At 57.9% G+C, this 57,671-nt stretch carries 36 protein-coding genes and 2 tRNA genes (2 of these 38 cut by a window edge); 26 read left to right on the forward strand and 12 right to left on the reverse strand.

What is annotated here, in order from left to right:
- The 18 genes from ACFSR7_RS00300 to ACFSR7_RS00385 all read left to right on the forward strand — a co-directional run.
- Nucleotides 1–980: the 3' portion of a type 2 periplasmic-binding domain-containing protein gene (locus tag ACFSR7_RS00300; RefSeq protein WP_378158330.1), read on the forward strand. The gene continues 724 nt to the left of window position 1, outside the view; 980 of the gene's 1,704 nt are visible here — the last part of the coding sequence; its start codon lies beyond the left edge, outside the window; its stop codon occupies nt 978–980.
- 64 nt (nt 981–1,044) lie between these two features.
- Complete coding sequence (locus ACFSR7_RS00305; protein WP_378158331.1) at nt 1,045–1,935, forward strand: ABC transporter permease; 891 nt, start codon at nt 1,045–1,047, stop codon at nt 1,933–1,935.
- 18 nt (nt 1,936–1,953) lie between these two features.
- Complete coding sequence (locus ACFSR7_RS00310; protein WP_378158333.1) at nt 1,954–2,838, forward strand: carbohydrate ABC transporter permease; 885 nt, start codon at nt 1,954–1,956, stop codon at nt 2,836–2,838.
- Between the two features lie 50 nt (nt 2,839–2,888).
- On the forward strand, nt 2,889–5,342 hold the full coding sequence (locus tag ACFSR7_RS00315) for a glycoside hydrolase family 31 protein (protein WP_378158334.1): 2,454 nt from the start codon (nt 2,889–2,891) through the stop codon (nt 5,340–5,342).
- Between the two features lie 585 nt (nt 5,343–5,927).
- Nucleotides 5,928–12,098, forward strand: coding sequence for an Ig-like domain-containing protein (locus tag ACFSR7_RS00320; RefSeq protein WP_378158335.1), 6,171 nt, complete (start codon nt 5,928–5,930; stop codon nt 12,096–12,098).
- Between the two features lie 667 nt (nt 12,099–12,765).
- A complete protein-coding gene (locus ACFSR7_RS00325; protein WP_378158336.1) occupies nt 12,766–19,413 on the forward strand; it encodes a DUF5695 domain-containing protein in 6,648 nt (2,215 codons plus the stop codon).
- 76 nt (nt 19,414–19,489) lie between these two features.
- Nucleotides 19,490–20,503 carry an S-layer homology domain-containing protein gene (locus ACFSR7_RS00330; protein ID WP_378158338.1) on the forward strand — a complete coding sequence of 338 codons (1,014 nt, stop codon included), beginning with the start codon at nt 19,490–19,492 and terminating at the stop codon, nt 20,501–20,503.
- A 254-nt stretch (nt 20,504–20,757) separates the two neighbouring features.
- Nucleotides 20,758–21,585 carry a GNAT family N-acetyltransferase gene (locus tag ACFSR7_RS00335; RefSeq protein ID WP_378158339.1) on the forward strand — a complete coding sequence of 276 codons (828 nt, stop codon included), beginning with the start codon at nt 20,758–20,760 and terminating at the stop codon, nt 21,583–21,585.
- Between the two features lie 38 nt (nt 21,586–21,623).
- On the forward strand, nt 21,624–22,457 hold the full coding sequence (locus ACFSR7_RS00340; protein ID WP_378158340.1) for a hypothetical protein: 834 nt from the start codon (nt 21,624–21,626) through the stop codon (nt 22,455–22,457).
- Nucleotides 22,454–23,053 (forward strand): hypothetical protein, encoded by a 600-nt coding sequence (locus tag ACFSR7_RS00345; RefSeq protein WP_378158341.1) that lies wholly within the window; start codon nt 22,454–22,456, stop codon nt 23,051–23,053. The genes ACFSR7_RS00340 and ACFSR7_RS00345 overlap by 4 nt, the downstream gene beginning before the upstream one ends.
- The gene (locus tag ACFSR7_RS00350; RefSeq protein WP_378158343.1) at nt 23,046–23,294 is read left to right on the forward strand and encodes a hypothetical protein; all 249 of its coding nucleotides are present in this window, start codon (nt 23,046–23,048) and stop codon (nt 23,292–23,294) included. Before ACFSR7_RS00345 ends, ACFSR7_RS00350 begins: the two co-directional genes overlap by 8 nt.
- Before the next feature lie 260 nt (nt 23,295–23,554).
- Nucleotides 23,555–24,733 (forward strand): S8 family serine peptidase, encoded by a 1,179-nt coding sequence (locus ACFSR7_RS00355; protein WP_378158344.1) that lies wholly within the window; start codon nt 23,555–23,557, stop codon nt 24,731–24,733.
- A gap of 352 nt (nt 24,734–25,085) precedes the next feature.
- Entirely contained in the window at nt 25,086–28,556 is a 3,471-nt protein-coding gene (locus ACFSR7_RS00360) for an S-layer homology domain-containing protein (protein ID WP_378158346.1), read from the forward strand.
- Between the two features lie 186 nt (nt 28,557–28,742).
- Nucleotides 28,743–29,576, forward strand: coding sequence for a 5-dehydro-4-deoxy-D-glucuronate isomerase (gene kduI, locus ACFSR7_RS00365; RefSeq protein WP_378158347.1), 834 nt, complete (start codon nt 28,743–28,745; stop codon nt 29,574–29,576).
- 30 nt (nt 29,577–29,606) lie between these two features.
- A complete protein-coding gene (locus tag ACFSR7_RS00370) occupies nt 29,607–30,374 on the forward strand; it encodes a DeoR/GlpR family DNA-binding transcription regulator (RefSeq protein WP_378158348.1) in 768 nt (255 codons plus the stop codon).
- 7 nt (nt 30,375–30,381) lie between these two features.
- Nucleotides 30,382–31,131 carry a 2-dehydro-3-deoxy-D-gluconate 5-dehydrogenase KduD gene (gene kduD / locus ACFSR7_RS00375; RefSeq protein ID WP_378158349.1) on the forward strand — a complete coding sequence of 250 codons (750 nt, stop codon included), beginning with the start codon at nt 30,382–30,384 and terminating at the stop codon, nt 31,129–31,131.
- Entirely contained in the window at nt 31,128–31,778 is a 651-nt protein-coding gene (locus ACFSR7_RS00380; RefSeq protein WP_378158351.1) for a bifunctional 4-hydroxy-2-oxoglutarate aldolase/2-dehydro-3-deoxy-phosphogluconate aldolase, read from the forward strand. Before kduD ends, ACFSR7_RS00380 begins: the two co-directional genes overlap by 4 nt.
- Nucleotides 31,779–31,885: 107 nt before the next feature.
- Entirely contained in the window at nt 31,886–32,563 is a 678-nt protein-coding gene (locus ACFSR7_RS00385) for a DNA-binding response regulator (RefSeq protein WP_378158352.1), read from the forward strand.
- A 371-nt stretch (nt 32,564–32,934) separates the two neighbouring features.
- Here ACFSR7_RS00385 and ACFSR7_RS00390 read toward each other — a convergent pair whose 3' ends face one another.
- Together ACFSR7_RS00390 and ACFSR7_RS00395 are read right to left on the reverse strand one after the other, a co-directional pair.
- Entirely contained in the window at nt 32,935–34,662 is a 1,728-nt protein-coding gene (locus ACFSR7_RS00390) for a methyl-accepting chemotaxis protein (protein WP_378158354.1), read from the reverse strand.
- A gap of 270 nt (nt 34,663–34,932) precedes the next feature.
- Nucleotides 34,933–36,126 carry a M20 family metallopeptidase gene (locus ACFSR7_RS00395; RefSeq protein WP_378158356.1) on the reverse strand — a complete coding sequence of 398 codons (1,194 nt, stop codon included), beginning with the start codon at nt 36,124–36,126 and terminating at the stop codon, nt 34,933–34,935.
- A 193-nt stretch (nt 36,127–36,319) separates the two neighbouring features.
- On the opposite strand from ACFSR7_RS00395, the gene ACFSR7_RS00400 reads away from it, so the two are divergent.
- From ACFSR7_RS00400 to ACFSR7_RS00410, 3 genes are read left to right on the forward strand one after another with little or no spacing between them, the layout of a single operon-like run.
- Nucleotides 36,320–37,312 carry a Gfo/Idh/MocA family protein gene (locus ACFSR7_RS00400; RefSeq protein ID WP_378158357.1) on the forward strand — a complete coding sequence of 331 codons (993 nt, stop codon included), beginning with the start codon at nt 36,320–36,322 and terminating at the stop codon, nt 37,310–37,312.
- A gap of 6 nt (nt 37,313–37,318) precedes the next feature.
- Nucleotides 37,319–38,356: an AraC family transcriptional regulator gene (locus ACFSR7_RS00405; RefSeq protein WP_378158358.1), complete on the forward strand. Its 1,038-nt coding sequence runs from the start codon at nt 37,319–37,321 to the stop codon at nt 38,354–38,356.
- Nucleotides 38,337–39,422 carry a Gfo/Idh/MocA family protein gene (locus tag ACFSR7_RS00410; protein ID WP_378158359.1) on the forward strand — a complete coding sequence of 362 codons (1,086 nt, stop codon included), beginning with the start codon at nt 38,337–38,339 and terminating at the stop codon, nt 39,420–39,422. Before ACFSR7_RS00405 ends, ACFSR7_RS00410 begins: the two co-directional genes overlap by 20 nt.
- Before the next feature lie 498 nt (nt 39,423–39,920).
- On the opposite strand, the gene ACFSR7_RS00415 is transcribed toward ACFSR7_RS00410, so the two are convergent.
- A complete protein-coding gene (locus ACFSR7_RS00415; protein ID WP_378158360.1) occupies nt 39,921–43,544 on the reverse strand; it encodes an Npt1/Npt2 family nucleotide transporter in 3,624 nt (1,207 codons plus the stop codon).
- 69 nt (nt 43,545–43,613) lie between these two features.
- The gene (def, locus tag ACFSR7_RS00420; protein WP_378158361.1) at nt 43,614–44,141 is read right to left on the reverse strand and encodes a peptide deformylase; all 528 of its coding nucleotides are present in this window, start codon (nt 44,139–44,141) and stop codon (nt 43,614–43,616) included.
- Nucleotides 44,142–44,400: 259 nt separating this feature from the next.
- On the opposite strand from def, the gene ACFSR7_RS00425 reads away from it, so the two are divergent.
- On the forward strand, nt 44,401–45,414 hold the full coding sequence (locus tag ACFSR7_RS00425) for a copper amine oxidase N-terminal domain-containing protein (RefSeq protein WP_378158363.1): 1,014 nt from the start codon (nt 44,401–44,403) through the stop codon (nt 45,412–45,414).
- A gap of 77 nt (nt 45,415–45,491) precedes the next feature.
- Here ACFSR7_RS00425 and ACFSR7_RS00430 read toward each other — a convergent pair whose 3' ends face one another.
- Nucleotides 45,492–47,447: an ABC-F family ATP-binding cassette domain-containing protein gene (locus tag ACFSR7_RS00430; RefSeq protein WP_378158365.1), complete on the reverse strand. Its 1,956-nt coding sequence runs from the start codon at nt 47,445–47,447 to the stop codon at nt 45,492–45,494.
- A gap of 234 nt (nt 47,448–47,681) precedes the next feature.
- Between ACFSR7_RS00430 and ACFSR7_RS00435 the strand changes: the two genes are divergently transcribed.
- The 3 genes from ACFSR7_RS00435 to ACFSR7_RS00445 all read left to right on the forward strand — a co-directional run bounded on the left by ACFSR7_RS00435 (nt 47,682) and on the right by ACFSR7_RS00445 (nt 49,261).
- A tRNA-Lys gene (locus ACFSR7_RS00435) sits at nt 47,682–47,757 on the forward strand.
- Between the two features lie 613 nt (nt 47,758–48,370).
- Nucleotides 48,371–48,446, forward strand: a tRNA-Lys gene (locus ACFSR7_RS00440).
- Nucleotides 48,447–48,619: 173 nt separating this feature from the next.
- Entirely contained in the window at nt 48,620–49,261 is a 642-nt protein-coding gene (locus ACFSR7_RS00445; protein ID WP_378158366.1) for a MarR family winged helix-turn-helix transcriptional regulator, read from the forward strand.
- A 249-nt stretch (nt 49,262–49,510) separates the two neighbouring features.
- Here the strand turns inward: ACFSR7_RS00445 and ACFSR7_RS00450 are convergent, their stop codons facing one another.
- The 7 genes from ACFSR7_RS00450 to ACFSR7_RS00480 form a co-directional block, all read right to left on the reverse strand.
- Nucleotides 49,511–51,280, reverse strand: coding sequence for a stalk domain-containing protein (locus tag ACFSR7_RS00450; protein WP_378158367.1), 1,770 nt, complete (start codon nt 51,278–51,280; stop codon nt 49,511–49,513).
- A 20-nt stretch (nt 51,281–51,300) separates the two neighbouring features.
- On the reverse strand, nt 51,301–51,645 hold the full coding sequence (locus tag ACFSR7_RS00455) for an EamA family transporter (protein ID WP_378158369.1): 345 nt from the start codon (nt 51,643–51,645) through the stop codon (nt 51,301–51,303).
- Complete coding sequence (locus ACFSR7_RS00460) at nt 51,642–52,094, reverse strand: DUF2304 domain-containing protein (protein WP_378158370.1); 453 nt, start codon at nt 52,092–52,094, stop codon at nt 51,642–51,644. The genes ACFSR7_RS00455 and ACFSR7_RS00460 overlap by 4 nt, the downstream gene beginning before the upstream one ends.
- Nucleotides 52,084–52,809, reverse strand: a complete 726-nt coding sequence (locus ACFSR7_RS00465) for a glycosyltransferase family 2 protein (RefSeq protein ID WP_378158372.1) — start codon at nt 52,807–52,809, stop codon at nt 52,084–52,086. The genes ACFSR7_RS00460 and ACFSR7_RS00465 overlap by 11 nt, the downstream gene beginning before the upstream one ends.
- Entirely contained in the window at nt 52,796–54,058 is a 1,263-nt protein-coding gene (locus tag ACFSR7_RS00470; RefSeq protein ID WP_378158373.1) for a glycosyltransferase family 39 protein, read from the reverse strand. Before ACFSR7_RS00470 ends, ACFSR7_RS00465 begins: the two co-directional genes overlap by 14 nt.
- A 114-nt stretch (nt 54,059–54,172) precedes the next feature.
- On the reverse strand, nt 54,173–55,408 hold the full coding sequence (locus tag ACFSR7_RS00475) for a sensor histidine kinase (protein WP_378158375.1): 1,236 nt from the start codon (nt 55,406–55,408) through the stop codon (nt 54,173–54,175).
- 62 nt (nt 55,409–55,470) lie between these two features.
- The gene (locus tag ACFSR7_RS00480; protein WP_378158376.1) at nt 55,471–56,172 is read right to left on the reverse strand and encodes a response regulator transcription factor; all 702 of its coding nucleotides are present in this window, start codon (nt 56,170–56,172) and stop codon (nt 55,471–55,473) included.
- 495 nt (nt 56,173–56,667) lie between these two features.
- Between ACFSR7_RS00480 and thrS the strand changes: the two genes are divergently transcribed.
- On the forward strand, nt 56,668–57,671 hold the 5' portion of the coding sequence (gene thrS, locus ACFSR7_RS00485; protein ID WP_378158377.1) for a threonine--tRNA ligase. The gene runs 910 nt beyond the window's last position; the window shows 1,004 of its 1,914 coding nt (coding positions 1–1,004); it begins with the start codon at nt 56,668–56,670; its stop codon lies beyond the right edge, outside the window.

The following is a 57,671-nucleotide window of genomic DNA, read 5'->3' on the forward strand; positions in this document are numbered from 1 at the left end:
CGTTGTACGCCACGTTCCTGTCGTCCGGCGACCACTTCATGAATTTCTCTCCGTTGTTCTTCGCGAACGACGCCTACCCGGGCATTTGGGTGAAGGATGACAGCGGCAATGCCGTATACGGCTCGACGACGGCCGAGACCAAGAAATCGTTGGCACTGATGCGCGACTGGTACGCCAAAGGGATCCTCGACAAAGAAATCGGCCTAAGAAAGAGCACGAAAGAAGCACTGACGAGCGGGCAAGCGGGCATCTTCTTCGGCCCTTGGTGGTCGCCGTACGATCTGCAGGATTCGATCAAGAGCAATCCGGAAGCCAACTGGAGACCTTATGCCGCACCGCTTGACGATGCGGGCGTATTCAACTCCAACCAGGCGACGGGCAGCAACTTCATCGTCGTCAATAAGAAATACGAGCACCCGGAAGCCATCATCAAAATGCTGAACCTGCACGTATCCGAAAAGCCGGAGAGCTACAAGACGGCCGTAGGCAAAGAAATGACCTCGCAGGAAATTCCGTTATTCCTGATCATGGGCTTCGGCGATCAACTGCAGTACGCCGTAAAAACGACGCAGAAGGTGCTTACGGGCGAAATGAAGCTTGAAGAAGTCGACAAAGCGAACTATGGCTTTACGTATGAGCTTTCCTCGCACGTGAAAAACATCAAAAAAGAGCCGTTCGACAACTATGACATCCAATATTGGGATCAAAAAACGGATCCGGACTTCTTCGCCCACGTCTACGCGCATCTGAACGGCGGATCTACGTTCGTAGATGCAAACGTCAACTACGTGAAGAGTATCGCCACGGCTCAAACGAAAACGATGCAAACGAAGTGGACCAACCTGAAGAAGCTGGAGGACGAGACCTTCCTGAAAATTATTATGGGAATCGCTCCGGTCGACGAATTCGATACCTTCGTCACGAAATGGAAGCAGCAGGGCGGAGACGAAATCACGGCAGAAGTCAATGAACTGAAATAAAGGATCATGTTCAAGGCGAGTGGCAACTCCACTCGCCTTGATGATCCTGTTAAGGAGAATGGATATGCTTAATCGAGGCGTTTCTAAACATTATTTTTTGATGCTCCTCCCGGGGTTGATTTGGCTCGCGCTTTATAATTTGCTCCCCATGTACGGCGTGCTGATGGCCTTTAAGGACTTTAATCCCGGACTCGGCATATTCAAGTCGGCGTGGATCGGTCTGGACAACTTCGAGTACATGTTCCAGCTCGACGACAGCAAAGTCATATTCAAAAACACGATCGTGATCGCGCTGTTTAAAATGCTCGGTAACCTGATCGTTCCTTTAGTTTTCGCGCTCATGCTTAATGAAGTGAAAAATAGGCTGTTTACCCGTTCGGTGCAAACGATCGTGTATTTGCCGCACTTTTTGTCCTGGGTTATCATCTCCGGCATCATGCTGGATATATTCTCCTACTCCGGTCCCGTCAATCAGGTTCTCTCTATGTTCGGCGCGGAGCCCATGCTGTTTTTCGCGAATCCCAATATATTCCCCTGGCTGGTTGTTTCCAGCGATATTTGGAAGGAGTTCGGTTTTGCGGCCATCATTTTTTTTGCGGCTTTAACTTCCATTAACCCTGAAATGTACGAAGCGGCTGCCATAGACGGCGCCTCCCAGTTTAAGCGGTTGACCCGTATTACGCTGCCGAGCATATTACCGGTCGCCGTTTTGCTTGGTACGCTAAGTCTCGGAAATATTTTAAATGCCGGCTTCGATCAAATATTTAATCTTTATAATCCAACCGTCTATTCAACCGGCGATATTATCGACACCTGGGTTTATCGGGCGGGTCTCATCGATATGCAATACGGACTTGCGACGGCGGTCGGCTTGCTTAAATCAGTGGTCGGTCTTGTCCTCATTTCGGTTTCCTACACGCTCGCTTACCGTTTTGCGAACTACAGAATTTTTTAACAGAAAGACGTGATTACAATGGTAGAAGACCGTTCCGTTTATTCCAGGCTGTTTAATGGCGCCAATCAATTTCTGCTGATCGGAATCACGATTCTATGTATTCTGCCGGTTTGGTATACGCTGGTCGTTTCCCTGAGCGACAGAGCGGCCGTAGCGGGCGGCGACGTGTTTTTCTGGCCCCACGGCCTGACGTTCAACTCTTATGCGACGATCATCGAGGACGGACAGTTTTTCAGGTCGTTTTTCATCTCGGTGCAGCGCGTCGTCCTGGGCGCCGCCATTACTTTTTTTGTCGTGCTGCTGATGGCTTATCCGCTCTCGAAAACCGCCAAAGAATTTAAGCCCAGAAATATTTTGATGTGGCTATTGATTTTTTGCATGCTGTTCGGCGGCGGCCTGGTGCCCTGGTACATGACAATGAAGTCGCTGGGCATGATCAATAACATTTGGGGATTGGTGCTCGGCGGCGGGCTGCCTGTCTTTAACGTCATTCTCGTCATGAACTTCTTCCGGAACCTGCCGAAGGAAATGGAAGAATCCGCTTTGATTGACGGCGCGGGACCGTGGCGCATCCTGTTCGGCATTTTCCTGCCGTTGTCTACGCCGGTTATGGCGACAATTCTCGTATTTACGATTGTCGGACATTGGAATGAGTTTTTCCAGGCGCTTGTGTTAATGACGAAAAACGAAAATTACCCGCTGCAGTCGTACATCCGTCAAGTGACGATCGTGCTTAATCCTGCCAAAATCGATGCGGAATCGGCCAAACGGCTGGCGACCATGTCGAACCAGACCTTGAACGCGGCGAAAATCTTCATCTCCATGCTGCCGCTGCTGCTCATTTATCCTTTTTTCCAAAAATATTTCGTAAAAGGAATTACGCTGGGTTCGGTTAAAGGCTAAGGGCCGTTCAGGATAACCATTGACGATTAGACAGGATAGGAGACAATCTCGTGCAAACTAGCGAAACGATACACCCCGATAAAATCGAACATCAGGAAGCCCCCAAGGTTGATTGGCACGTCGGCGCGATCCAGTCGGCTCAGAGCGAGCAGGGCGTCTATGTATTCCGCGGCGCACATGCGTCGATTATGCTGCAGCCGGTCAACGATCATGTAGTTCGCGTAAAGCTGCTGCTGGATCATTCGCTCGATTTGAAGTCGACGATTGCGGTTCAAAAAGAGGCTTATATCGCGGTTGACGCGCGATTAGATGAGGAGCCGGAACAGTACAAGCTGGTGCTGCCTGCGCTTACGGTTGTCGTGCACAAAGCGAATGCCCGGATCGATTTTTACGATGCCGGCGGCGAACTAATCTCCAGGGAACAAGAGCTGTACAGGGCGGGACGAGGCGAGTACGGTTTCCGTAAAGAGATGGAGAAGGACTCCCACATTTACGGTCTGGGAGAGAAGACGAGCTTTCTGGACAAAAAAGGCGAGAAGTACGACATGTGGAACTCGGACGTGTTCGATCCCCATGTGCCTGAAATCGAATGCTTGTACGTATCGATCCCGTTTCTCATTCATTTCCGCTACGATCGGCCTGCTTACGGCATTTTCCTCGATAATCCGGGCCGTTCCACGTTCGATATGCACACGAGCGATATTGCCTACACGGTCCAGGTCCATGCGGGCACGATCGACTATTATTTTGTGTACGGACCTGCGTTGAAGGATGTCGTACAGCGGTACAGCGGACTGACGGGGCGAATGGAGCTTCCGCCGGCCTGGGCCATCGGGTACCATCAATCCCGCTACAGCTACATGGACCAAGAAGAGGTCATGATGCTCGCACGCAACTTCAGCAGCAAAAATATTCCTTGCGACGTCATTTACCTGGACATTCACTATATGGATGAGTACCGCGTATTCACGTTTGATCCGGTGCGGTTCCCGAATCCCAAAAAGATGATCGACGAGCTGGACGCCATGGGAATCAGGATTGTTCCGATCGTAGATCCGGGCGTCAAGAAGGACCCGGAGTACGCGCCGTATATTGAAGGAACGAAGAAGGATTATTTCTGCCGCAAGCTGGAAGGCGAAGTGTTTATCGGCAATGTGTGGCCGGGCGCGAGCGCCTTCCCCGACTTCACGGAAGAGCAGGTACGCGCCTGGTGGGGCGAGCAGCACCGCTATTATACGGACCTCGGCATTCACGGCATTTGGAACGATATGAACGAGCCTGCCGTGTTTAACGCTTCGAAAACGATGGATCTGGATGTCGTTCACGGCAACGACGGCGACATGAAGACGCACCGCGAGCTTCATAATCTGTACGGCATGCTGATGTCGATGGCGACCCAGCAAGGCTTGAAGAAGCAGCTGGACGGGGAGCGCCCGTTCGTGCTGACGCGCGCTGGCTATGCGGGCATACAGAAATACGCGGCAACGTGGACCGGCGACAATCGCAGCTTCTGGGAGCATCTGGCCATGGCGATCCCGATGGTGCTTAATCTTGGTTTATCGGGACAGCCTTTCTCCGGACCGGATATCGGCGGCTTTGCCCACAATACCACGCCGGAACTGCTGGCGCGTTGGACGCAAGCGGGGGTATTTTTCCCTTACTGCCGCAACCATAGCGTGCTGGAGTCGATCCGCCAGGAGCCGTGGTCGTTCGGCCCGGAGATCGAAGACATCTGCCGCAAGTATATCCGTTTGCGGTATAAGCTTCTTCCTTATCTGTATACGCAATTTTATGAAGCGCACAAGACCGGTCTGCCGATCATGCGCCCGCTCATTATGGAATACCCGAACGACCGCTGCGTCTTTAATCTGTGCGATCAGTTCCTGGTCGGAACGAGCTTGCTTGTCGCGCCGATCCTGCGTCCAAGCACGGAGTATCGCTCGGTTTATTTGCCGGCAGGCGAATGGATCGATTATTGGACGGGCAAACGCCATGAAGGCGGCCGCACCATTTTGGCTCATGCGCCTATGGACGTTCTGCCGCTGTATGTGAAGGCGGGAAGCATGGTTCCGGAGCTTGCCGAGGATCAGTGGAAGCCAGCCATGAACGAGTCGGCGAGCCTAACGCTGAGCATGTATGCCGGAGCGCCAGGTACGGCGTCCATCGATCAGTGGTATGAGGATGATGCGCGTACATACGCTTATGAAAGCGGCGTTTACAACCTGTTACAGTCAACGGTCGTATTTAATGAAGATACGCTGATGTTGAAGCTTGCTTATCTGTCCAAAGGGATGAACAACGAGCGCCGGCTTCTTCAGCTTCAGGTCAAAGCGATGAATTTCGCGCCTAAATCCATTTTGATAGGGAAAATGAGTTTAGAGGAATCCGGCGGGAGCTGGTCTTATGACGAAGCGCTTCAGGCGCTCAGCTTGCAAGTGCCGAATACATTTAATGATACGGAACTGGTCATTCTAGGGACGCAGGAGCTCGCGCCTTCTAATTAAAGAGCTGAAGGGGACCGGAAAATCGGCCCCGGGTTTTCCCTGGATGACGCATTGCGGGCGGCGACCATATGCAGCGGTTCGGAAGAACCCTTTCAGAGGCACATTCAGTGTCTCGAAAGGGTTCTTTTATATGGAAAGAAGTCCATTTTTGAAACTTATCGTTCATATTATGATGCAGCTCTTAAATGAATGGTAGAATATAGTACGAGTGTCTGACAAAACGAGAATTGACAGGGTTCCGTTAGTTTCGCCCGGGGCGCTTTAAAATTACATCCAACTATCAGCATATGCTCTATTATTTTTTGCAATGAAAGGAAGAAGATGATGAATCGAACGGGAAGACGGTCGACATTTTCCAGAACCTCAAGGAGATGGCTTCTCGGCAGTCTGTGCCTTGTGCTGTTGTTCGGCGGCGTCCTTGCAATCGGTCCTGGGCCAACATACGCAGCCGACAGGACGGTAGCGACATGGAGCGAACTGACCGATGCATTTGCAAATGCGCCTAGCGGCGATACGATCGTGTTGGGCGCTAATATTATACAAACGTCGGGTGCGATCGCTTTGCCATCGGGGAAAAGTCTAACGTTGAATCTGAAAGGATATACGCTGTCGATTACGGCACCCGTGTCAAGCGATCAGGCTGCGCTCGGGGTCCTTGCCGGTACGACGCTCACGATTACTGATACGCTTGGCAGCGGAACGTTGAATGCAACGGGGGGCTCGGGCGGCTTCGGCGCCGGCATCGGATCGGCATACCAGAAAGCGGCCGGAACCATCATTATCAATGGCGGCACGGTTAATGCAATGGGAGCTGCCAACGGCTCGGCCGGCATCGGCGGAGGGGCTAGCGGTGCCGGCGGAACGGTAACCATTAACGGCGGGACTGTCAATGCAACCGGCAGGAACGGCGGTTCAGGCATCGGCGGCGGATTGCAGGGCGCAGGCGGAACGGTGACGATCAACGGCGGCACCGTCAATGCGACCGGCAATAACGGCGGCGCGGGAATCGGCGGCGGATATGGCGCGCCCGGCGCTGCGGTGACGATCACGGGGGGCGTCGTTATGCCTTCTACCGGCAACGCCCCCAGTTTCTCTGCGATCGGTCCCGGCTCGACCAACTCTACTTTTGGTTCTTTGAGCAACAGCGGTACGATTGTAATACCGAGCGGTCAAAAACTGGAGATTCCGGCCGGAGTTACTTTTGTTAATTCTGGGACGATTGAGGGCGCCGGCACGCTTCGGGGCGATGGGACCGTCCAAAATACCGGTACGATTAGCAGCCCCGTATCGGGCGTGACCGTCAGCGGCAATGCCTACGATCTGTCGTTTAACCTGAATGGCGCACCAGGCACGCCGCCGGGCTCGCTGCATGTATTGGCCTCGACGGTGCAAGCCGCAGGGCTGAGCTTGACGAGCCCGAGTCCTACGGGCTACGAGTTTGACGGATGGTATACGCTTGACGGCGTTCCGTTTACGGATACGACGCCGATCAGCTCGATTACGAACACGAGCAGCGCGACGCTTTATGCGCATTGGAAAGCGATCAAGATTGTATCCGTCGCCTCGTTGTCGGATATTCGCGTACCTTACGATACGATGCAAAACGGGCTCGGACTGCCGAGCACTGTCAACGTGTCGCTTAGCAACGGAACGGCGAAGCCGGCGGCTGTAACTTGGGACGGAGGCGTTCCGGCATACGATCGTACGAAGCCGGGGACCTATGTTTTCACCGGGACGTTGACTGCGCCTGCCGGTTCGGTCAACCCGGACGGCAAGACGGCAAGCGTGAACGTGGTGGTAGAGCTGCCGACGGTGTCGACGGTAGGTGCGCTGACGGATCTTCATGTGCCGTATGGCACGACGTTAGCTGCCGCGGGACTGCCGTCCACGGTAAATGTGACGCTGAGCAGCGGGGAAACGAAGTCGGCGACGGTGACGTGGAACGGCGGTACGCCGGCGTATGACGGGACGAAGCCGGGTACGTATGCGTTTGTCGGTACGCTGACGGCGCCGACTGGATCGACGAATCCCGACGGCAAGACGGCGAGCGTCAACATTATCGTAGCGTTACCGACCGTGTCGACGGTAGGCACGCTCACCGATATCCGTGTGCCATACGGTACAAAACTGGAAGACGCCGGACTGCCCGCTGCGGTAGACGTAACGCTGAGCAGCGGAGATACCAAATCGGCGACGGTGACGTGGAACGGCGGCACGCCGTCTTACGACGGGACAAAGCCAGGCACGTATGCGTTTGTCGGTACGCTGACGGCGCCGACTGGATCGACGAATCCCGACGGCAAGACGGCGAGCGTCAATGTTATCGTCGAGCTGCCGACCGTATCATCGGTAGGCACGCTCGTCGATATTCATGTGCCGTACGGCACGAAGCTGGAAGACGCTGGACTGCCAGCTGCGGTAGATGTAACGCTGAGCAGCGGGGATACCAAGTCTGCGACGGTGACGTGGAACGGCGGCACGCCGGCATATGACGGGACGAAGCCGGGTACGTATGCGTTTGTCGGTACGCTGACGGCGCCGACTGGATCGACGAATCCCGACGGCAAGACGGCGAGCGTCAACATTATCGTAGCGTTACCGACCGTGTCGACGGTAGGCACGCTCACCGATATCCGTGTGCCATACGGTACAAAACTGGAAGACGCGGGACTGCCCGCTGCGGTAGACGTAACGCTGAGCAGCGGAGATACCAAATCGGCGACGGTGACGTGGAACGGCGGCACGCCGTCTTACGACGGGACAAAGCCAGGCACGTATGCGTTTGTCGGTACGCTGACAGCACCGACAGGATCGACGAATCCGGGAGACAAGACGGCGAGCATCAACATTATCGTCGAGCTGCCAACCCTATCGACGGTAGGCACGCTCGCCGACATCCGTGTGCCATACGGCACGAAGCTGGAAGACGCAGGACTGCCTGCAACGGTAGACGTAACCCTGAGCAGCGGGGAAACCAAGTCGGCGACGGTGACGTGGAACGGCGGCACGCCGTCTTACGACGGGACAAAGCCAGGCACGTATGCGTTTGTCGGTATGCTGACAGCACCGATAGGATCGGCGAATCCGGGAGACAAGACGGCGAGCATCAACATTATCGTAGCGTTACCGACCGTGTCGACGGTAGGCACGCTCACCGACATCCGTGTGCTATACGGTACAAAACTGGAAGACGCCGGACTGCCCGCTGCGGTAGACGTAACGCTGAGCAGCGGAGATACCAAGTCGGCGACGGTGACGTGGAATGGCGGCACGCCGTCTTACGACGGGACAAAGCCAGGCACGTATGCGTTTGACGGTACACTGATGGCGCCGACTGGATCGACGAATCCGAACGGCAAGACGGCGAGCGTCAACATCATCGTAGCGTTGCCGATCGTATCGACGGTAGGCACACTCGTCGACATCCGTGTGCCGTACGGCACGAAGCTGGAAGATGCCGGACTGCCCGCAACGGTAGACGTAACCCTGAGCAGCGGGGATACCAAGTCTGCGACGGTGACGTGGAACGGTAGCACGCCGGCATATGACGGGACGAAGCCGGGTACGTATGCGTTTGTCGGTACGCTGACAGCGCCGACTGGATCGACGAACCCGAACGACAAGACGGCAAGCATCAACATTATCGTAGCGTTACCGACCGTATCATCGGTAGATACGCTCGTTGACATCCGCGTACCTTTTGGCACGAAGCTGGAGGATGTGGGTTTGCCCACAACTGTTGATGCAATGCTGAGCAGCGGGGAAACCAAGTCGGCGACGGTGACATGGAACGGCGGCACGCCGGCATATGACGGGACTAAGCCGGGTACGTATGCGTTTGTCGGTACGCTGACAGCGCCGACAGGATCGACCAATCCAAATGACAAGACGGCGAGCATCAACGTTATCGTCGAGCTGCCGATCTTATCATCGGTAGGCACACTCGCCGACATCCGTGTGCCGTACGGCACAAAGCTGGAAGACGCAGGATTGCCTACAACTGTTGACGTAACCCTGAGCAGCGGGGATACCAAGTCGGCGACGGTGACGTGGAACGGCGGTACGCCGGCGTATGACGGGACGAAGCCGGGTACGTATGCGTTTGTCGGTACGCTGACGGCGCCGACAGGATCGACCAATCCGGACGACAAGACGGCGAACATCAATGTTATCGTCGAGCTGCCAACCATATCGACGGTAGGCACGCTCGCCGACATCCGCGTGCCATACGGCACGAAGCTGGAAGACGCCGGACTGCCAGCTGCGGTAGATGTAACGCTGAGCAGCGGGGATACCAAGTCTGCGACGGTGACGTGGAACGGCGGCACGCCGTCTTACGACGGAACGAAGCCGGGCACATACGCGTTTGTCGGTACGCTGACAGCATCGACAGGATCGACGAACCCGGACGACAAGACGGCGAACATCAATGTTATCGTCGAACTGCCGACCGTATCGTCGGTAGGCTCGCTCGACGACATTCGTGTGCCATACGGCACGAAGCTGGAAGACGCGGGACTGCCTGCTGCGGAAGACGTAACGCTGAGCAGCGGAGATACCAAATCGGCGACGGTGACGTGGAACGGCGGCACGCCGACATACGACGGAACGAAGCCGGGCACATACGCGTTTGTCGGTACGCTGACGGCGCCGACAGGATCGACGAATCCGGACGGCAAGACGGCGATTATCAACGTTATCGTCGAGCTGCCGATCGTATCATCGGTAGGCACACTCGCCGACATCCGTGTGCCATACGGCACGAAGCTGGAAGACGCGGGACTGCCCGCTGCGGTAGACGTAACGCTGAGCAGTGGAGATACCAAATCGGCGACGGTGACGTGGAACGGCGGCACGCCGTCTTACGATGGGACAAAGCCAGGCACGTATGCGTTTGTCGGTACGCTGACGGCGCCGACAGGATCGACCAATCCGGACGACAAGACAGCGAGCATCAACGTTATCGTCGAGCTGCCAACCGTATCGTCGGTAGGCACACTCGCCGACATCCGCGTGCCATACGGCACGAAGCTGGAAGACGCCGGACTGCCTGCTGCGGTAGACGTAACGCTGAGCAGCGGGGATAACAAGTCGGCGACGGTGACGTGGAACGGCGGCACGCCGTCTTACGACGGAACGAAGCCGGGCACATACGCGTTTGTCGGTACGCTGACAGCATCGACAGGATCGACGAACCCGGACGACAAGACGGCGAACATCAATGTTATCGTCGAACTGCCGACCGTATCGTCGGTAGGCACGCTCCCCGACATTCGTGTGCCATACGGCACGAAGCTGGAAGACGCCGGACTGCCTGCTGCGGTAGACGTAACGCTGAGCAGCGGGGATAACAAGTCGGCGACGGTGACGTGGAACGGCGGCACGCCGTCTTACGACGGAACGAAGCCGGGCACATACGCGTTTGTCGGTACGCTGACGGCGCCGACAGGATCGACGAATCCGGACGGCAAGACGGCGATTATCAACGTTATCGTCGAGCTGCCGATCGTATCATCGGTAGGCACACTCGCCGACATCCGTGTGCCATACGGCACGAAGCTGGAGGACGCGGGATTGCCCGCCACTGTTGAGGTAACGTTAAGCAACGGGGAAACAAAGCCGGCGACAGTGATGTGGAACGGCGGCACACCGGCATACGACGGGAAGACGCCGGGCGCGTACACATTCGTCGGCACACTGACAGCGCCGACTGGATCGACGAACCCGGAAGGCATGAAGGCGATCATCCGTGTGCAGGTAGACTTCGCTCCGAATACGGCGCCATCGGATCCCTCTCGTATTCTAGTCAACTGCGGGATCGGCGTGTGCGCGGCAAGTATAGGAGACAACGGGAACGTTTCTGTTATGGTCCATGCGGCGAGCCGCCCCTTTTCGCTGACGTTAGAAATGCTTGATGCGAACGAGCTGCGTCTGCCCGGCGATGCGCAGGCGCTGAGCATGGTTTTCCGCTTAAGCAAAAATATCGAGGAAACGCTCCAACTGCAGATGTCGCTGCAAATCAGACTCGATTCCGCAACGATCGGCGAAGGCCGCAGAGCCGCCCTGTTCGCGTATGACGAAGCGGCAAGTCAGTGGACGGAGATGGACGGGAGCCTGAACGGAGATGTCTATAGCGCGCAAACGAGCCGATTTGCTGCGTTCGCCGTCCTCTCGGTTGCCGAACAAACTACCCAGCCGGAAAAGCCTGCTATCCAGCTTAGCGACGTAACCGGTCATTGGGCGAAGACGGAGATCGAAGCGGCGGTCGGTAAAGGAATCCTGACGGGGTATCAAGACGGCACCTTCCGTCCAAACCAGCAGGTGTCGCGCGTGGAATTCACGGTAATGCTCAGCCGTGCACTGAAGCTGAGCAACGGCGCAGCTGAAAGCGCGGAGCCGACGACATTTGCGGATGCAGCAGTCATTCCGGCATGGGCGCGTTCGTCCGTTGCGGAAGCGACGTCGCAAGGGCTGATTCGGGGCTTCGCGGACGGAACGTTCCGGCCGGGAGCGCTCATGAGCCGGGCGGAACTGGCGGCGATTGCGGCGCGTGCGCTGCAATTGCCGGAACCGTCTGAGACGGCGCTCCCGTTCGCGGATGCGAACGACATTCCGGCGTGGGCGAAGGCGGCGGTGGCATCCGCGCAGCAAGCCGGGCTAATGCAGGGGCAAGAGGGGAACCAATTTGCGCCCCTCGCTTCTGTCACGCGGGCGGAAGCGGCCGTGCTGATCATGAGAATGATCGAGCGGCTTTAGAAAATGCGATATACCCGATATGCAACAAGAGAGAGCGGAGCGATCCGCTCTTTTTGCGTTCGGCGGCTGTTCCCTAACATCGAGCAATTCCGACTCTTCCTCAAAGATTCGGAGGCGATTCGCGGGAAGCATGCGTGCATTTTGAATGCCGGCGCTTTTCGGTCATATCGGGAGTCGAAATACCTGCATTCGTACAGGTATTTTCTTCGGATCAACGACGCGCGATGAAAAAGATGCAAATGTGCAGGTAAATTCAAAGCACAAGCCGGAAATGCGGCCGGTGAAGAAAAATAAATGTACATTTGCATCTTTTCAGTCTAAAAGTGCCGACATCGGCGAATAAAGATGTATATTTGCAGGCATTGCTGCAAAAAGGCGGCGCAGGCGAAGAGATGCAGGTGACGATATGCGGGGCGGCGCAAATAGGTTGCAAATTTTAAAAAAGTGATTGAATATCGTACTTTTTTTGGGCGGTTTGCAGGATATAAAATATTTATGAAAGCGATTGCTTAAGGGTTGGCGACTATGAATTCGCCGAACTGAACATTTAAAAAGCATTTGGCGGGGCTAATTTTCAAAGGGAGGTGGAATTAAAAGTATTTTTGCGAACCAATTATGAAAACGCTTCCATTTTCGAGTAATTAAGCCATGTAACCAGGAGGTCAAAATGAAAACGACGACTAAAAAGCTGGTATCGCTGGCCACTTCGTCCGCCTTATTTATCGGCGGGCTGCCCTTGGGGATGAACGCTGTGCCCTCGGCAGCGGCAGCGGCGAACGGCATTTCCAATGCCAGTCTCTCCGCCAAGATCGGCGATCTGGGGCAGATCGAAGAATTATATATTCAGAATAACCCGACAAACAAAGGCGGCAAGCCGATCAATTTTGTATTGCCCAACAATACGTCGCCGCAGAACGACGTTCAGCATCAATGGATGGGAGAAATGATTTTTTCTTACCGTACCGGCGACAGCGAGCAATTCCCTAACGACAGGGCCGGCTTTGTAGAAGTGGATACGAACAAAACATTGGCAGCCGGCGGATCGACCAAATATACGACGATCAACTCTGCCAACCCCTACTTTACGAAGCAGGCATCCTCGGACGGCAAAAAAGTGGAAGTCAACTTTATCGGACAAAATCTCGATTCCGCAACTGCCAGGGCGATGAAAGGTTTTGACGTGAAGTCCGTATTCGACATGGATACGGATGATGGTTCGCTGCTATGGGAAATCACGGTGAAAAATAAAAGCAGCAAATATATGGAATTCGGCGATATCGGCTTGCCGATGCCATGGAATAACAAGTATTTATCCGTATCGGATACGTACGACAATCGAGTGACGGTACATAACTTTGCCGGTGCCGACAGCGGGTATTCCTATGCGATCCGCACGAGCGGCGAAGGAAATTTCATGATGTTTGCCCCAGTGCCGGAAAGTGGCGCCCGCATTGAATACGTGGATTACTGGCTGGGCGATACGGGCGAGCTCCACAACGGGAGCCTGTATTCCAACTGGGTCGGCGACAGCGGCGGCTGGTTTCCCGGGCTGAACGTGCTGTATATCCACTCCAAGGATATACAGAAAACCGGACGCGGATATTTTAAGGATACGACCAGCCTCGTGTTGGCGCCGGATCAGCAAAAAACGTACAAGTTTAAATTTTCGGCGGTGCGCGCAGGCGACAACAGTCCGCAAGCCAATGCGCAAAGTCCCAACAACGCTTCAACTTCGATGGAAGAACGCGAGGCTAACCTTCGCTCCAACCTGTACAAATCGGGCATGATCGATGCCGTTGCGTTGCCGGGCTTCCAGGCTGCGATCAATATGCCGGTTATGCTGGACCTGCATTACGACGATCGCCTCATCGACGTGCAGTCGGTAGACATTCAGTCCGTGCAAGAGAACGATCCGTTCGATGCCGCGCATATCCCCGATATCAAGCCCGGCCAGACCAGAAGCGCCATGGTCAACAACTCCCGCGCCGGACGCGGACTGCCCGACGGGAATCTGGGGTATTCGGAATCCGTACAGTTCGTGGAGACCAAGATCGTTAACGGCGAGCAGCATCATCTGTATGCGCTCAAGTTCGGCAACATCGGCAATAACAGCGTACGTGTGAATTACAAGCTGAAGAGCGGCACCGAGCAACTGGATAAGTTTACACAGTTCGAATTCAATATTCTCGCCGAGCTCGATCAAACCTCGCAAGCCCACGCCGAATTTATGGTCGAGAAAACGCAGGACAAGGACCCGACAAGTCCGACCTTCGGCAATTACCGCGACTGGTATCTGACAACCGGCATGGACACGACGACCAGCCATTGGGGGGATGACTGGAGCCACGATAACATCAATTTTATGACGATGAAAAATGTGCTCGATCCCGATCCTGACGAGATACGCTCCATTGAGAACTACCTGATCGACTACATGTGGCAAAGTTATATGAAAAACACGCAGAAAACCTTTACGGTCGCCAACTACCTCAAAGATTCAGGCGTTTACACGAATTCGGCAAGTCCCTATGTACGGACATTTTCCGAGATCATGGAGTCCACCGGCTACTTTAACATGTATCGGATCCAAAAGGCATATCCCCATCTGTTAGATTATCGCGAGACGCCGCAGTACTATCTGGAGAAGGCCTACGGCATTTACTATAACCGCGTCTCCAGCGGTGCAACCGGCTTCTACGGCGAGCAGCAGATTCCGGATATGATCGAGGCGCTTAAGGAAGAAGGCATGCTGACCGAGTATGAGAATTTGAAAAAGAAGTTCGCCCAAACCAAAGGACGGAACGTGACCAATGCCGCTTATCCTTACGGATCGGAATTCGAATACGACAATACCGGCGAAGAAGGGGCCTATGCCGCGGCCAAGGCGCTGCGCACCTATTACCCCGAAGACGCGCGGGCGGACGCTGCACTGAAGAGCATGGGCTTGGCCGACTTGAAAACGCGAGCCATGCGGGGCATTCAGCCGACCTGGTACTACTATTCCGTACCGGTATTCCGCGCCGGCGAGGGCTGGTGGAATTTTCAATATACCGCTTCTTTGGCTGGCTCCATTATGGATGACTGGCTACGCTATGAAAATGACGGGAGAACCGGGGAACAGGCCGCCGTCGCTCAGCAGCGCAACTATGCGGCGAAGATTTCAAACTTCAATGCCGTCAATATGGGGCAGATCTCAAATCTGTCCGTAGGCGGCATCTCCTGGAGATACAACGCCCAGAAGGGCGGAACCGGCACCAAAAACGTAAACGACGGCGGTACGCGCGTGATGAACAACGGCTGGCAGGACTTCTCCGGCGAATCGGAGGAAGGCCTCTATGGCTCGCTGCTGCGGATCAGCTCCGATATCGTCACCGATCCGGTATTCGGTCTTTTCGGATACGGCGCTTCGGTCTCGGAGGAGGACGGCACTTATCGGATCGCGCCCAAGGACGGATTCGGCAAACGCATCAACCTGATCGACGAAAAGATCTACCTGGTCTCGGAAAGCGACAAAATCGAAAGCGCGGAAATTCAAAAGGACGGCAAGTCCTATCGTTTGCAGCTCTCGAATCTTGCAAAAAGCGAGCACGCTTCAAAGATTACGTTCGATGGCGCAGGCGTCGAGAACGGTTACTATACGATAAAACTGGACGACAAAGACGCCGGACAGTTCTATGTACAGAACAATAAAGGCACGGCCATGTTCCAAATGAGCAGTGCGCTGACGGCTAAATTGACCATTGAAAAGACCGATACGGGCGAAAATGAAACCCCGAAGGTTACGGCAAAGCTGACGACGCAAGACCCGCAGGCGATGATTCCGTTCGTCATGGAAGGAACCGTGACCGATGACGGCGCACCTGGCGGCACGTTGACTTATCAATGGGAAGCGGTAAGCACGCCGGAAGGCGGCAAGCTGAGCTTTACCAATCCGAAGTCGACAATCACGCGGGCAAACGGCACCAAGGCAGGTACTTATACGGTGAGACTTACCGCCAATGATGGGCAAAAGAGCGGTTCTAACGATCTGACCTTCACGTTGGCCGCTCCGCCGGAAAAACAGCCTCCGGTCATCGGCGAGGTGACTGCGGTTCAGGACGCTTCGAACGGCAGCATTATCGTATTGTCCGGGAAGGCGACCGCTGATCCGGTGTACAGCGAGGTATCCGAGCCTGTATGGACGTACGGATGGACGGTGAAGCAAAAACCGGAGGGCGCGGCTGACGTTACATTTGTCGATGGCGGCAAAGCCGATGCTTATGCCCGTATCAGCAAGGCAGGCACCTATGTATTTACCTTTACGGCGGCCGATGAAGGCAAGGCGTCCAGCAAGGATGTAACGGTGAATATCGCAAAAGACACCGATGGCGCCTATAAGACGGTTAGCGTCGTGACGCCCGTCAACGCGGCTCCGACGCTTCCCGGACAGGTGGATATTTTGCTCGAGGACGGCTATCGGAAAAGCGCAATCGCATGGAACGAGGTCGATCCGGCCAGCTATGCGAAAGCAGGCGAATTCGTCGTCGAGGGGCATATCGCAGACAGCGACCTGAAGGTGCGCGTCACTGTCTATGTCGTAAAAGCGCAGCCTCAAAACAACGCGCTGATCGCAAAACCGTCCGCCAGCTATTCGGGCGGCGACGGATATCCCGAAGCGATGAATAACGGCTACGATCCGAAGAGCTCGTCGGACTTCTCGCCAACGAAAGGCGCCTCTAATAGTGCATGGCACAACTGGGGAAAAGAAGGCGAACCGGCATGGGTCATGTACCAGTGGGATGAACCGTTCCTTGCCTCGTCGATGGACGTATATGTGTTCCGGGACGGCTCCGGCAATTTTCAACCGACCGATATGAAGCTTCAGCTTCGCGATGCGGACGGAAAATGGTATACGCCAAGAGGCGTAACGGGACTTGGAAACGCATTGAATAAGTACAATACGACCACCTTCGAACCAGCTTATATCACGGGCGCTCGCATCGACATGAAACCTCTTACCGTAGGGATCGGCATTTTGGAGTGGAAGGTGAACGGCTATACGGGAGCGACGGATAAATCGCAGCTCGCGCAGATGATTAACTTTGCGAATTCCTTAAAAGCCGCGAACTTCATCGATCAGGGTCTTGCGCCGATTGCCGCCGCCAAGGCCGGCGCCGCTGCCGTCATGAGCAACAAGGAAGCGACGGATGAGGACGTGGCCCAGGCCATTGAGAAGCTGCGGACGGATCTGCGGCTGCTCAGCCCGCGCGATAAAAATATGGCGTTTGCGGCCAGCCTCTCGGCCAGCTTCACTTCGTCGTGGGAGAGTCTTCCTGCGGTTAACGATGGGTTAAAAACGGCAACGACCAACCCGCATTGGGGTTCGTGGGGCAATACGAGCGCCGAGGAATGGGTGCAATACGACTGGCCGCAAGGCGCAACCCTCCAGAGCTCCAATCTGATGCTGTGGACGGATAACGGGGGGATAGAAGCGCCCACCAAATACACGTATTCGTACATTCCGCTAAACAGCCAAACGAATGAGTGGGTGACGGCAGGGACCGTCAGCACGGGCATCGTCGCGCTGACGACGCCGGTAGGTTCCTCGAACATCTTTGAATTTAACCCGGCGCTGGCGGTTAAATCGCTGCGCGTTACGATGACCAAAAAAGCCCGGAACGGCAATGGCGTCGGCTTGTGGGAATGGGAAGTGACCCAGGCGGCGGCCAAGCAGGATCAGCAGGCACCGACGACGCCCGCAGGGGTACAGCCGACCGTCGTCAACGGAAATGACGGAAAGCTTACCGGCGTGACCTCGGCCATGGAGTACAGGAAGGAAGGCTCGCAGACCTATACCGCCATTACGGGAGCGGAGGTTACGGGACTCGGCGCCGGCACGTATTTTGTCCGGTATCGCGCGACCGACTCCCTTAACGCCAGCCCCGATAAGGAAGTCGTCATTCCGCAAGGGCCCGCGCTGCAGCCGGGCGCCAGCATAACCGGTCCTTCAGCGCCCGTATACGCGGGTCAACCGGTTAACCTTACAGTCGGCGTAAACGGCTTGGCGCATAATTTTAATATGCTGAGCGTGGAGCTGAAGTACGATCCGGCCGTGATCGGGTTTGCAACCTCATTGAACAATGACGTCAACGTACTGGCTGAAGGGGCAATTACGTCTTCGCGTACGGGGCTCCAGGTTGTCGAGACGGCCGTCAAGCCGGAAACCGGGGAGATCCTGATCATTATGGGACTCACGGGAAGCTTCTTGACGGGAGACGGTCCGTTGTTCGTTCTTCAAGGCCATGCCAGGGCGGATGCCGCTGCCACAACGACAACGGTTGCGGTAACCAAGCAGGAAATGGTCGGAGACGAGGGCCATTATTCGCTGCTCGACACCGCGCAGGCCAAGGCAGACATTCAAGTCGTTCAAGTCGACAAGACGGCATTGATTGCTGCCATTGGGACCGCCCAAGCGCTGCATGACGGGGCGTCCGAAGGCAATCAACAGGGCCAGTATCCGACCGGCTCCAAAGCAACGCTGCAAGCCGCAATCGATCTTGCATCGGCAGTGGCGCAGAACGGAGCGGCAACGACGGCAGACGTCGCTGAGGCGCTTGCCGCATTGGATGCGGCAGTAACCGTCTTCAGCGGCTCGGTCATTCAAATCGATAAAGCAGCCTTGAATACGGCCATTCTGGATGCCGAGCAAGCATGGAGCGCTGCAGTGGAAGGATCGGCGCCGGGCCAATATCCGGCAGGTGCAAAGGCGGCGCTGCAAGCTGCGATTAACGCTGCTATCGTTGTCCGCGACCGGACGGCGGTAACGCAATCCGAGGTAGACCTGGCCGTATCGACCTTAACGACGGCGGCGAGCACGTTCAGAGCCAGCGTGAATCCGACGACCACGCCATCAGTCGATCTGGGCGCATTAAATCAAGCGATTGCCGCCGCCCAAGCCAAAGCTGCGAAGGCAACGGCGGGCAACAAAGTCGGTCAATATCCGGCGGCCGCCATCACGAATTTGCAAGCGGCCATCGTGGCGGCGAACGCAGTGAAGAGCAGCGGCGGCGTCTCGCAGTCGACGGTGGATGCAGCGACGGCAGACTTGAATGCGGCTGTATCGACATTCGCTTCAAAGATCGTGACGCTGGTACCCGGAGCGACATCCATTACGATTCAGGATCTGTCGATTATCGCTAAATATTACGGTGTCAAGAAGGATCAGCCTGGCTGGGATCAGGTAGAGAAGGCCGACTTGTTCGATCATCACGAGATTACGATTCTCGAACTGGCGGCTGTAGCGCGCATGATCGTAGGGAATTGGCTGCAGCAATAAACGATCGGCGTTATTTGGAAGCATGAGGGGAGGCGCTTCGGCGCCTTCCTCCTCAGTTCATGGAGGGATGAGTCGCATGTTAAAACGCAAGCTGATCCTGCTATTGTCGATCGTCATCCTGGCTATTGGGGTGTCGCAGGGAAGTGCTGCTGCCAAAGAAGCCGATGCCACGTTCGAATTAAAGCTTAGTTATTCGGACAGAGATGTGAAGCTGTCTATTATGGGGCACGGGCTCACGGATTTGTACGCTTACGATTTAGGTTTGTCTTATGACGAGGATATGCTTTCCTTTGGCAAGGCGGAAACGTCGATTAAAGGCTTTTCGGTAAACCCGATCCTTGGCGCGAATACGATCCGAATCGCGCATACGAAGGTGGGAGAGGTCGGCGGCGAGAAGGGAGACGTGGAGCTGTCCGTGATCACCTTTGAGCGTATCGGATCCGGGACAACGTCCATCAAGCTTGGCGATATCAAACTCGTCGATTCCAAGCTGAACGTCGTTACGCTTGATCCTCAAGTCACGGCAGCGGTGGCGGACGATCCCCATTTGCTGATTTTCAAGGATATCAAAAAACACTGGGCCCAAGCGTCCATCTATGAGGCCGTAAAGAGGGGCTTCGTCACCGGCTACGCGGATGCCACCTTCAAGCCGAATCTTCAAGTGACAAGGGCGGAATTCGCGGCTATGATCGTTCGGGCGCTGCAGTTGCAGACAAGCGACGGCAAAGGTCCGGCATTCACGGACAATATAGAGATTCCTGCATGGGCAAAAGCGTATGTACAAACAGCGGTGGAAGCCAAGCTGATTACCGGCTACGCTGACGATACGTTCGGTGCGAACAAATGGATCACGCGCTCGGAAATGTCGGCGATCCTCGTACGTGCAATGGGCAAAGAAGCAAGCACCGATATTCAATTGGCGTTCGCGGATCTCGATCAGATACCGGCTTGGGCAATCCCCTCCGTGAAGGCGGCCGTGAAGCTGGGCCTCATGAAGGGAAATACGCACAACCAATTTGCGCCGAACGCGCCTGCAACCCGCGCAGAGGCCGTTACGGTTATTCTTAGAATGCTTGATGCGCTGAAATAAAGAACGCATTACTGACTAAATAATCTACTTAATCTACTTACCATCAAAAAGCTCCGCCCCTCAGGCCTAGCCTGAACAGGCGGAGCTTTTCGCGGCTCGCGCCGGTAGCCTTCGGGAACCGGATACTATTGGAAAAGGAGAAACGGTCGGCCAACGGAGGAATAGAATTGCCGGATGGGTTAAAATATTTGGAACCATTCGCGACAGAGAGTGGTAAAATCAGGGGATAAACCTTGTTGCTGGAGGGACCCTCTATGAATTCATTGCTGCCGTCGCTTGCGCTCATTCGCAATATCGAGGCTTCCGAGATCGAATTCATGATGGATCGCATGGAGGCCATCCGGGACAGACCCGGCAACCCCGAAGGCATCGAGATCGAACGCTTCGGCAATGCCGTATGCTTTTACAGCAAGACGATGCCTTGGCCCGCCTTTAACACGGTAAAAGGGCTCGCCGAGGCGGATGCGGAAGAGATCGATTCGATCGTCGCGTTCTATCGGGACAAGGGGCGTGCCGTTCAGTTCGAAGCGGTGCCGGCCCTGGCGAGTCCGAGTCTGCTCAGGAAATTGACGGAGGCGGGATTTTATCCTTCCGGCATACATACGTCTATGTATGTGCAGCCCGAACGGCGAGAAGCGAGGCAAGTTGGACCGAGTGCGGGCGCGATCTCGATCGAAGCGCTGCGGGAGGATCAATTGGAGCTGTACGCGGCAATCCATTGCAGAGGGACGGGATTGCCGGATGCGGGAATCCCGTCCGTCGCCGCGAATAACCGGGTGCTGCACGGCCGGCCGGGATGGCAGTTCTATCTCGCTTACGTGGATGGTGTCGCTGCCGCCGCCGGCGTTCTTTTTACCCGGAATAACAAAGCCTCGTTCACCTTCGCAGCCGCGCTGCCGGCCTACAGAAACAGAGGGCTCCATGGGCGGCTGCTGGACGCCAGAATCGACGAAGCGTACCGGAGGGGCTGCGACATCGCCGTGGGTCAGTGCGCGTATTTGTCCCAAAGCCATCGGAATATGGATCGGGCGGGGATGAAGCTCGGGTACGTGAGGACGACGTGGACGCGGCTGGACGGGTGAAGCGGCTGGAGGATGGCCGAGGCGAAAGGGGAGATCGTTTGCGGAAGGCATACGTTGGATGGATTGTCGCCGTTGTTCTAGTCGCAAGCTGGGCGGGCAACATTTATTCGCACCAAACGAACCGGTTGCCGGAAGGCCGATTTTTATCGCATCTTATTGAAGTGACCGATTCGCCGGGGGACTCGTTTATGCTGTATTACATCGCCAACAACGATGACAAGCGGCTGCCCGTTTCGGTTTCGATCGAGGGGCTGCCTGCCCTGCGATTTTATCCGATCTCTGAATATATGACGTTCAGAAGTCAGAAGCTTTATCGGTTGATCGGGCATTTCGAGCCGGACCAGGAAGCGGCGGATTCGCCGTCCGAGGCGGCAGCGCAGCTGACGATCCGTTCGGTCGACGTCAACTATAGCGACGGCACGCGGGGGACGTCGGATATCGGCAAGATGATCGTGTATCGGAAGGATTGGGGGAGCAGCGACTCGATCAGCGGAGTCAGTTCTTCCAGCTCGAGCGACGGCACTAGCACGGCTTCGTTCCGGGTGGATAAACCAGTCACAGTAAACGGCTTAAGCTCCGCTTTTTTGAGCGAGCTCGGCTCGGCCTTTACGTATGAGCTGCACGTTGGAAAAGAGAATGTCGTCTTTCCAAGTGCGATCGAGGCCGGATCGTCGTTATCGCTGAACATGGCTTTTCCGGTTCCGCCGAATTCGCAGCTCTACCTCCAGCCCGTCGCGATGCGGCTTCTGCTCGAATATACGGATGAGGCCGGCAGCCGTCGGGCGCAAATGATTCCGACGGAGCGGCAGCCTTATCCTTCGCAGGCGGCCATTCGCGAATACGTCAAGGCGCAGAGGAGGTCGAAGGAATGAGGACCGCTTGCTCGCAGATTGCCTGGGGACTGGGCCTTATGCTGTTCGATTTTCGGATCAACAGCTTCGACCTGCTGCCGGATGCGCTTGGATTCATCTTGATTCTGCTCGGTTTGTACGGCTTCCCGGATCGCCGACAAGGATTCGGGATCGCCAAGCTGGCGGCGGCCGTTATGCTGGCGCTGTCGATCGCCGAACTTGCAGGCGCGGTGCCGGCCGCAGTGACGATCTCGCAGACAGATCGTCTATACGCGATGCCCGCTTTGACTGCAATCGGCTTTTCGGCGCTTTGCACGCTCGCGCTGCTGTACGGCTTGTGCGAAGGCTTCGCGCGCACGGCGGCGTCGAGCGGCCTCGAAGCGTTGGCCCGATCCTTCCGCGCGGCATGGAATTTGAGTCTTGCGATGGGCGTCGTCATGCTGTTCGTTCTGCCGTTCGGCTTGAACGGCTATACCGGATTCGTGGCGGTCATGACGGTGCTCGCCGGCTTAGGCCAGCTCGTCGCCGGAATATGGCTGATCGTGCTCGTACGGAGGTTGGGACGCGAATACATTGCCGCAAAGCTCGGAGAGGAGGAGGAGGTTCCGCATGTTTGAGGCGTTTCGCAAGACGAACGTCGTTGCTGTTCTCTTGATGATTGCGGGCATTGTTTTTTTTCTGGTCGGGCTTTTGTCTTCGCACGAAGTGAAATGGATCGGCCCCGTCGGTTTTGCCACGGGACTCGGACTTCTGCTGCTCGTGGAGGCCTGCAAAGCCGAGTTGAATCGCCTGCGCCTTGAGAACGTAGAGCTGAGACGAAGGCTGGACGCGATTGAAAAGCGTACGGACAGGGACTAACTATAGGAACGCTTAGGGTGAGGGCAGTCAACTGCCTTCTTTTTTTCGTGTTCGCTCGGCATGATCTTGTAGCAAACGATTTTTCCACGAATTACGAAGCCGTTGAAGCAGACCGTAAATTTTCCTTTACATAAATGTCCCAATTCTCTATGATGAAAATGCCGAAAAATGTAAATAGTCCGCAAGAATCAAAACCCATTTTATACCATGTCGAATTATGTCAGATTATTAATGAACTCAAATGCATGGAGACGATGGGAATGACATACGGCAAGGTTAGAAAAGTATTGATCTTTATTGTAATTGCGCTTTGTATTCTGACCTCCGGACAGCCGGGCTCCCGCAATTACTCGCCATCCGGACCGAATACGGCCGAGGCGCAAAAATGGGCGACGATCAATGATTATTACCGCGTTTCCGAATTGCATAAGCGGGGTTACACGGGGAGCGGCGTCCATGTGGCCATCGTGACATTTGATACATTCGAGCTTGCCGATATTGAAATTTTCTCCAAACGGTTCAATTTGCCGATACCCACCGTTAACGTTATTCCTCTATTTGGCGGGGCCGTGCATCAAGGCGCATCGGCCATCGGACACGTGGAGTCGACGCTGGACATCGACGTGGTGCACGCAGCGGCTCCGGATGCGGTAATCGATGTGTATTCCGTTCCTCCCGCAGTACCTTTCAATCTTGTCTTGCAGAAAATTTTGGACGACGGACAAGCCCGGATCGTTACTTTCTCGTGGGGGCGAGCGCCGAACCCGCAGGATGACGAGCTTTCCTACGCGATTATCGAAGAGATGGGCAGACGGGGAACGACCGTCTTTGCTTATACGGGAGACAACGGCCCGAGCGATGACAATTCGAGTGTGGCGTCTCCGTCTTATTTTCCGAATGTCGTGGCCGTCGGCGGAACTGTAATAACTGCCGATCCGGCGTCGAAGCGCGTATTCGAACGCGAATGGCCGCTGTCGGTAGGCGGCTGGAGCGCCTACTATCCGTCTCCCGGCTATCAATCCGCTGCCGCAGCTTCGTTGAAGGGGAAGCCGGAGAGCGGAAAATACCGCATGCTGCCTGATATCGTCGGTCCTTCGATCGTGACGGCAGCCGGATCGCCGACTGCGGATAAAGACGGTCCGCCAATCTTCGTCACCGACCCCAAGACAGGCGAGGGATCCTGGTTACCGGCCACGGGGACTAGCGTCGCCGCGCCTTATATGGCAGGCATTTTCGCGAACATTGCCGGAGGGCTGCAGCGGGGACTTGGCGATATTCATGAGACACTTTACGGTCTGATGGGTCAGCCGGCTTTTAACCGCGTAGATTCGAGCTCCGAGGAAGCCGTCGTTGAGGGAGGTGATTCCTATTCCATGACGGCAGGATTGGGAAGCGTGAATGCGCTGGAAATGGCGGCCGCATTCGGCCTGATGAAGTAAGCAGCAGGAGGCTCTATTACATCTTTGGAGGAAGGTATCTATGAATCGACGAACATTAAGCGCCGCATTACGCTTGGTCATCGCAGCATGCATGCTCCTGACCGGTTTTCCACTCAACAATGCCTTTGCGGGCCAACCCGGTCCGGTACAATCAATAACAACGCCCATTCTCGGATCTGAATTAGCCGTGTCCAATGGAAATCTGACAGATGACGGCAATGGAACGTACACGCTGGTGCCTGGCGATTCTACCGTAACGATCTCTTATCGAAATGATACGAATAACAACCTTACAAGCGAAGATGTTCCCGGTTATCAGACGGTTGAGCATGTTGGCGACCAGCCGGATCCAATGAGTTGGAGTTGGGGTTCGGCCACGGCTTCGTCTCACAGCGTGGACGCTACTTTAGATATTGAGGACGGTACGGCGCAGGATATTTACTTCCAAATGGGACTAGAGCACTTTCTGGTTAAGGTCCGCTTCGCATCCGTTCCCGTGACCGTGACCACGAACGCGAACGCGTACAATACCGATACGAGCGCCTTCTTCGCGGGTACGGCGAATAATGCGCCGGCTCTCACGCCGGTCGGATTTGAATATTCAAAGGATGCGACCTTCGCGACTTTCGAAACGACCGAAGAGCATCAAACGTCGCTGTCGGACAATTCCGTTTATGGGTCGTTATCGAATCTCCAGCGCGGCACTACGTACTACTATCGCGCTTATGCCGTAGTTGACGGCGCGACCGTCTATGGGGACACCCAATCGCTCAAGACGGCGACCATCACCGCCCTTGACGTGAAGGACGCCGGCGGTACGGTGCTGACGAAGTCTCCGGCTGCGTTCAGTTACAGTACGGCGGCGTATGAAGTGCATGTGCCGAACAGCACGACAACAGTGAGCGTAGCCGCAACTGTAGACCTGGGAACGGCAATGGACGTTCAGAATCTTGACTTCAAGGTAGACGGCGTCTCGGCCAGCGAATCCTGGGAGCCGAGCGGCACGACGCAAACGTCAACCCGCCAGGTCAGCATTGCTGCGGACATGACGACGGTCTGCGTGGCTTACCCGAGTTTCACGGGGCCGGCAACGATACCGAACGCATGCGGTCTGAAGCAATTCGAGGTCAAAATCGTTCGCGATGCGGAGCAGGTTGTACCGCCGACCGTGACCACGAACGCGAACGCGTACAATACCGATACGAGCGCCTTCTTCGCGGGTACGGCGAATAATGCGCCGGCTCTCACGCCAGTCGGTTTTGAATATTCAAAGGATGCGACCTTCGCGACTTTCGAAACGACCGAAGAGCATCAAACGTCGCTGTCGGACAATTCCATTTATGGGTCGGTATCGAATCTCGAGCGCGGCACTACGTACTACTATCGCGCTTATGCCGAAGTCGACGGCGCGACCGTCTATGGGGACACCCAATCGCTCAAGACGGCGACCATTACCGCCCTTGACGTGAAGGACGCCGGCGGTACGGTGCTGACGAAGTCGCCTGCTGCGTTCAGCTACGGTACGACTACCTACGAAGTACATGTTCCGAATAGCACGACAAGCGTAAGCGTAGCGGAGACTGTCGACTTAGGGACGGCAACGGCTCTTCAGAAGCTGAAGTTCGTCGTAGACGGCAACTCGGCTACCGAACCATGGGTGTCGAGCGGCACGAACCGGACGTCGACGCGCCAGGTCGACATCACGAAGGATACGACGACGGTCTGTGTTTCTTATCCGGTATTTACGGGGCTGGGAACGGCGAGCGGGGGGGCCTGCGATCCGCAGCAATTCGAAGTCAAGATCATTCGCGATGCGGCGCAGGTTGTACCGCCGACCGTGACCACAAACGCGAACGCGTACAATACCGATACGGAAGCCTTCTTTACGGGCTCGGTGTATGATGCAGCCACGCTTACGCCGGTCGGATTCGAATATTCGAAGGATGCGAACTTCGCGAGTAACAAAACGACCGAAGAGCGCCAACTGCAGCAGTCGAGCAACTCCATCTATGGATCGGTATTGAATCTGGAACGCGGCACCACGTACTATTTCCGCGCTTATGCCAAAGTAGACGGAACGACCGTCTATGGGAATACGCAAACGTTTAAGACGGCGACCATCACCGCCCTTGACGTGAAGGACGCCGGCGGTACGGTGCTGACGAAGTCGCCTGCTGCGTTCAGCTATGGTACGACGACCTACGAAGTACATGTTCCGAACAGCACGACAAGCGTGAGCGTAGTCCAGACTTTAGATCTGGGTACGGCTATGGACGTTATGAAACTTGATTTCAGTGTAGACGGCAACACGACTGCCGAATCGTGGGTGTCGAGCGGCACGAGCCGAACGGCGACCCATCAGGTCGCCATCGCAACGGACACGACGACGGTCTGTGTAGCTTCTCCGATATTCACAGGGCCGGCTACGATGGCGGGCGCGTGCGGTCCGGAGCAATACGAAGTCAAGATCGTTCGCGATGCGGCACAGCCGGTCGTGAATAATCCGGCACCTGCGACGACTACGACGACGCTCGTTCTGGATTCTAATCCCAGCGAGATCAATCAATCGGCTAAAGCTGCGATTACGCGTATCGTAGGTTCGAATCTGTCGCTGTCGGCGACGCTGAAGACGCAGGACGGCAAGCCTTTGAGCATTCCGGACATTACGATCGGTGCCGACGGATCCTTCAACCTGACGAATGTTCCGGCGGGCGTGTATAAAGTCAACCTGAACCTCGTAGCGCCGACAGGCGAGAAGCTTGTCGGAGGCACGGGTAAGCTGACAGTAAACAACGACGGAACCGCCAAGCTTGAAGCGGGACTCATCGATCCTTACGGCATTGTGACGGATTCGGTGACCAAACAAACGATCGACGGCGCCACAGTCACGCTGTATTGGGCGGACACGGAGCTGAACCGTTCGAAGGGAAGAACGCCCGGAACGATGGTCGTACTGCCCGAGCTGCCGGACTTTGCGCCGAACAAAAACCACGATCCGCAATCGACGGTCAGCGGCGGTAAATACGGATGGATGGTTTTCCCTGATGGGGATTATTACATTTTGGCCGAAAAAGACGGCTACGACACGTTCGACAGCCGCAAGGACACGCGGGACGAACAGCAAGGTGACGACAGCTATATCAAAAACGGCAATATTCACGTCGGCCAGTCGATCGTGCATTACAGCTTCGCGATGCAGCCGACGGTAGTCGACTCCGGCAATCACAAGCCGTACATGGTGGGCTATCCGGACGGGTCCTTCCTTCCGGAGCGCGGCATGACGAGAGCGGAGACAGCTGCGATTTTAAGCCGCCTGTTCGCCGATGCGGCAGGTCAAACGACGTCCGCATCGTTCTCCGACGTGAAGGGGACGCACTGGGCGGCGAAGGTGATCGCATTTGTCACGAAGCAGAAGTGGATGGTCGGTTATCCGGACGGAACCTTCCGTCCCGAACAGCAAGTGACGCGCGCGGAATTGGCGCAAATTTTGCTGAACGTGAAGAAGTGGGATTCCGAAGCGGAAAACACCTTCGCTGACGCCAAGGGGCATTGGGCTGAAAAAGCGATCGGCATTCTGCAGAAGCAAGGCTTGCTCTCGGGTTATCCGGACGGCACCTTCCGTCCGAATGCGCCGATCAAGCGCGTTGATGCGGATGTCATCTTCAACCAATTGACGGGACGCAAGCCTTGGTCCGTCCCGACCGAGCAGAAGTGGAAAGACGTCGCGCCGGACTACTGGGGTTACAATGCGGTCATGGAAGCTTCCGTACCGCACGCCTATGAGGTGTTCGAGAGCGGCATTGAGAATTGGACGTCGCATTAAACGGAGTTAGCATGTTCGAAGAATAGACGGGGTTGTCCCCAGGTCATTCATATGATCTGAGGGGCAGCCCTGTTTTTGTTATGACTTTTTATGCGGAATAAAGGTTGTAAATGAACGCATCCTGAATTAATATAAACCTATAAAAACTTATATGAACATAAATAAACAATCGGAGGTTTTTAAACCATGGAAAACCGTTATGCATCACATCCCCGCGAAGTGAAGGCATTCGACACCGCGCGCCTGCGCGAGGAGTTTCTGATCGAAGAGATGTTCAAGCCGGACCAACTGACGCTGACTTATACGCATGTCGACCGCTTCATCGTCGGCGGCGCGCTGCCGGTAAGCGGCTCCGTCAAGCTTGAAGCGGACGCCAAAGCGATCGGCGCAGCTACCTTCCTGGAGCGCCGCGAGATCGGCATCATTAATGTTGGCGGCGCGGGCACCGTGACGGTCGACGGCGAGACGTACGCGATGGCAAGCAAGGATTGCCTCTACATCGGCCTCGGCGCCAAGGAAGTGCTGTTCGCAAGCGACGACGGCGCGCAACCGGCCAAGTTTTACCTGAACTCGACGCCCGCCCACAAGACGTACCCGACCGTAAAGGCCGCGATCAGCGAAGCATCGCCTAACCACCTAGGCAGCCTGACCAATTCCAACGAGCGCACGATTTACCGTTACATCCACACCGGCGGCATCCAGAGCTGTCAACTGGTGATGGGCATGACGCTGCTGAAGGACGGCAGCATGTGGAATACGATGCCTTGCCACACGCACAACCGCCGCTCCGAGGTTTATTTCTACTTCGACATGCCGGAAGACGGCGTCGTCTTCCACCTGATGGGCGAGCCGCAGGAGACGCGTCACCTGGCTGTGCGCAACGAGCAGAGCGTCATCTCGCCGAGCTGGTCGATCCACAGCGGCGTCGGCACGAGCAGCTACACGTTCATCTGGGGCATGGCCGGCGAGAATCAAATTTTCGAAGATATGGATGCAGTCGCGATGAAAGATATAAAATAGAAGGAAATCGCTAGGATTGGAGATTCGGCAATGAACCCTCTGCGCAGACACGAGATGATCATGGAGATGCTGCTGGCCGCGAACGAGGTGACGGTGGCCGAGCTCAGCGAACGGCTTGAGGTGACGGGAAAAACGATCCGCGAGGATCTGGCCAAGCTCGAGGAAAAGGGGCTGCTGCAGCGGATGCACGGCGGCGCGATGCTCGCGCAGGCGGACCAGCTCGGCATCCTGTCGCTCAAGAACCCGGTCGCGCGCCATGCCGCGGAGAAGGCGGAGGTCGCGAAGCTTGCGGTGTCGTTGATCGCGCCCGGCGATATCGTCGCGCTCGACGGCGGCACGACGATGCAGGAGATGGCTCGGCAGCTGCCGAACCAGCCGATGACCGTAGTCACCAACGACATTATCATCATCAGCGAGCTCGTCCGCAAGGAAGCCATCCGTCTCGTCGTGCCCGGCGGCTACCGGGTGCGCAATATGCTGGTCGGGGCCGATGCGGTCGCTTACGTGCGGAAGCTCAATATCCGCAAGGCGTTTCTCGCGGCGACGGGGGTTCAGCCGGACTCCGGCTTTACGATCTACACGGGGGAGTTCAGCGAGATGAAGCGCGCCCTCATCGAGACGGCCCAGCAGTCCTTCGTGACGGCGGACCATCACAAGTTCGGGCAGGGCGCGCTGTTCACCTTCGCGCAGCTGACCGAGGTCGAGGCGATCGTCACCGATGCCGGACTGTCGCCCGAAGTGGCTTCCCAATACAGGCAAGCCGGCGTCAGATTACTCATCAACCAAGAGAAGGAATGATATAGCCATGTTGTTCGATTTAACCGGCAAGACGGCGCTCGTGACCGGCGCTTCCGGCGGGCTTGGCCAGGCGATGGCGCTCGGGCTTGCGGAGGCGGGCGCCAAGATCGTCGCGGTCGCGTCCTCCAATTGCGACGCGACCGTAGCGGCCGTCCGCGAGGCGGGCGGCACGATCGAGCAGATCTCCGCGAACCTGAGCGAGCTCGACGGGCTCGAAGGCGTGTTCGAGAAGGCGCTCTCGTTTTTCGGCAGCATCGATATTCTCGTGAACAACGCGGGCACGATCCGGCGCACGCCGGCAGCCGACCATGCGGCGCAGGACTGGTTCGACGTCATCGATCTGAACCTGAACGCGGTCTTTTTCCTCAGCCAGCTGGCCGGCCGCCATATGATCGCTCGCGGCAGCGGCAAGATCATCAATATCGCCTCGATGCTGACGTTCCAGGGCGGCATCAACGTGCCCGGCTATACGGCGAGCAAGCATGCCGTCGCAGGCGTCACCAAGGCGCTCGCCAACGAATGGGCGAGCAAGGGCATCCAGGTCAACGCGATCGCGCCAGGCTACATGACGACCAACAACACGGCGCCGATCGTCGCGGACCAGGCTCGTTACCAGTCGATTACCGACCGCATCCCGGCAGGCCGCTGGGGCCAGCCCGAAGACATGAAGGGGCCGGTCGTGTTCCTGGCCTCCGCCGCGTCCGACTATCTGAACGGCCATGTGCTGTGCGTGGACGGAGGTTGGCTGGCGCGATGACGACGGGCAGAGAGCAGAGCGAATTGATGAAGTCGCTGGCGGCGAGCAAGATCGTCGCTATTATCCGGGGCATTCCGGAGGATAAGGGAGACGCGACCGCGGAGGCGCTGGCCGAGGGTGGCGTCGTTTTCCTCGAGGTAACGCTCAACACCGACGGCGCGCTCGGCATGATCTCGCGGTTCCGCGAGCGCTACGAGGGACGCATGCGGATCGGCGCCGGCACGGTGCTCGATCTGGGCCAGGCCAAGGAAGCCGCCGCGGCGGGCGCCGAATACATTATTTCGCCGAACCTCGACCTTGAGGTCGTCCGCTTCGGCGTCGAGCAGGGCATCGAGGTTTGGCCGGGCACGATGACGCCGACCGAGATCGTGGCGGCCTACAAGGCCGGTGCATCCGCAGTAAAGGTATTCCCGCTCGGCAGCCTCGGCGTCGGTTACCTCAAGGAAATCCGCGCCCCGCTTAACCACATCCCGATGGTCGCGACCGGCGGCGTTAACCTGCAGAACATCCGGTCCGTGCTGGACGCCGGCGCCGTAGCCGTCGGCCTGGGCGGCAACCTGGTGGACAAGAAGCTCGTCGCGGACGGCGACTTCAAGGCGCTGGCCAAGCTCGCGAGAGCTTATGCGGACGAGGTTGCGAGGGATTGAACACTTCTGCTGGAAAAGGTATGCTATAGCTATCGAACGCGAGTGAAGCACACCGCCTCTCCTGATGGAGCTGGCGGTTTTTTGCGTTTTCACAAGGAGGGAACGTAATGGATCATTTTGAAAAGCAATATTCGAGTTGGTTAGCCGAGCAAGCGAAGAAACGATCTGGAGAAGCCCGGCGACGCCTGCTGGAGGGACATGGGGAATCGGAAAAGCTGTTTGCTAAAGAAATTTGGTGGCCGCTCAACAAAAACTTCGATTTTTTACATGCCGAATACGAGGTGTCGAATTATCGAGATAGCTCTTTTTACCTTGATTTTGCGTTTGTACGCCCACCCTATTTCATCGACTGGGAGATCGACGATTTTGCGGCGCATGGCAAGCATGTTAACCGACGCACCTTCGAGTACGAACGGGAGCGGCAGAATCAGCTACTGTTGGATGGCTGGAAGGTATTCAGAGTGCCGCTAGATATGATTAAGGAACGCCCGCGAAAATGTCAACAGCTTGTATTGCAGGTCATGGGCAAGCTGTACGGAGATTTTGGAGAGGAAGCCCGGTCCGATCTCTCCTTGATCAAGCGAGAAATCGTTCGTCTTGCCATAAACTATAAGCGTCCGTTTACGCCGGAGGACATCAGTACTTCGTTAGGCATAAGTTTGCAATATGCGCGCAAGATGCTCCATGAGTTGGTTCAGGAAGCTTGGTTGGCGGTCGCATCGGGTTCAAGACGCATTCGAACTTATCGTTTAGGTGACAAGGCCGAGCTTTGGAAATCGAAATGATTGATTATTGTAGCTATGTGCAGTGGTCCGGTCGGAGCGAAAACGATGCGGCACATTCTTATTCGGCGGAAGGACGAGGCTGCGGGAGAATAACGATGTGGCGCATTTTTATTCGTGAGAAAACGTGCAGTTTCGTGGGAATAACGATGTGGCGCATTCTTATTTGTGAGGAAACGTGCATTTTTGGGAGAATAACGATGTGGCGCATTCTTATTTGTGAGGAAACGTGCATTTTCGGGAAAATAGCGATGTGGCGCATTCTTATTCGGCGGGCAGGACGATATTCCGGAAAAATAAAGATGCGACGCATCCTTATTCCGCCGACAACGCTTTGATTCGGCTTGAATAGTGATACGTCGCATTCGAGTTCTCTACCACTTGAACTTGCCGACCGCCTCCGTCAGGCTGCCGACGACCTGCTGCAGCGAAGCCGCGGCGCTGGCGATCTCTTGGCTGAGCGAGAGCTGCCGGTCGGCGGCGGCCGCGACGAGATTGGTCTTGCCCGCGTTGTCCTGCGCCGAGCGGGAAGCCTGCTCCATGCTGGCCGCGACCTCCTCGGAGCCGGCGGACATCTGCTCGGTGACGGCGGAGGCTTCGGCTACCTGCGTTGCCACCTGCTTGACGGAGCGGACGATCTCCGTGAAGTTCCGCTCGACTTCTTCCATCATCGCGCCGCCTGTCTCCGAGCGCGCGAGCGTAGCGTCCATATGCTCGGCCGCGCTCGCGATGCCGCTGCGCGTGTCCGCGATCAGCTCGTTGATGCCTTGCGCGGACGCCATGGAGCTGGCCGCGAGCTTGCGGATCTCCTCCGCGACGACGGCGAAGCCGCGCCCGTGCTCGCCGGCTCTGGCGGCTTCGATCGACGCATTCAGCGAGAGGATGTTCGTCCGTCCCGCGAAGCCGGTGATGTCGTCCGCAATCGTGCCGATGCGACCCGACTTGTCCCGAAGCTGCTCGACGATCTCGGACAAGCCTCTGACGGAGGCGAGGATCTCTTCTAATTGAAGCCTGAGCGTCCGTACCTTGACGTTGCTTTGTTCGGCGATGTCTTCGGCCTCGGACGTATGTCCGGAGATCGTCCCCATGCTGTCCGCGATGCGTCCGACGCCGTGCGCCATCTCTTCGATCGCTCTGCTGGTCTCCTCCGCGATGGCGGATTGAACCTGCGTCTGTGTCCGCACCTCGCCGATGTGGGCGACCGTCTCATGCGTGGCCTTGGCAGATTCGGCAGCGCCGGTTGCCAGCGTGTGCGAGGATGATTCGACGACGCGCGTATGCGAGGAAATGCTCTCTGCGAGTCCCCGGATCTGCGCAATCATGGCGTCGACCGATTGGTCGATCTGGCCAAGCTCGTCGCGCCCGTACTTTTCGAGCGGCGCGAATGCCAGATTGCCTTCCGCGACCGAACGGGTTTTGCGCAGCACGTTGCGGATCGTCCGGTTGAGCGTGAGGATCAGGTAAGCGCCCGATCCGATAAACAAGATCCACAGCACGATGAGCGCGATGTAGACGGTGGTGGACGTCGACTGCGTATCCTTGCGAATAAGGCTCGTCTCGTCTTCGGCATATCGGGTCATAATGTCCCCGAAGGCGCCGACGCTGTCCCGGCCTTGCCGGAATTTGGCGAGCAGCGCGATCTCTTGCTCGGGCTTGATCTGATTCTGCTGCAGCGTGACCGACGCTTGCTGCGACCAGACACGGAAGCCGTTCTGAAAATTAACCATGATCTCACTGACCGTCTGCCCGGTCTGCGGATGCGCAAGGCTTTCCAAGCCGCCTCGCTTGATGATATCCAGCGCGCCGGCGATCGCGGTATTTATCGTTTTCACTTTGTTTCGGTAATCGGCGAGCGTGGCTTTTTGTTCTTCGGCCGGCAGATTCGCATAGCGGAGCTGCAAGTAATCGGACAGCGCCTGCTGCATATCCCGGTCGGAACCGAGCACGGACACCGTGGAGCGGTAGGCGGTATCGTAGAGCGTATCGGACAATCGATTCGTATTAGAGCCGATCAATTGGAGCAGGTAGACGGCCGTGCTGGCAAACAGCAGCAAAGGTACTGCGAAAAGCAAGATTAAACGGACCTTTACTGAGACAAACATCTTCGATCGCTCCCTTATTTCCCTGAAATAGATGCGCGGAGCTAAAAACCCCGCTTTGTAATTATCGGGAGGAAACGGGCATATGGAAAGAGGTTTTGTTAAATAATTATTAAAAATGAGCTAAAAATTAGCTATTTTCATGTAACTTTTAATAATAAGTTTACATAGTTCAGGGAATTAGCCAAACAAAAAAGCGTTCCAAACGCCGCCGAGCCTGTCTCGGTAACGTTTGGGACGCGATTTTCCCAGGGGGAGTGTTCTCTGATGCCATTACCGCTTTTGCGCGACCGCCGCGAATTCTGAGCGAATGCGGGAGAGCAGCGCGTCGTCGGTCAGCACGTCGTAAGCGGTAAGGGCCAGCGTCTTGGCTGCGAACACCATGCCGTCATAGGCACGCGGGAGCTGCGCTGCATCCCTGAATTCAACCGAATGCAGCGTATAAGGGGCATCGACCACCTGGACGTAGCCGTGAACGGCCGGGCAGCGAAGCGATACGTTGCCCAAGTCCAGCGACCCGTGGTCCTGCCCGAACTGGATCGACGCCGGCGGGACGCCGCCTTCGATCAGGTTGGCGGTGAACGCGTCCGACAGCGCCTCGTTCGTGCGCAGCTCGTCGTACGAATATTCGTAGTTGCTGACGGCGAGCCTGCTGCCCGTCGCGAGCGCTGCGGCTTCGGCGCAGGCGTTCACCTTGCGGACGAGCTCGTCCGTGTAGGCGCGGCTCTTGGCGCGGACGTAGAACTTGGCGGCGGCGTAATCGGGGATGACATTGGGCGCCACGCCGCCGTGCGACACGATGCCGTGAATGCGGGCGTCGCTCCGGGTCTGCTGACGCAGCGCGCCGACACCGTTAAAAAGCTGGATGACCGCATCCAGCGCGTTGATCCCGTCCTCCGGATTAGCCGCGGCATGCGCCGCCTTGCCGAAAAATTCATATTGCAGCGCGTCCATGGCAAGCGAAGAGCCCGAGCGCTCGAAGCCAAAGTACGGGTGCGCCATAAGCGCAGCGTCCACGTCGTCGAACAGACCGGCCGCGGCCATGTCAACCTTGGCACCCTTGGTCTCCTCGGCCGGCGTGCCGTATACGCGGAGAATGCCGCCTGTCTCCGCCAGCAGCGGGACCAGCCCCGCGGCCGCGCCGAGCGCCATCGTGCATATCAGATGATGGCCGCAGGCGTGACCGATCTCCGGCAGCGCATCGTACTCGGCGAGCAAGGCGATCGTCGGTCCCGGCTTGGCGGACCGGTACTCCGCGATGAACGCCGTCTCGAGCCCGAGCGACCCCCGCTGCACGGAGAAGCCGAGCGCCTCCAGGGCTTCCGTCAAGCGGGCGGAGGCCAGCTTTTCCTCGTGACCGAGCTCCGGATTCGCCGCGATGTAAGCGGCAAGCTCGCGAAGCTTCGGGGCATAGGCGTCTATGGCATCGCGAATTCGCGATTTATCGTGCGATAGCTGCTCGTTCATCTTGTTTCCTTCTCTCTTTTACATATAAAAGGCGTATACCGCGAAGTTTAACACAATCGCGACTTCAGTTAAAATGAAGAGGTGTTATGTCGCATAATTATAGTCTGAATGGCACGAAATTGCATTTAAATCGGGTGTTGGTCCATGATATCTTGTGGTAGTGTCGTATATTTGAAGGGAGAGAGCAGTCAAAATGATTCGAATCGGCATGTTGAGCTACTGGCACGTACACGCAGAGGATTACACGAAGCAGGTGCTGAGCCATCCGAATACGGAGATCGCCGCGATCTGGGACGAGCTGCCCGACCGGTGCGCAGAGAAGGCCGCCAAGTATGGCGTTCCGTTTATCGCTAATCTGGACGAACTGCTCGCGCGCGACGATATCGACGCCGTCGTCGTCGACGCGCCGACGAATATGCACAGGGACGTAATGGTGAAGGCCGCGCGTGCGGGCAAGCATATTTTCACCGAAAAAGTCGTAGCCACAACCGTATCTGAAGCAAACGAGATCGCTGCCGCCGTCCGCGATGCCGGCGTTAAATTGGCAGTATCCCTGCCCCGTCTGTATGACGGCTATACACAATCGATTCTGGAAGTGATCGCCTCCGGCAAGCTGGGCAAGCTGACGCTGGCGCGCGTTAGGCTGTCCCACAACGGATCGACGGCGAACTGGCTGCCTGCGCATTTTTACTCGAAGGAACAATGCGGCGGCGGCGCGCTCATCGATCTCGGCTGCCACCCGGTATACCTGGTACGCAAATTCCTCGGCCTGCCCGAGTCCGTAAGCGCTACCTTCGGCTTCGTCAGCGGCCGTGAGGTAGAGGACAACGCAGTTGCCGTATTCGCTTATCCGGACGGTGCGGTCGGCATCGCGGAAGCCGGCTTTGTGAACAGCCACTCGCCGTTTTCCATCGAGCTTCACGGTACCGACGGCACGCTGCTGTACGGATTTCCGGAGGAGAAGATTCTGGTGCGAAGCACGCAGGATTCGGAAAAGGCCTGGACGGAAGTGCCGGTAGGCGACCGTCTGCCGTTCGCATTCGAGCAGTGGGTCGGCCATATCGAGTCGGGCACCGAAGCGACTGAAAATATTGAATATGCGCTCGACCTGACTCGGATTATGGAAGCCGCGAACCGCTCCGCCGCCGAGGGCAAATCCGTGCGCTTGTCCGATCTCGAGGGCTAATCGCCGATGAGCGGCCAAGCCCCGATTCGGACCGATGCGCCGCAGGCCGAGCGCCGGATCGCAGAGCCGCCGTTCGCCTTCGCCCGCATGAAGCGCCGCTGGGACGCGCTGGACCGGCTGGACCTTCGGTTCCGATGGGGCGGCCTCGGCATTCGGGTGCTGCGCTGCCATTTGACGAGCTTCGCGCCGGGTCAGATCATCGCGGCGCACAAGCATTCGGAGTATGAATTTCATTTTATTCCGAAGGGCAAGGGTACGTTGATCGTCGGAGATGCGAGCTATCCGCTACAGGAGGGCTTGTTTTATCTCACCGGCCCCGATGTCGTGCACGAGCAGCGCTCGGGCCCGGATGAGCCGATGTACGAACTGTGCCTTCACTGCGAAATTATCAGGCTGGACGATTCCGGCACGGATGCGGGATGGGGAGATCCCCTTGAGCGGCGTGAAGCGGAGGAGTGCCTCGCTATTTTGCAGACGATGCCAGCCGTGCCTGCGCTCGACCGCTACCATGGGATGAATGCGTTTCTCGACGCTTACCGCGCCTGGGAGGACCAGCCGGTCGGCTTCTATACGACGCTCAAGCAGCACATCGTGCAGATTCTGCTGCGCGCCGCCCGCGCGCATGCCGCGCCCGAAGCCGCGGGCAGCATTCCCGCGCGGGATATGAACGATCATCGCTTCCGTCTAGCGGTACAGTATATCGAGGACAACGCGGCCCGGCCGATCTCGCTCGACGAGGTCGCAGAGCGCGTGCAGGTCAGCCCGCGCCAACTGCAGCGGATCTTCCGCAGCGAAGGCGGGACCGCGTTCCGCGATTGGGTCGAGCATGTCCGGCTGCAGCGGATCGCGGAGGAGCTGCTCAGCTCTTCGAGCCCCGTCGAGACGATCGCGGCCGGTCACGGCTACGGCAATCCGAACTATTTATACCCGGTATTCAAACATAAATTCGGCATGACGCCATCGGCTTATCGCCGCTTGCACGGCATAAGGCAGCCAGGCGCGCCGGAAGAGGAGAAGGATTATCATGAGCGAAAAAAGAATTAAAGTCGGCATTATCGGAACGGGCGGCATCGCGCGTTACCACGTCATGGCTTACCGCAAGCTGCCGTACGTAGATATCGTGGCGGTCGCCGACGTACTGCCGGGCAGGGCGCGCGAATTCGCGGAGCGGGAAGAACTCGTCGGCGCAGGCGCATACGACAGCCATACCGAGCTGCTCGCGCACGATCTCGATGCCGTGAGCATCTGTACCCCCAACGCTTCCCACCACCGTACGAGCGTCGACGCGGTGCGCGCAGGCAAGAAGGTGCTGTTGGAAAAACCGATGTCGGTCACGCTTGAAGAAGCGCTGGATATGGTAGAGACGGTGAAATCCCACGACGGCATGCTGTCGATCGGGTTCCAGCCGCGCTACGATCCGAACATGAAGCTGCTGCAGGACATCATCCAATCCGGACGCCTCGGCAACGTGTACTATGCGGAAACGGGCGGCGGACGCCGGCGCGGCATGCCGGGCGGCACGTTCATCAGCAAGGCGCTCGCGGGCGCCGGGGCGATGGCGGACATCGGCTGCTACTCGCTCGACATGGCGCTCAACACGCTCGGTTATCCGCGCCCGGTATCGGTATCGGCGTTCACGTCGAACCACTTCGGCACGAACCCGCTCTATCACAAGGAAGCCTCGAAGTTCGAGGTCGAGGACTTCGGCGTGGCGATGGTTCGCTTCGACAACGATCTGGTACTTCAGTTCAAGATCTCCTGGGCGATGCATATGGATACGCTGGGCGCCACGATGTTCCTCGGCACCGATGCCGGCCTCAAGGTGACGCCGGCAGGCTCCGGTCCATGGTCCGGCGTCTGGGACGGCGCGATCGGCAGCATGACGCTGTATCACGACGACTTCGGCGGCCACACCTCGACGCCCGTGCCGCTGATCGGTCATTCGCTCGACCTGTTCTTTGAAAAGGTCCGCGATTTCGCCGAAGCCGTGCGCGACGGCCGACCGGCTCCGATCCCGGCCGAGCAGATTCTGATTCAGCAGGCGATCATCGACGGCGTACTGCGCTCTGCCGATCAACGGCGCGAGGTCGAGATCAAGCTGCCGGAGTAATCGGCAGGCAAGAGGGCGAGGCACGGTCCGAAGTAGATGCTCTGAGTAGAGCCTCTTCGCCCCAGCCAAGAGCCCCATCTCGCCAAGAGACTCTACATAGAGCCTCTTCGCCCCATCCAGAAGCACGATCTCGCCAAGAGGCTCTACATAGAGCCTCTTGGTCTCATCTGAGGCCGCGCAGCCGCGAAGAAGCTCTGAATAGAGACTCTCCTCCTCGGTGAGACGCGTTCCTGCGATGAGGCTGTACCAAAGCCTCTCAATATTAAGAAACACCTCGAATTAAAGTACAACAAGCACACGGGATGAAGCGGAATATACCTCTGCATCATCCTTTTTTAGTGCTCTGAGTACAAGCTGATATCCATGTCAGTCAAGGTAGGGCAGGTGGCGTAGTGTGGCGAGCGCGCGCCGAATGCGGGTGCCCGAATGGTCTTTAACGCGCAAATAGCGGATTGAACAGCAAAAAACCGGGCGAACGGATCGCCCGGCTACTCTTATTTATGCGATTCCTTGCAGTCGCTCCGAGAGCACCCGCATCATGCCGCGAAGCACCTGCGCATCTCGGAAACAGAACGCTTGCAGCTGCTCCTTGCGCAGGGCGAGCAGGGAAGCGCGGCTGACGGCGACGCAATCCGCGGAGCGGGGGCCGCTGTCGATGATTGCCATTTCTCCGAAATACTCGCCTTTCCCCAGGCTCGCGATCTCGCGGCCGTCCCGGCGAACGCCGATGGCGCCTTCGACGACGGCGTACAGCGTATCTCCGTACTCGCCCATTTTGCAGATCGTCTTGCCCGGTCCGTATTCCTCCTCTTGCACCAATTGCGCGAGATCGAGGAAGCCTTCCGTGCTCAGATGCTGAAACAGCGGCACTTGCTGAAGCACCAGCACGCGTCTGATAAGCGTTGCGTTGCCGGACAGCGTCGTGTTGCCAGCCAGCGTCTCGGGGCCGTCCGCGTTCGAATTGCCGGTACGTCCTGTACCGGCGGCAGCCGCTTCGAGCTCTGCCTCGTCCGCGCTTGAAGCGGGGTTCACCGCGGCGTGATTAGAAGCTGGCTCAGTAGCAGCGACAGTGGCAGCCGCAGCTGCGCCGGCACCCGCTGCGCCAAGCGCGTCCCTGATCCGCCTGGACAGCAACTTCATCAGCTCGACCGCCATGCTCGGCCGGTCGATCATTCGTTCGTAGAAGACGTCGGAGTCGAGCTTCCACAGCTTCACATCCGCCTCGGCCGCGATCGTGGCTGTCCTCGCGCCGTGGGTCAGCACGGCCATCTCGCCGAAATATTCCTCGCTTCCGAGCTCATGCACGCGCGCGCCGCCTTTGAATACGCCGACCTTGCCGCTCTCGATCATGTACAGACAGTCGCCCGGATCGCCCTCCCGGATAATCACGTCGCCGGCCGCTGCAGTCACCGGCTGAAGCGTATCCGCCAGCGCCGCCAGCTCGGCGCGCGGCACGCCCTGGAACAGGCTGATTTTCTTGAGCAGCCGAACCTGCTCGACCTGCAGCGCCGCTCCGGGATCTGCGGGAATGCTTTCCTGCCTGGCTCGCTCGTACGCCGCGAGCTGAGAGAGCCAAGGATCGCCTTGCGCAGCGAGCCAAGCCCAGTGCGGGGCCGCATTCGCCGTCTTCGCGGCCGCGGGCTCCCTTGACGCCGACATGAGCTTGATCAGCGGCCCGCGCAGCTGACCTTGGACCGTCTGGTCGACGACCTCGATCGCATTGGCCTGCCGCTGGCCGTCGCCCTCGGTCCAATTCGCATAAACGGCCTGCATCGCGCGCTCGTCATAAAGAAGGGAAAGCAGCTGGAAGATCCGGCGGACGATGCCCGAGCGGATCTCGGCCACGCTGCCCGACAACTCGGAGCCGGCAGCGACGGCGGCGCCATGTTCGCCGTACTGCTCGTCGAGCGCGAGCTCCAGGCGCGCGTATCGCTCCGCCTGGGCAGCCGGCACGGCGGGCAGGTGCTTTTGCATGCGAAGCAGCGATTCGAGTATACGGTCGCGCAGCGCGTAGCCTGCCGATTCGTAGATGTCGAGCAGCGTGTCTCTCGCCAGCTGGGTGCCGATGCGCTCGAATACGGCCGGCAGATGGACGGCGATATCCTCCCGGCCGAGGCAAGCGCGGAGCGCGGGGACGATGACCGACTCGTCGTAGGCTGCGAGCGCAAGAATAGCGTGGCGCCGCGCGCCGCCGTCCGCCAGACGATCCGCGATCGGCGGGATACAGGCGGTCACGCGCAGCTTCGCCGCGGAATCAAGCGCGCGAACGGCGACCTGGCTCGACGGATCCCGCAGCAGACCGAGCAACGGCTTGTAGAAGCTGGGCACGCCGATCTGCCCGAACAAAGAGGCGACGGCCATCCGTTCGGCTTCGACCTCGCTCTCGGTCAGCCGTTTGAGCACGCCTACCGACCGGTACATCCCTTCAATTCCGAAATACTTCACCAGCGCGGCGATCGCAGCCGCCTGGACGTCGGCCGAGCCGTCCTCGAGCCGGCAGGTGATCTCTTCCAGATGCGCTTCGTCCGTATAGGCGGCCAGCGCCAGAATGGCCTTGGCCCGGACAGGCTCGCTCTTCGCGCCAAGCAACTCGAGCAGCCGCGCTTCCAGGCCGGCAGGTCTCAGCTGTTCGATATATGCCAGCGTTTCCTCGACCACCTCCGGGTGCGGGTGAGCCAGCAACCCGGGGAGGTACGGCCGGAGATCGAACGCTTCGATGTCCTTTAACAGACGGAGCGCGTACAGCGCCTGCTGCTTGTCGGGCTGCCGGAGCGCTTCCGCAAGCAGGGCCCGGCTCGCGGGGTCCATGAAGTCCAGCTCGGCCCGCTGCGGATCGTCTTGCCCGGTCTTCAAGGTGGACATCAGCGTTTGGAGGTAAGCTTTCTTAATTTTAAGGCCGGAGACGATCCCGATTCCGAGCAAAATCGCGACGATGTAACTGAATTGCGACGGTGCGAGCCAATGGCTGAGCACGAGCAGCAGCAGCGCCGCGAGGCCTTTGGAGCCGTTACGTACGATGCCTTCCATGAAGTTTTTGGCTTTAGAACGCCAAGCCGGCGGCACCGGGAACATGATCAGCTGATTGGCGGAGGAGTAGAGCGTATCGCCGAGCACTTTGTCGCTGCCCTTGGCGACGACCGACATCGCGAGCACCGGCAGGAAAATAAGGCCGAGACTGGCGGCCGCGAGCGTGACGGGGAAGACGAGCAGTGCCGTCGTGACGCCGAACCGCGTGAGCACCCAGCCGGACACAGTGACCTGAACGAGCAGGCCGACGATGCCGGATATGCCCTGGAAGCTGCCCATGAACCCCGCCAGCGCTTCGTTTTGCAGCGTCTCTCTTAGCAATACCTTGAATTGATAGTCGATCAGCGTCAGAGACAACGTAACCGAAGCCGCAAGCAGGACCATGTATTTCAGATGGGGAACGTTTTTAAACAAACCGTCCGTTCTTCCGGCTGGAGCGCCGGCTGGCTTGGAAGGAACGGCGGAAGGGGCGCTCGCGCTCGCCGCCTTGTCGACGCCGCGGGCGCGGAGCGCGGTGATCGCGATCACAAAAGCGAGGCTTGCAACGACAAGCGCTGCGAACAAGTACAACAGGTTGGAGGTGCCGATGACCGGAACGATGCCCCGGATGCCGAAGCCGCTCGCCACCGTGCCGAGCGTGCCGCCGCTGGCGACGAGGCCGATCATTTTTTTCGCCTTGCGCTGATCGAGTACGGACGTGGCGAACTGCCAGAAGCAGACGATCATCAGAAAATTTAATACGTCGTAGCCGATATAAATCGTGCGAAAAACCCAGCTCAGCTCGAGGCCGACGCCGATGCGGGATACGAGGATGAGGGCAGCGACGGCAGGAAGCAGTCCAAAGAGCAGGCGTTCGATCCGGACGCGGTGGGCGTATCGCTGGAAGACGAGGCTGGTGAGAATCATCGTCGCCGCTTGCGGCAAATACATGCCCGACAACGCGGCGTTGTCGAAGCGGCTTAAGAACAGCGCGTCGGCGGCCGTTCTGCCCAGGATGGAGGCGGCTACCGTGCAGAAAAAATAGAGGAACAGCAGCGCGACCTTCGCGTACTCGCCGCCGTTCCCCGCTCCTTGGCCGGCGAACCGGCCGAGCATGGAACTGAATTTGTTGGCAATCAGACGGGTATTCCCCTTTGAACGACATGGGATAAAATTCGGTAAAAACTAGCGGACGGCGGGCGCCGGCCCTGCGATTTTCCTCACTTGATGGATCGAGATTTTGTCTCCGTTTTCCTCATGGTACAAGGTGGCGCCGTGGACGTGGTCGATGAAGAGGATGCCGTCGAGGTGATCGATCTCGTGCTGGATGCAGCGGGCCAGGAAGCCCTCGGCGCGGATCGTCTCGGTCTCTCCCTGCCGGTTCAGCGTCGTGATCGTGATCTCGTTCGCGCGCTTCACGATGCCGGCGTAGCCCGGAAAGGACAGGCACGCTTCGGCTCCGACCTGTTCGCCTTTCATTTCCAATATCTCCGGGTTCACCAGCTCGATCAGCCCGTCGCCGCAATCCATGACGATCACCCGTCGCAAAATTCCGATCTGCGGCGCCGCGAGTCCGGCCCGGCCGTCCGTCGCATATAGCGTCTCCGCCATGTCGTCCAGCAGCTTTTCGATGCGCGGCGTGATGCCGTCGGCAGGCTTCGCCTTTTTCCGCAGCAGCTCTTCGCCGAACGGCAGTATCGTTCGAATCGTCATCCGGGTTCTCCGCTCCTTCCAAATATAGCTTTATTTTACCGTCTGCCCGTGGTTTTGTGAACCGTCGGACGTATAATACACACGTGCATTCTGAGTCTTTTTATCTGTTTTGTGCTGAATAATATCGTATTTTCACAAGCGGCACGCAATGGTCTGGCCGGTCTTTCTTGAGCATATAAACGGAAAATGACATCTTGTTTTGTTTAAAAATTCCATCTATGCTGTGGAGATAACCTGCGTTGGAGGGAGGATGAGAGTGATGAGAAAGCGGGCGTACTTGATGGCGATGGCGGCGCTGCTGCTGGCGTTGCCGGGAGTGCCGGGGGCGGTTTCTGCTACGGGCGTTCCCGCGCTTGCGACAAGCGCAATCCCCGTAGCCGCCAAGGCGGCGCAGACTCCGGTCAAGGTGATCGTGAACGTCGGCGATGCTGCGAGCGTCGAGATTTCCGCGATGATCCGGCAAGGTCAGACGCTCGTACCCTTCCGCGCCTTTTTTGTCGCGCTTGGCGGACAGGTGAAATGGGACGACGGGACGAATGTCGCGACCGCGACGATAGACGGCAATACTGCGGCGATTACGGCGGGCGCTTCCAAATTTGTTTTTAACGGCGATGAATATTTGTTAAGCCAGCCCTCTGCGATGAGCGCCGGCACGCTTTATGTCCCGCTCAGATCGGTGAGCCTGTCGCTCGGCGCACGCCTTACGGTGGGCGGATCCCCGTTAACCGTGCGGGTGAATTACGAGAGAGTCGAAGAGGAGACGGAGAAATGGCCTGACAAGCGGCTCGCGCAATTGATGGATGCCGTCGCCGAGCGCCGAGCCGAGCTCTTGGACGGGCAGGGCGTGATGCTGATGAGCGGGAGTGTGGAAAACGGGCGAGTACTACTGCAAATCCGAAGCTACGGGGATGTGGAAAGGAAGCTCGGCGAGGCGGAGCTCGCCGCCGTCAAGGCTGCAATCTACCGCATCGCAGGCGTGGCGTTTCCATTGGAAATCGACGTCGCCGAGTGCTGCACGCGCGATCCGGATATTAAGGGCGTCGTGACGAAAGTAGACACGGCCCGCAAAATAATCGAAGTGTCGGGGGAGTTCCGCGGTATAGCGAGGGAGTACCCACTGACCATCTCCCTCTTTGAGGATGCGAAGCTGCTCGTAGACGGAAGCGAGGCGGAGCGCGTGTTTACTGAAGAGATGGTCGGGGAAAATTTGAAGGCTTGGGTAGCTGGCCTAGGATTGTTGTCCTATACGGCAGTCAAAGTCGAGTTGGACTAAGTTTGCCGGACAGATCCTCGCACATACAAAGAAGGACCGGCGATCTTCCGATCGATCCGGTCCTCCCTTTGTTCCCTTTAGCTTTTCTTCTGCGCAGCGATCGCTTCCGCGAGCTCGTTAAGCTCCGTCCATCGCTCCAGCAGGCCGTCCAGCTTGGCCTCCTGCTCGGCCAGCTCCGTCGTGAGCTGCTGCAGCCGGTAAGAGTCGCTCGCCGCGTCTTCCATCTGCTGGCCCAGATCGGTCATTCGCTCTTCGGTCTCGGCGATCCAACCGTCGATCTGCTCGTAGTCCTTTTGGTCCTTGTAAGACATTTTAAGCGCTTTGCCGCTCGCGCGCGCGTCGGCAGCGCCGCCTGAAGCCGGATCCGCCGAATCGGTCGCCGCCGGCTTTTTCACCGTTGCGGCATTCTGCGCCGCAGATTCGAGCGCCTGCTGCTTTTCAGCATACGCCTGGTAGTCCGAGTAGTTGCCTGTATGCTGCCGGATGACGCCGCCGCCCTCGAACCCGAATATACGGTCGACCGTCCGGTCGAGGAAGTAGCGGTCATGCGAGACGACGAACACGACGCCCGGGAAGTCGTCCAAGTAATCCTCCAGCACCGACAGCGTCGCAATATCCAGGTCGTTGGTCGGCTCATCGAGCAGCAGCACGTTCGGCGCTTCGGTCAGCACGCGCAGCAGCTGCAGCCGACGCTTCTCGCCGCCGGACAGCCTGGAGATTTGGGTCCACTGCGCCGGAGGCGGGAACAGGAACCGTTCCAGCATCTGCGCGGCCGAGATTTGCTCGCCTTCCGCCGTCGTAATCTGCTCCGCGCCTTCGCGGATATATTCGATGACCCGCAGGTTCTCGTCCATTTCTTCGTGCTCCTGGGAAAACCAGCCGATCCGGACGGTGTCGCCGAGCTCCACCAAGCCGCCATCCGGCTGCAGCCGGCCGGCAATCAGCTTGAGCAGCGTCGACTTGCCGGTGCCGTTGCGGCCGACGATGCCGACGCGGTCTTCCGGTACGGCCGTGTAGCTGAAGCCGTCGATCAGCGTGCGGTCGCCGTAGCGCTTCGACACCTCGTCAAGCTCTACGATTTTGCGGCCAAGCCGGGAGGAGGCGATCGAAATGTCGAGTCTGCCGGCGGATGCCTTGGGGGCGTTCGCCTTCAGCGCCTCGTACCGGTCGATGCGCGCCTTTTGCTTCGTGGAGCGGGCCTGCGCGCCGCGGCGGATCCAGGCGAGCTCGTTGCGAAGCAGGTTTTTGCGCTTGGCCTCGGAGGCGGCCTCACGCTCCTCGCGCTCGAGCTTCAACTCCAGGAAGCGGCTGTAGTTCGCTTCATAGAAGAAGGCGCGTCCGCGGTCCAGCTCCAGGATGCGATTGCTCACCCGATCCAGGAAGTAGCGGTCGTGCGTGACCATGAGCAGGGCACCGCGGCGCTTCTGCAGCATGCTCTCCAGCCAGGCGACCGACTCGTTGTCGATATGGTTGGTCGGCTCGTCCAGAATAAGCAGATCGGACGGCTGAAGCAGCGCCGCCGCCATCGCGACGCGCTTGCGCTGGCCGCCGGACATCGTGTCGACGGACATCTCGAAGCTCGTAATGCCGAGCCTGGCCAGCGCAGTCTTGGCGTCGGTCTCCATCGTCCAGGCGTCGAGCTCGTCCATTTTCTGGCTGGCCGCGATGAGCTTCTCCTGCAGGCCGGCCCGCTCGGGCTCGCGCTCCAGCGCTTCGAGCGCGGACCCGTAGGCGCGCAGCGCGGCGAGCTGCGGCGAATCGCCGCCGAGCACGTGCGAGAGCGCCGTCTCTCCGGGCGCGAAGACCGGATCCTGCGCGAGCATGCGGATGCGCGTGCGTCCGGCCGCGCTGATCCGGCCGGAATCGGCAGGCTCGATGCCAGCGACCGCCTTCAGCAGACTGGACTTGCCGGTCCCGTTTACGCCGATGATGCCGACTTTGTCGCCTTCCTCGATGCCGAAGGAAATGTCTTCAAAGAGGACCTTGTCCCCGTAAGTTTTCGTCAAATGTTCGACCGTTAGAATCGTCGCCATGAACGTTACCACTCGCTTTATATTTATATAGGAGATGACAGGAATTAAACGTATCATAACACATTCCCGGCGACGGACGCTTTACTCCCGGTAACAACCGCTCACTTCCGGCGTCAACCGCTTAACGGCCGTCCAAATCGGCTTAAATCGTTTTTGCTCGATTACCGAAAATTTTTTTTGAATTTGGACTTGCATTGGGGGAGAAGGGCGTGCTATATTATAAGAGTTCTTTACAGGTCCTTAGCTCAGCTGGCAGAGCAGTTGACTCTTAATCAACGGGTCGTGGGTTCGATCCCCACAGGGCCTACCATCCCGTAAACGACGAGAACGGCGGCGAATTTCGCACCGTTCTCTTTTTACGTTTCAGGGTAGGGAGCGGTCGATCGAGGCATGCTGGCCGCAAGATGATGGAATAAGGATGTGGCGCATCGTTATGTCGGCGCTGGGGAACGTTTGTTGCGAAATAAGGATATGCCACATCGCTAATGTGTCCCTAAGGGCCGCTTTCCTCTGAAATAAGGATGTGGCACATCGTTATGTCGGCGAATTGGAGCTTTTGGTGCAAAATAAGGATATGCCACATCGCTAATGTGTCCCTAAGGGCCGCTTTCCTCTGAAATAAGGATGTGGCACATCGTTATGTCGGCGAGTGGGCTTGTTACATGCAGGCGCGGATAGCGCCGTGCGGCATGGAGAATGCTAGATGTCGTTAGCGTGCCCGATTACCCTGCGCGAATTGGGCGTTTGCCCTCTAGTTCGCAAGCCGTCGTTATGGTCCGATTTCGTTCGCGAATCGCTCCGCATTCGCTCCCGATTCGCCTTCGCTTATGCGGCTTCGCAGCACAATTTGAGAAGCGATAAATTTTATTGAAAAAAGCTTGTCATTCTCGTCAGGGCTGTGTTATATTATAAAAGTTCTTTACAGGTCCTTAGCTCAGCTGGCAGAGCAGTTGACTCTTAATCAACGGGTCGTGGGTTCGATCCCCACAGGGCCTACCACCTCTAAAGTTCAAGAGCAGCGACGATTTATCGTCACTGCTCTTTTTGCGTTTATGCGCCTTTTCCGGATTGCGCACGGGCCGGACGATCTTCCTGCAGCTTGACTTTAAATTATCCTAAGAATAGGATTTCCCTATAACGAACAGTTCAGCGAACGGAAGGAGGGCGAATCGATGGAACCTACGAAACGGACGAAGCCGACGGAACCGACGAGCTCGGTGGAACCGACGAGCTCGATGGAACCGATGAAATCGATGGGGCTGACGAACTCGATGGGGCCGACCGAACCGACAAACCCGACGAACCCGACCGAACCGAAGATGCCGACTGAACCGCTGGAACCTACGGAGTCCCCGGACAACGGGGCGGCGGAGGATCTGCGGTTGTTCCGCATCTGGTTGCGCGCCTCGCGAGCGATCTTCGGCAATGTCGGGCGGGATATCGAGAGCCATGGGCTCAGCCCTGACAACTTCATGATCCTCGAGCTGCTGTACAACAAAGGGCCGCAGCCGATCCAGAAGATCAGCGAGCGGATGGCGATCCCGAGCGGCAGCATCACTTATGTCATCGATAAGCTGGAGAAAAAGGGCTACGTGGAGCGGAGGCAGAGTCAGGAGGACCGCAGGACGTCGAACGCGGTGCTGACTGACGCTGGCCGCGCTTTGTTCGACGATATTTTCCCCAAGCACGCGGCCATGATTTCGCGCAATCTGTCGGTCGCCTCGCCGGAAGAGAAGCGCGAGCTCGCCGAGCTCCTCAAGCGGATCGGGCTGCATGCGGCGGCGCTGGGAGAAGAGCGGGACGGCGGATCGTAGATCCCCGGCTCCGCCCGACTGCCAGACCGCTGAATCGCCAGACCGCCCAAGTCGTTAGTCCGGTCGAATCGCTATTCAGCCTGGAGTCTCCAGACCGCCCAAGTCGTCAGTCCGGCCGAATCGCTATTCAGCCTGGAGTCGCCAGTCCGCTAAGCCGCTTGTCCGAACCCGATGCGCAGCATCTTTTACCGATAGTCTACTTGACCTCGCAATTGCCTGATATGCCAGCAACGCCCCACCTGAGTTTCCCTAGCCGTCGGACGTTTCCGGCAGCGGCACGAACAGCAGGCAGAACGGCAGGTTGCTGCCTGCTGCGGGGCTGATCGCGATGTCGACTTCCTCCTCGGCATTCCCCGTCCGGTACAGCACGCTTGCTTCATTCTGTATGCCGGCGGCGCCCAGATGGGAGAAGGTGACTGTCTGGCCGTTCACTAGCGCCGCGCCGGCGTACATGCCGCCGCGCGGATTAAAAACGATCAGCGTCCGCTGCGCGACCTTGCGCAGCTTCACGCTGTACAATAAACCGTAATTTCCCGAGTTAACGGCGACCGTATTTAAAATGCCGTCCGTTCCTTCCTGGAACGGGTCCGCCGCATTATCGGTCAGGGAGAGCTTGACCGTGCGGCTTCCTACGGACTCTCCATAGTCGAACGTTCTCGTCGCCCCGGGGAACGTGCCGCGGACGATCGATTCCCGGGGATCGAGCGCCGGCAGATTAGGCAGCGCCTTAATCGGATCGCGGCCCTCCGTTGTCATCAAGACCGTATAACGGATCTGCGCATCGCTGCTGACCTCGCCGGTGAAAGTGATGACATCGCCGTCCGGCATGGCCGCAAGGGACTGTAGGTTGGCGAACAGCAGGGCGCTTTGGCCCGGTTCCAGCGTGATGGCGGGATCCGCTTCGCCCGAAGCGAGCGCGCTTAAATATCTCGCAAGCGACATCTTTCCGGCCTGGCCGGGAGAGATGGTCGGGCCTGCCGCGCCAGCAGCACCCGGCGTGAGGGTGGCCGTTGCCGTGCCCGCGTTTGTCGCCAAGACGGCAAGCTTCATTTTTCGGCCGGTGCTGTTTTTATGATGCAAAAGAAATCGGACCGGCCCCGTCGCGACGTCGCCGTATAAAATGCCGTCCTCGTAAACCGTCTCCGGACCGCTGCTGCGGAGCAGTACGGGCCCGCCGGTGCCGTAGGAATAAGGCACGGCTTCCATCGTTTTCACGGCATAACCGTTAACCGCTATGTTCTGGCCGACCGGTGCGTACAGCAAATCGAACGTTTCCTTTGTATATCGTACCTCGTCTTCGATATGGATCGTGCGGCTGTAGGACGATACCGAGCCGTACCGATCTTGAACCGTAAGCGTGATCGTCGCATCGCCCGGTTCGAAGTACGCAGGCTGCTTCCGATTCCAAGTGCGCGTCACGATCGCGGCGTCCTCGTCCGCGCTCAGGTCCGTGAATTGTACCGGTTCGCCGATTTTGTACGACGCCTTATCCGTCTCGAAGTAGGCTTGGGGTACCGAGTGCGGGGCGCGGAGCTGCAGAACGAGCGACGAGCCGGCCACGGACAGCGGCAGGTTCAAGCCTTGTGCGATCGAAGTCAAAGGGATCATTAAAACGTAACGGTCCGCATAGGGCGCACCGTTCATCGTGCGCGCAGCGCCGTCGATTTTAAATTGTTCGCTCCCTGGCTTATATTTCAGCGACACGCCTCCAGCCAACAGGACGGTCTCGCCGGTCGCGGGATCCGCGTACAGCGTCCCTTGCAGGCGCTCGGCCATGAATCGAAGCGCCACGTAGGTCACGCCTTTCTTGACGACGACTGGGCGTGCTGCCGCATAGGTCCGTCCTTCGAAAGCGGCATTCGCGCTGCCTACGGTCAAGAAGAGCTTGCCGGACAGGTTTGTTGCTGAGGGAGCGCCGCTCTCCAACGCAAGGCCCTCCGCCCGGGCTGTCGGCGGATCCAAATCCTCCATCTGACCGGCGGCGAGCAGCGCGGCCAAACTCCATTTTGCCAATCGCATGCGATGTATTTCTCCTCTCTTTACTTCAGACCGACGACGATTGCGCCGACCAGGATGATGCCGGCCCCGATCCAGCGGGTCGCGGGGACGGCTTCGCCGAACAGCTGCCAGGCGGCTAGCATGACGAGCGCGTAAGTCAGGCTTTGCAGCGGATAAGCGAGACTGAGCGGCAGTCGGGACAGCACGGCAATCCAGGACAGCGTCGCGGCGCCGTAACAGATCGCCCCGAGCAGGAAGAGGGGAGACATGAGCAGCGAAGGCAAGCTTTGAAGGCTGATGCCGCCTGCGATCATAAGCGCCTTTTTCCAAAATAGCTGTCCGGCCGCAAGCAGGACGATATTAACCGCCAGCATAAGGCCGCTCATGTCGTTTTCCCGCCTGGGTCCGTCCGATGCCTCTTGTCCGCAAAACCCTGGGTATTATGACAAGGAAGTTTAATTCGAGCTTCCTCCGGTTGTCCGGCGTAACCGTTATCGGCACTTACGTTGCGCTGCTCGAGCAGCGCAAGCGTCTGCGTAAGGGCGATGACGCGGCGCGTCATCGCGGACACCGCGATCGTCAGATGAAGCAGGAGAAACAGCACGAAGACGAGTCCCAGCAAGTACAGAAGCGACGGCGCATACGCCACGCCGATCAGGCGTGCCATGCGATCGATGACCGAAGGGAACAGGGACAGCGTCATCATGATGGCGCTGAGCGCCAGCCAGAGCAGCGCATACTGCTCCCGAAGCTTGCGGCCGCGGATCATATAGATCAGGACGACGAAGAAGGAAGCGCTGAGCAGGAAACTGAGCAGGTAGAGATTAAGCTTCATAGCGGACGCTCCATTTCTTTTTGCGCGTCTTCGCGATGAGCACGGCGACCGTCACCTTGCACATGTAATACACGGATTTGAACGGGGAAATGCTGGACGTGCCGGTCCGCCGCTCCCGCATGACGACGGGCACCTCGACGCAGCGCAAGCCCGCGTTGTCCATCTCCACGAGCGCTTCGACCTCGGGGTAGTCCGTCGGATAATCGAAGGCGAAAAGCGCGATTGCCCTCGGTCCGCATAGCCTGAAGCCTGAAGTGGGATCGGTTACTTCGCGTCCCAGCAGCCGCGTGAGCAGACTGGCGAGCAGCGCGATGCCCATTCTCCTGGCGCGGCTCGACTGGAAGCCCCGCCGCTCGACGAAGCGCGAGCCGACGACCATATCCGCGCCGCTTCGGGCGAGGGCGAGGCGCATACGGCCCATCTCCTCAGGCAGATGCTGCCCGTCGCCGTCCATCTGGACGGCCAGGCGGTAACCCCGCTCCGCCGCATAACGGTAGCCGGTCTGGACGGCGCCGCCGATGCCGAGATTGCAGCTTAGCGTGATGACGGCGGCTCCGGCGGCGGCGGCTTCCGCGGCGGTCGCATCGGCTGAGCCGTCGTTCACGACGACGACGTCCGCATCCGGAATATGGCTTCGAATATCCGCGAGGACGCCGCGGATTCCTTCCGCTTCGTTGAAGGCGGGGACAATAATGAGCAGTTCAGCCTGCTTCATACATGACCGCCTCCTTCTCGGGGGCCGCGCCTTTGGGCCCGCGAACGCGCTTCAGCGCCCAGCCGGCCAACGCGGCGACCAGCAGCCCGTCCAGCACGATGAGGATCGGCATCGCCGTAAAGTTGTACCTGTACTCGGGCACAAAAGCGAGGCGCGTCACCGAGATCGCGGCGAGAATGACGAGGGGGAGCGACGCGGCGCTGCGCCATTTGCGCAGCATCAGCGCGCCGGAGAGCAAGCCGCCGAGGACGATGGCGACGTGAAAAGGCTGCCGGAACGGAAAGTCCATGTATATCGGCGCGTGCCCGGATCCAAAAAACATGCGGCCGTAGATTTCGCGCAGCTTGCCGACCGTATACCATTTCACATAGGTCCAAGTATGTTCGGTGAATCCGATGCGAAGGCGTTCTTTGGCGACTTCCATCTGCGTCTTGCCGTGCCGGTCGACGAGACCGTCTTCGTAATTCTTGTCCGGATACGTCCCGGCCGCGAACGGGTTGACCTGCGTAGAGGCGATGATCGGCTTGTGGAGGGTGACGACGTTGCGGAGGATCCAGGGAGACAGCACGAGAGCCGCGCCTAAACCGGCGCAGAGCAGAAGCTTGACGGTCTTGATCGCGTCCTTGCGGATCAGCCAGAGCAGCATGTAGGCGGCGGGCAGCAGGACGGCGAATTCGGAGCGGGTGAGCATGGCAAGCCCAAGCGTGGCGCCCGCCAGCATAGAAGCGCCCGGCGTCGGCTTGTTAAGCGCGCGGAGCTGAAGCGCGAGGTAAGCCAGCAGCAGGAGGGCGGCCAGCGTCTCCGTCAGAATCGCGCCGTTCACCCAGACGAACGGCGGATAGACGGCCATAGCGGCAGCTGTCGCGAGCGCTGCGACAAGACCGCCGAGACGGTGCGCGATGCAGGCGGCAATCCACATCGTCGCGAGGCTCATCACAGCCTGCGCATTACGAATGTACGGATACGGATCGCGGTCCGTATAACCGACCAGCTTGTACACCGCAGCCATGAACAGGGGATAGCCGGGCGGGACCTGCGCGTTCGGCGCTTCGCTTTTGTAGCCGTAAACGCCGTTCTCCAGCAGTTGCCGGACCATTAGATCGTAGTAGACGGTATCGTGGGTAACGTGATGCGAGACGGAATTGAGAAAATCGAATCTTAAAAATGCGGCCAACGCGAAAAGCAGCGCGAACGCGACGGCAAACGCCGGCTTGAACGCCGACATTCTGGCGGACGTTAACCCGTTCATGTCCGTAAATCCCCTTCCTCTTCGTATCCTTGCCAACGAAAGCAAGTATAGTTGAGGAATCTTAACGACCGCCTGCACGAATGCTTACCATTTCCTTAACAAAAGCTGACGATGCTATGAACTGCGCGCGACGGGCAGCGATAGCTCGAAGACGGTCCGGCTCCTGTCGCTGCGGGCATCGACGCGTCCGCCGTGCACCTCGGCGATGCTCTTGACGATGGCGAGCCCGAGGCCTGTCCCGCCGGAGGCGCGGGACCGGTCCCCGCGGTAAAAGCGGTCGAAAATAAACGGAAGATCCATCGCGGGGATCGGCTCGCCGTAGTTCGCGACGCGGATCAGCGCCATATCATCGCGCCGCTCGATCTCGATGTCCACGAAGGGACTTCCGCTGCCGTGCGAGATCGCGTTGGACATTAAGTTTTCGAAGGCTCGCACGAGCAGGTTGCCGTCGCCTTCGATGACGAGCGGCTGTTCGGGAGCGGCAAGGCGGCAGGACATCGAAGTCTTATCGAGGATCGGCACGAATTCTTCCGCAAGCTGGCGCAGCAGGTCCGTCAGATCGAGCGCCGTCCAAGCGAGCGGCATGCCGCTTCCGATACGCGTATACTCGAACAGATCGTCGATCAGTTTTTTCAGCGAACGCGCTTTTTCGTAGGCGATATTGACGTAATGGCGCAGCTCGACCTCGTCTTTGTACCGGTCCTGCTCGATGACCTCCAAGAAGCCCAGGATAGACGTAAGGGGCGTTCGAAGGTCGTGCGATACGCCCGTGATCAGATCGTTTTTCGTTTTCTCGGCGTGGCGTTCGTCGCGAATCGAACGGTCCAGCTGCTCTGCCATCGCGTTGATGCTGTCGGCGATGCGCGCGAGATCGCCGTACGAGCGATCGGCCTCGATGCGGTATTCGAGCCGGCCGCTTGCGACCGCCTGCAAGCCCTCGGTGATGCGCTCCGAATATTCGGTCAGCTTCTTCCCCAGCCTGTCGATGCTGCCCGCGGCTTGGCCAAGCTCGTCCTTGGAAGGCGTTAGCGGTCCAGGGACGAGCTCGCCGTTCTCCATGCCGCGCAGCGCGGCGTCCAGCTCTTCGAGCCGGCGGATCGTGCTTCGGCTAAACAGGAAATAATAAACGAAAAAGAGGACCGTACCCAGCACGATCAGAATGGGCGTGGAGCCGACGCGATTGATCGCAGGGGCCATCGGCACATGGAAAAAGGGAATCTTTATCAGATATTGCGCGAGCAGATATAAGCCGTACAACGTCGCTGCCGTCAGCGCGACGGCCGCAAGCGCGGCGGCCAGGAACTTCCAGCGGACCGTCTGCAGCCATCTGAAGTCGAGCTTAAAGGACATGAGGCAAAACACGCTTCTTTCTGTGCGAAAAATGGTTGAAGGTCAAGGCTCGATCGGCGGCCTTAATCCGGATCAATTTTGTATCCGATGCCCCACACCGTCTTGATATAACGGGGGGTCTGCGGGTCCTTTTCGATTTTCTCCCGCAGCTTGCGGATATGGACCATGACCGTATTTTTGGACTCCATGAACGGCTCGTTCCACACTTCCTGATAAATCTTGTCCATGCTCAGCACGATGCCGCGATTGACGGCGAGCAGTCGCAGAATGGCGAACTCGCGCGGCGTCAGCTTGACCTCCTCGCCGTCGGCCGAGACCTTATGCGTGGCGGTATTGATGACAAGGTCGTCGATCTCGATCTGCGCTTCGTCCCGGACATCGGACCGCCCGAATTGCTTATACCGCCGCAGCTGCGATTTGACGCGCGCTACCAGCTCCAGCGGGTTAAACGGCTTCGCGACATAGTCGTCCGCGCCGATGCTCAGTCCCGCAATCTTATCGATGTCCTGGCTCTTGGCCGACAGCAGGATGATCGGCAGCTCGCGTGTCTCGCGGATGCGCATGCAAGCCTCGATGCCGTCCATCCGGGGCATCATGACGTCCATGATGATCAGGTCGACCGGGTGCCGTTCGAGCAGGTCGAGCGCTTCAAGCCCGTCCGATGCCCTAAGCAGGGAGTAGCCTTCGTTGACAAAGTATATCTCCATGAGCTTGATGATTTCTTTTTCGTCGTCGACCAGCAATATCGTTCCTCGCGCAGCCATATTTTCCTCCCGGGCGACTAACTTTTCCTTGATTCCGTTATTCCCAATATAGCATAGAAGCCGATGCCGCAATTCTTAAGACAAGCTTAAACTTGACCTGGTCGGCAGACGGACGGTTGACCTGAGCCGCCTTGGATACTATAATAAACGCCAAGCAATCCCATCTAATCAGGCTATGACCAAAGACATGATCCCCTTCGAGGACCGGACAGAGAAAGAGGTGCAAGGTGCGAGCCTCTGCGGCGACCGGAAGCGGATTACCCCTTTGCAGCCGTAACGTCGAACTCGCGGTCCGTTAGCGCCGCGTCAGTAGGCGATACCGACTTATCCCCGTTACCGGATACCGATGAGGACTTTGCCCGTCATGGGTCGGCTTGCTGCCGATGCGTGTGCGACGCAGGTCGAATTAGGGTGGAACCACGAGCTGAACGCACTCGTCCCTTGAGGGATTGTGCGTTTTTTTGCGTTCAACTACACCCTAAGGAGGCTTGTGCAATGGTTAAGGTAACGTTGGCGGATGGAAAAGTACGGGAGGTGGCTGGCGGTACCACCGTCGGCGAATTGGCGGAAATGATCGGGCCGAGCCTCCGCAAGCAAGCGATCGCGGGCAAGATCGACGGGAAGCCGGTCGACCTGGAAGCGCCGATCGAAGGCGACGCGCAGGTCGAGATCTTGACGCTTGCGCAGCAGGAAGGCCTGGAGATTTATCGCCACAGCACGGCGCACTTGATGGCCCAGGCGATTCGTCGCTTATACGGCGGCGCGGAAAAGGTTAACTTGGGCATCGGACCGGTCATTCGGGACGGATTTTATTACGATATCGAGCTGGAGCGGACGCTCTCGGAAAACGATCTGGCCGACATCGCACGCGAGATGGTGCGGATCGCGGCGGAAGATCTGCCGATCGTCCGGCATGAGGTCAGCAGAGATGAGGCCATTAGGAGATTCGACGCGGATCCGCTGAAGCTGGAGTTGATACGCGATCTGCCTGCGGATGCCGTCATCTCGGTCTATGAGCAAGGCGAATTCGCCGATCTGTGCCGGGGGCCGCATCTGCCGTCTACGGGGCGCATCAAGGCGTTTAAACTAATGAGCGTAGCCGGCGCTTATTGGCGGGGAGACGCGAACAACAAGATGCTGCAGCGCATTTACGGCACTTCTTTTCCCAAGGAAGCCGATCTGCTCGAGCACTTGCGCCTGCTGGAGGAAGCCAAGAAGCGCGATCATCGCAAGCTCGGCAAAGAGCTCGAGCTGTTCATGTTCTCCGAGGAAGCGCCGGGCATGCCGTTCTACCTGCCCAAGGGGATGACGATCCGGACGGAACTCGAGAACTTCTCTCGCGAGATCCAGGGCAAGCGGGATTATGATGAAGTGCGCACGCCGTTCATGATGAACAACCGTATCTGGGAGCAATCGGGCCATTGGGATCATTATAAAGACAACATGTACTTCACGCAGGTGGACGACACCAAGTTCGCGCTGAAGCCGATGAACTGTCC

Source organism: Cohnella sp. GCM10020058 (assembly GCF_042683485.1).
GTDB lineage: Bacteria > Bacillota > Bacilli > Paenibacillales > Paenibacillaceae > Cohnella.

What these genes read in the sequence shown, in the direction of transcription:
- ACFSR7_RS00305 (WP_378158331.1), top strand. Translation starts at nt 1,045, where the DNA reads ATGCTTAATCGAGGCGTTTCTAAACATTATTTTTTGATGCTCCTCCCG.
- ACFSR7_RS00310 (WP_378158333.1), top strand. Translation starts at nt 1,954, where the DNA reads ATGGTAGAAGACCGTTCCGTTTATTCCAGGCTGTTTAATGGCGCCAAT.
- ACFSR7_RS00325 (WP_378158336.1), top strand. Translation starts at nt 12,766, where the DNA reads ATGAAAACGACGACTAAAAAGCTGGTATCGCTGGCCACTTCGTCCGCC.
- ACFSR7_RS00330 (WP_378158338.1), top strand. Translation starts at nt 19,490, where the DNA reads ATGTTAAAACGCAAGCTGATCCTGCTATTGTCGATCGTCATCCTGGCT.
- ACFSR7_RS00335 (WP_378158339.1), top strand. Translation starts at nt 20,758, where the DNA reads ATGAATTCATTGCTGCCGTCGCTTGCGCTCATTCGCAATATCGAGGCT.
- ACFSR7_RS00345 (WP_378158341.1), top strand. Translation starts at nt 22,454, where the DNA reads ATGAGGACCGCTTGCTCGCAGATTGCCTGGGGACTGGGCCTTATGCTG.
- ACFSR7_RS00350 (WP_378158343.1), top strand. Translation starts at nt 23,046, where the DNA reads ATGTTTGAGGCGTTTCGCAAGACGAACGTCGTTGCTGTTCTCTTGATG.
- ACFSR7_RS00355 (WP_378158344.1), top strand. Translation starts at nt 23,555, where the DNA reads ATGACATACGGCAAGGTTAGAAAAGTATTGATCTTTATTGTAATTGCG.
- ACFSR7_RS00360 (WP_378158346.1), top strand. Translation starts at nt 25,086, where the DNA reads ATGAGTTGGAGTTGGGGTTCGGCCACGGCTTCGTCTCACAGCGTGGAC.
- kduI (WP_378158347.1), top strand. Translation starts at nt 28,743, where the DNA reads ATGGAAAACCGTTATGCATCACATCCCCGCGAAGTGAAGGCATTCGAC.
- ACFSR7_RS00370 (WP_378158348.1), top strand. Translation starts at nt 29,607, where the DNA reads ATGAACCCTCTGCGCAGACACGAGATGATCATGGAGATGCTGCTGGCC.
- kduD (WP_378158349.1), top strand. Translation starts at nt 30,382, where the DNA reads ATGTTGTTCGATTTAACCGGCAAGACGGCGCTCGTGACCGGCGCTTCC.
- ACFSR7_RS00380 (WP_378158351.1), top strand. Translation starts at nt 31,128, where the DNA reads ATGACGACGGGCAGAGAGCAGAGCGAATTGATGAAGTCGCTGGCGGCG.
- ACFSR7_RS00385 (WP_378158352.1), top strand. Translation starts at nt 31,886, where the DNA reads ATGGATCATTTTGAAAAGCAATATTCGAGTTGGTTAGCCGAGCAAGCG.
- ACFSR7_RS00390 (WP_378158354.1), bottom strand. Translation starts at nt 34,662, where the DNA reads ATGTTTGTCTCAGTAAAGGTCCGTTTAATCTTGCTTTTCGCAGTACCT.
- ACFSR7_RS00395 (WP_378158356.1), bottom strand. Translation starts at nt 36,126, where the DNA reads ATGAACGAGCAGCTATCGCACGATAAATCGCGAATTCGCGATGCCATA.
- ACFSR7_RS00400 (WP_378158357.1), top strand. Translation starts at nt 36,320, where the DNA reads ATGATTCGAATCGGCATGTTGAGCTACTGGCACGTACACGCAGAGGAT.
- ACFSR7_RS00405 (WP_378158358.1), top strand. Translation starts at nt 37,319, where the DNA reads ATGAGCGGCCAAGCCCCGATTCGGACCGATGCGCCGCAGGCCGAGCGC.
- ACFSR7_RS00410 (WP_378158359.1), top strand. Translation starts at nt 38,337, where the DNA reads ATGAGCGAAAAAAGAATTAAAGTCGGCATTATCGGAACGGGCGGCATC.
- ACFSR7_RS00415 (WP_378158360.1), bottom strand. Translation starts at nt 43,544, where the DNA reads ATGCTCGGCCGGTTCGCCGGCCAAGGAGCGGGGAACGGCGGCGAGTAC.
- def (WP_378158361.1), bottom strand. Translation starts at nt 44,141, where the DNA reads ATGACGATTCGAACGATACTGCCGTTCGGCGAAGAGCTGCTGCGGAAA.
- ACFSR7_RS00425 (WP_378158363.1), top strand. Translation starts at nt 44,401, where the DNA reads ATGAGAAAGCGGGCGTACTTGATGGCGATGGCGGCGCTGCTGCTGGCG.
- ACFSR7_RS00430 (WP_378158365.1), bottom strand. Translation starts at nt 47,447, where the DNA reads ATGGCGACGATTCTAACGGTCGAACATTTGACGAAAACTTACGGGGAC.
- ACFSR7_RS00445 (WP_378158366.1), top strand. Translation starts at nt 48,620, where the DNA reads ATGGAACCTACGAAACGGACGAAGCCGACGGAACCGACGAGCTCGGTG.
- ACFSR7_RS00450 (WP_378158367.1), bottom strand. Translation starts at nt 51,280, where the DNA reads ATGCGATTGGCAAAATGGAGTTTGGCCGCGCTGCTCGCCGCCGGTCAG.
- ACFSR7_RS00455 (WP_378158369.1), bottom strand. Translation starts at nt 51,645, where the DNA reads ATGAGCGGCCTTATGCTGGCGGTTAATATCGTCCTGCTTGCGGCCGGA.
- ACFSR7_RS00460 (WP_378158370.1), bottom strand. Translation starts at nt 52,094, where the DNA reads ATGAAGCTTAATCTCTACCTGCTCAGTTTCCTGCTCAGCGCTTCCTTC.
- ACFSR7_RS00465 (WP_378158372.1), bottom strand. Translation starts at nt 52,809, where the DNA reads ATGAAGCAGGCTGAACTGCTCATTATTGTCCCCGCCTTCAACGAAGCG.
- ACFSR7_RS00470 (WP_378158373.1), bottom strand. Translation starts at nt 54,058, where the DNA reads ATGAACGGGTTAACGTCCGCCAGAATGTCGGCGTTCAAGCCGGCGTTT.
- ACFSR7_RS00475 (WP_378158375.1), bottom strand. Translation starts at nt 55,408, where the DNA reads ATGTCCTTTAAGCTCGACTTCAGATGGCTGCAGACGGTCCGCTGGAAG.
- ACFSR7_RS00480 (WP_378158376.1), bottom strand. Translation starts at nt 56,172, where the DNA reads ATGGCTGCGCGAGGAACGATATTGCTGGTCGACGACGAAAAAGAAATC.